This window comes from Leisingera sp. ANG-M1 (assembly GCF_000813745.1).
Taxonomy (GTDB): Bacteria; Pseudomonadota; Alphaproteobacteria; order Rhodobacterales; family Rhodobacteraceae; genus Leisingera.
Genome location: NZ_JWLC01000006.1, coordinates 275,060 through 326,696 on the forward strand (window position 1 = coordinate 275,060; position 51,637 = coordinate 326,696).

The 51,637-nt window shown below is 63.1% G+C and carries 51 protein-coding genes and 1 tRNA gene (1 of these 52 only partly in view); 20 read left to right on the forward strand and 32 right to left on the reverse strand.

Annotated elements, in window-relative coordinates; all coding sequences use genetic code 11:
- A protein-coding gene (locus RA19_RS05160; protein ID WP_039160156.1) for a pyridoxamine 5'-phosphate oxidase family protein crosses the window boundary here: on the forward strand, positions 1-586 show its 3' portion. It extends 17 nt beyond the left edge of the window; only the last 586 of its 603 coding nucleotides appear in the window; its start codon lies beyond the left edge, outside the window; it ends in the stop codon at positions 584-586.
- Positions 587-657: 71 nt separating this feature from the next.
- Here the strand turns inward: RA19_RS05160 and RA19_RS25665 are convergent, their stop codons facing one another.
- The 5 genes from RA19_RS25665 to pyk form a co-directional block, all read right to left on the reverse strand.
- Complete coding sequence (locus tag RA19_RS25665; protein ID WP_152615680.1) at positions 658-2,382, reverse strand: calcium-binding protein; 1,725 nt, start codon at positions 2,380-2,382, stop codon at positions 658-660.
- A gap of 175 nt (positions 2,383-2,557) precedes the next feature.
- Positions 2,558-2,923 carry a 50S ribosomal protein L20 gene (gene rplT, locus RA19_RS05170; protein WP_008206278.1) on the reverse strand — a complete coding sequence of 122 codons (366 nt, stop codon included), beginning with the start codon at positions 2,921-2,923 and terminating at the stop codon, positions 2,558-2,560.
- A 15-nt stretch (positions 2,924-2,938) separates the two neighbouring features.
- Positions 2,939-3,139 (reverse strand): 50S ribosomal protein L35, encoded by a 201-nt coding sequence (rpmI, locus tag RA19_RS05175; RefSeq protein WP_039124893.1) that lies wholly within the window; start codon positions 3,137-3,139, stop codon positions 2,939-2,941.
- 116 nt (positions 3,140-3,255) lie between these two features.
- Positions 3,256-3,477: a hypothetical protein gene (locus tag RA19_RS05180; RefSeq protein WP_039160157.1), complete on the reverse strand. Its 222-nt coding sequence runs from the start codon at positions 3,475-3,477 to the stop codon at positions 3,256-3,258.
- Between the two features lie 116 nt (positions 3,478-3,593).
- Entirely contained in the window at positions 3,594-5,039 is a 1,446-nt protein-coding gene (pyk, locus tag RA19_RS05185; RefSeq protein WP_039160159.1) for a pyruvate kinase, read from the reverse strand.
- A gap of 120 nt (positions 5,040-5,159) precedes the next feature.
- On the opposite strand from pyk, the gene RA19_RS05190 reads away from it, so the two are divergent.
- From RA19_RS05190 to RA19_RS05200, 3 genes are all read left to right on the forward strand, one after another.
- Positions 5,160-5,897, forward strand: a complete 738-nt coding sequence (locus tag RA19_RS05190; RefSeq protein ID WP_039160160.1) for an N-formylglutamate amidohydrolase — start codon at positions 5,160-5,162, stop codon at positions 5,895-5,897.
- A gap of 117 nt (positions 5,898-6,014) precedes the next feature.
- On the forward strand, positions 6,015-6,254 hold the full coding sequence (locus RA19_RS05195; protein WP_039160163.1) for a DUF6868 family protein: 240 nt from the start codon (positions 6,015-6,017) through the stop codon (positions 6,252-6,254).
- 82 nt (positions 6,255-6,336) lie between these two features.
- Positions 6,337-6,651 (forward strand): DUF1244 domain-containing protein, encoded by a 315-nt coding sequence (locus tag RA19_RS05200; protein ID WP_039160165.1) that lies wholly within the window; start codon positions 6,337-6,339, stop codon positions 6,649-6,651.
- Here the strand turns inward: RA19_RS05200 and RA19_RS05205 are convergent.
- From RA19_RS05205 to RA19_RS05235, 7 genes are all read right to left on the reverse strand, one after another.
- Entirely contained in the window at positions 6,635-7,510 is an 876-nt protein-coding gene (locus RA19_RS05205; RefSeq protein WP_052261653.1) for a DMT family transporter, read from the reverse strand. The genes RA19_RS05200 and RA19_RS05205 overlap by 17 nt on opposite strands.
- An 814-nt stretch (positions 7,511-8,324) precedes the next feature.
- Positions 8,325-9,506, reverse strand: coding sequence for a CaiB/BaiF CoA transferase family protein (locus RA19_RS05210; protein WP_039160167.1), 1,182 nt, complete (start codon positions 9,504-9,506; stop codon positions 8,325-8,327).
- A gap of 202 nt (positions 9,507-9,708) precedes the next feature.
- Positions 9,709-10,503 carry a hypothetical protein gene (locus RA19_RS05215; protein WP_152615681.1) on the reverse strand — a complete coding sequence of 265 codons (795 nt, stop codon included), beginning with the start codon at positions 10,501-10,503 and terminating at the stop codon, positions 9,709-9,711.
- Between the two features lie 144 nt (positions 10,504-10,647).
- On the reverse strand, positions 10,648-11,508 hold the full coding sequence (locus tag RA19_RS05220) for a D-amino-acid transaminase (protein WP_039160172.1): 861 nt from the start codon (positions 11,506-11,508) through the stop codon (positions 10,648-10,650).
- A gap of 11 nt (positions 11,509-11,519) precedes the next feature.
- Positions 11,520-12,485, reverse strand: coding sequence for an N-acetyl-D-Glu racemase DgcA (dgcA, locus tag RA19_RS05225; protein ID WP_039160316.1), 966 nt, complete (start codon positions 12,483-12,485; stop codon positions 11,520-11,522).
- Between the two features lie 151 nt (positions 12,486-12,636).
- Positions 12,637-13,638: an N-acetyltransferase DgcN gene (gene dgcN / locus RA19_RS05230; RefSeq protein ID WP_039160174.1), complete on the reverse strand. Its 1,002-nt coding sequence runs from the start codon at positions 13,636-13,638 to the stop codon at positions 12,637-12,639.
- 114 nt (positions 13,639-13,752) lie between these two features.
- Positions 13,753-15,024: an MFS transporter gene (locus RA19_RS05235; RefSeq protein ID WP_039160176.1), complete on the reverse strand. Its 1,272-nt coding sequence runs from the start codon at positions 15,022-15,024 to the stop codon at positions 13,753-13,755.
- A 240-nt stretch (positions 15,025-15,264) separates the two neighbouring features.
- On the opposite strand from RA19_RS05235, the gene RA19_RS05240 reads away from it, so the two are divergent.
- A complete protein-coding gene (locus tag RA19_RS05240; RefSeq protein WP_039160178.1) occupies positions 15,265-16,224 on the forward strand; it encodes an L-malyl-CoA/beta-methylmalyl-CoA lyase in 960 nt (319 codons plus the stop codon).
- 73 nt (positions 16,225-16,297) lie between these two features.
- Positions 16,298-16,900: a hypothetical protein gene (locus RA19_RS05245; RefSeq protein WP_039160180.1), complete on the forward strand. Its 603-nt coding sequence runs from the start codon at positions 16,298-16,300 to the stop codon at positions 16,898-16,900.
- 395 nt (positions 16,901-17,295) lie between these two features.
- Here the strand turns inward: RA19_RS05245 and RA19_RS05250 are convergent, their stop codons facing one another.
- Positions 17,296-17,748 (reverse strand): Lrp/AsnC family transcriptional regulator, encoded by a 453-nt coding sequence (locus tag RA19_RS05250; RefSeq protein ID WP_039160182.1) that lies wholly within the window; start codon positions 17,746-17,748, stop codon positions 17,296-17,298.
- A 73-nt stretch (positions 17,749-17,821) separates the two neighbouring features.
- Here RA19_RS05250 and RA19_RS05255 point away from each other — a divergent pair, with 73 nt between their 5' ends.
- The gene (locus tag RA19_RS05255; RefSeq protein WP_039160318.1) at positions 17,822-18,418 is read left to right on the forward strand and encodes a LysE family translocator; all 597 of its coding nucleotides are present in this window, start codon (positions 17,822-17,824) and stop codon (positions 18,416-18,418) included.
- A gap of 100 nt (positions 18,419-18,518) precedes the next feature.
- Here RA19_RS05255 and RA19_RS05260 read toward each other — a convergent pair whose 3' ends face one another.
- Positions 18,519-19,352 carry an AraC family transcriptional regulator gene (locus RA19_RS05260; RefSeq protein ID WP_039160185.1) on the reverse strand — a complete coding sequence of 278 codons (834 nt, stop codon included), beginning with the start codon at positions 19,350-19,352 and terminating at the stop codon, positions 18,519-18,521.
- Positions 19,353-19,478: 126 nt separating this feature from the next.
- On the opposite strand from RA19_RS05260, the gene RA19_RS05265 reads away from it, so the two are divergent.
- Together RA19_RS05265 and RA19_RS05270 are read left to right on the forward strand one after the other, a co-directional pair.
- On the forward strand, positions 19,479-20,441 hold the full coding sequence (locus RA19_RS05265) for an acetyl-CoA carboxylase carboxyltransferase subunit alpha (protein WP_039160187.1): 963 nt from the start codon (positions 19,479-19,481) through the stop codon (positions 20,439-20,441).
- A 40-nt stretch (positions 20,442-20,481) separates the two neighbouring features.
- Positions 20,482-21,234 carry a hypothetical protein gene (locus RA19_RS05270; protein ID WP_152615682.1) on the forward strand — a complete coding sequence of 251 codons (753 nt, stop codon included), beginning with the start codon at positions 20,482-20,484 and terminating at the stop codon, positions 21,232-21,234.
- A 534-nt stretch (positions 21,235-21,768) separates the two neighbouring features.
- On the opposite strand, the gene RA19_RS05275 is transcribed toward RA19_RS05270, so the two are convergent.
- Positions 21,769-22,245 carry an Lrp/AsnC family transcriptional regulator gene (locus RA19_RS05275; RefSeq protein WP_039160190.1) on the reverse strand — a complete coding sequence of 159 codons (477 nt, stop codon included), beginning with the start codon at positions 22,243-22,245 and terminating at the stop codon, positions 21,769-21,771.
- 144 nt (positions 22,246-22,389) lie between these two features.
- Here RA19_RS05275 and RA19_RS05280 point away from each other — a divergent pair, with 144 nt between their 5' ends.
- A complete protein-coding gene (locus RA19_RS05280) occupies positions 22,390-23,430 on the forward strand; it encodes a zinc-dependent alcohol dehydrogenase family protein (RefSeq protein ID WP_039160191.1) in 1,041 nt (346 codons plus the stop codon).
- A 197-nt stretch (positions 23,431-23,627) separates the two neighbouring features.
- Here RA19_RS05280 and RA19_RS05285 read toward each other — a convergent pair whose 3' ends face one another.
- The 3 genes from RA19_RS05285 to RA19_RS05295 form a co-directional block, all read right to left on the reverse strand.
- Positions 23,628-24,281, reverse strand: a complete 654-nt coding sequence (locus tag RA19_RS05285) for a GntR family transcriptional regulator (RefSeq protein ID WP_039160193.1) — start codon at positions 24,279-24,281, stop codon at positions 23,628-23,630.
- An 80-nt stretch (positions 24,282-24,361) separates the two neighbouring features.
- Complete coding sequence (locus tag RA19_RS05290) at positions 24,362-26,188, reverse strand: adenylate/guanylate cyclase domain-containing protein (RefSeq protein WP_039160195.1); 1,827 nt, start codon at positions 26,186-26,188, stop codon at positions 24,362-24,364.
- A gap of 86 nt (positions 26,189-26,274) precedes the next feature.
- The gene (locus RA19_RS05295; protein WP_039160197.1) at positions 26,275-26,961 is read right to left on the reverse strand and encodes a M48 family metallopeptidase; all 687 of its coding nucleotides are present in this window, start codon (positions 26,959-26,961) and stop codon (positions 26,275-26,277) included.
- A gap of 101 nt (positions 26,962-27,062) precedes the next feature.
- On the opposite strand from RA19_RS05295, the gene RA19_RS05300 reads away from it, so the two are divergent.
- From RA19_RS05300 to RA19_RS05320, 5 genes are all read left to right on the forward strand, one after another.
- Positions 27,063-27,389 (forward strand): TIGR02300 family protein, encoded by a 327-nt coding sequence (locus RA19_RS05300; RefSeq protein ID WP_039160199.1) that lies wholly within the window; start codon positions 27,063-27,065, stop codon positions 27,387-27,389.
- Between the two features lie 185 nt (positions 27,390-27,574).
- A tRNA-Ala gene (locus RA19_RS05305) sits at positions 27,575-27,650 on the forward strand.
- 601 nt (positions 27,651-28,251) lie between these two features.
- Positions 28,252-29,148, forward strand: coding sequence for a hypothetical protein (locus tag RA19_RS05310; protein WP_039160201.1), 897 nt, complete (start codon positions 28,252-28,254; stop codon positions 29,146-29,148).
- A 64-nt stretch (positions 29,149-29,212) separates the two neighbouring features.
- Positions 29,213-29,617, forward strand: coding sequence for a curli assembly protein CsgF (locus RA19_RS25670; protein WP_052261654.1), 405 nt, complete (start codon positions 29,213-29,215; stop codon positions 29,615-29,617).
- 29 nt (positions 29,618-29,646) lie between these two features.
- The gene (locus RA19_RS05320; RefSeq protein WP_039160204.1) at positions 29,647-30,672 is read left to right on the forward strand and encodes a CsgG/HfaB family protein; all 1,026 of its coding nucleotides are present in this window, start codon (positions 29,647-29,649) and stop codon (positions 30,670-30,672) included.
- 251 nt (positions 30,673-30,923) lie between these two features.
- Here the strand turns inward: RA19_RS05320 and RA19_RS05325 are convergent, their stop codons facing one another.
- The 5 genes from RA19_RS05325 to RA19_RS05345 all read right to left on the reverse strand — a co-directional run bounded on the left by RA19_RS05325 (position 30,924) and on the right by RA19_RS05345 (position 38,299).
- Entirely contained in the window at positions 30,924-33,371 is a 2,448-nt protein-coding gene (locus RA19_RS05325) for a GcvT family protein (protein ID WP_039160206.1), read from the reverse strand.
- Positions 33,372-33,379: 8 nt separating this feature from the next.
- Positions 33,380-34,261: a choline/ethanolamine kinase family protein gene (locus RA19_RS05330; protein ID WP_039160207.1), complete on the reverse strand. Its 882-nt coding sequence runs from the start codon at positions 34,259-34,261 to the stop codon at positions 33,380-33,382.
- Positions 34,262-34,263: 2 nt separating this feature from the next.
- Complete coding sequence (locus RA19_RS05335) at positions 34,264-36,258, reverse strand: ABC transporter permease (RefSeq protein ID WP_039160210.1); 1,995 nt, start codon at positions 36,256-36,258, stop codon at positions 34,264-34,266.
- Positions 36,255-37,277 carry a quaternary amine ABC transporter ATP-binding protein gene (locus RA19_RS05340; RefSeq protein ID WP_039160212.1) on the reverse strand — a complete coding sequence of 341 codons (1,023 nt, stop codon included), beginning with the start codon at positions 37,275-37,277 and terminating at the stop codon, positions 36,255-36,257. The genes RA19_RS05335 and RA19_RS05340 overlap by 4 nt, the downstream gene beginning before the upstream one ends.
- Before the next feature lie 74 nt (positions 37,278-37,351).
- The gene (locus RA19_RS05345) at positions 37,352-38,299 is read right to left on the reverse strand and encodes an ABC transporter substrate-binding protein (protein ID WP_039160215.1); all 948 of its coding nucleotides are present in this window, start codon (positions 38,297-38,299) and stop codon (positions 37,352-37,354) included.
- A gap of 215 nt (positions 38,300-38,514) precedes the next feature.
- On the opposite strand from RA19_RS05345, the gene RA19_RS05350 reads away from it, so the two are divergent.
- Together RA19_RS05350 and RA19_RS05355 are read left to right on the forward strand one after the other, a co-directional pair.
- Positions 38,515-39,297: a DeoR/GlpR family DNA-binding transcription regulator gene (locus RA19_RS05350; protein WP_039160218.1), complete on the forward strand. Its 783-nt coding sequence runs from the start codon at positions 38,515-38,517 to the stop codon at positions 39,295-39,297.
- 251 nt (positions 39,298-39,548) lie between these two features.
- On the forward strand, positions 39,549-41,168 hold the full coding sequence (locus tag RA19_RS05355) for a thiamine pyrophosphate-binding protein (protein ID WP_039160323.1): 1,620 nt from the start codon (positions 39,549-39,551) through the stop codon (positions 41,166-41,168).
- Between the two features lie 219 nt (positions 41,169-41,387).
- Here RA19_RS05355 and acdA read toward each other — a convergent pair whose 3' ends face one another.
- Positions 41,388-42,593, reverse strand: a complete 1,206-nt coding sequence (gene acdA, locus RA19_RS05360; protein WP_052261655.1) for a 3-sulfinopropanoyl-CoA desulfinase — start codon at positions 42,591-42,593, stop codon at positions 41,388-41,390.
- 98 nt (positions 42,594-42,691) lie between these two features.
- Between acdA and RA19_RS05365 the strand changes: the two genes are divergently transcribed.
- Positions 42,692-43,570 carry a LysR family transcriptional regulator gene (locus RA19_RS05365; protein ID WP_039160220.1) on the forward strand — a complete coding sequence of 293 codons (879 nt, stop codon included), beginning with the start codon at positions 42,692-42,694 and terminating at the stop codon, positions 43,568-43,570.
- Here the strand turns inward: RA19_RS05365 and RA19_RS05370 are convergent.
- The 6 genes from RA19_RS05370 to RA19_RS26910 form a co-directional block, all read right to left on the reverse strand.
- Entirely contained in the window at positions 43,558-44,766 is a 1,209-nt protein-coding gene (locus RA19_RS05370) for a CaiB/BaiF CoA transferase family protein (protein WP_039160222.1), read from the reverse strand. The two genes, RA19_RS05365 and RA19_RS05370, sit on opposite strands and share 13 nt — an antisense overlap.
- Before the next feature lie 455 nt (positions 44,767-45,221).
- Entirely contained in the window at positions 45,222-45,353 is a 132-nt protein-coding gene (locus RA19_RS27635; protein ID WP_275041711.1) for a hypothetical protein, read from the reverse strand.
- Between the two features lie 6 nt (positions 45,354-45,359).
- Positions 45,360-45,602, reverse strand: coding sequence for a hypothetical protein (locus tag RA19_RS27350; protein WP_241479025.1), 243 nt, complete (start codon positions 45,600-45,602; stop codon positions 45,360-45,362).
- Between the two features lie 18 nt (positions 45,603-45,620).
- Positions 45,621-45,800 (reverse strand): hypothetical protein, encoded by a 180-nt coding sequence (locus tag RA19_RS05380; protein WP_241479026.1) that lies wholly within the window; start codon positions 45,798-45,800, stop codon positions 45,621-45,623.
- 105 nt (positions 45,801-45,905) lie between these two features.
- Positions 45,906-46,385, reverse strand: a complete 480-nt coding sequence (locus RA19_RS25675) for a hypothetical protein (protein WP_052261656.1) — start codon at positions 46,383-46,385, stop codon at positions 45,906-45,908.
- A 52-nt stretch (positions 46,386-46,437) separates the two neighbouring features.
- A complete protein-coding gene (locus RA19_RS26910; protein ID WP_052261657.1) occupies positions 46,438-46,689 on the reverse strand; it encodes a tripartite tricarboxylate transporter substrate-binding protein in 252 nt (83 codons plus the stop codon).
- 3 nt (positions 46,690-46,692) lie between these two features.
- Here RA19_RS26910 and RA19_RS05390 point away from each other — a divergent pair, with 3 nt between their 5' ends.
- Together RA19_RS05390 and RA19_RS05395 are read left to right on the forward strand one after the other, a co-directional pair.
- The gene (locus RA19_RS05390) at positions 46,693-47,385 is read left to right on the forward strand and encodes a LysR substrate-binding domain-containing protein (protein WP_052261658.1); all 693 of its coding nucleotides are present in this window, start codon (positions 46,693-46,695) and stop codon (positions 47,383-47,385) included.
- Between the two features lie 42 nt (positions 47,386-47,427).
- Positions 47,428-48,141, forward strand: coding sequence for a sulfite exporter TauE/SafE family protein (locus RA19_RS05395; protein WP_193748225.1), 714 nt, complete (start codon positions 47,428-47,430; stop codon positions 48,139-48,141).
- A 103-nt stretch (positions 48,142-48,244) separates the two neighbouring features.
- Here RA19_RS05395 and RA19_RS05400 read toward each other — a convergent pair whose 3' ends face one another.
- Positions 48,245-49,693, reverse strand: coding sequence for an NAD-dependent succinate-semialdehyde dehydrogenase (locus tag RA19_RS05400; RefSeq protein WP_039160227.1), 1,449 nt, complete (start codon positions 49,691-49,693; stop codon positions 48,245-48,247).
- Between the two features lie 73 nt (positions 49,694-49,766).
- Positions 49,767-51,437, reverse strand: a complete 1,671-nt coding sequence (locus RA19_RS05405) for a BCCT family transporter (protein WP_039160229.1) — start codon at positions 51,435-51,437, stop codon at positions 49,767-49,769.
- Between the last annotated feature and the right edge of the window lie 200 nt (positions 51,438-51,637).

Sequence of the window (51,637 nt, forward strand, 5' to 3'; positions counted from 1 at the left end):
CACCGACGCGCTTGAAGAAATCTACGGCTCCCCGGTGCCGCAGTCGCTGACCAAGGTCACGTCCCATCTGACGCCGCTTTACCGCAGCTGGATCGGCGCGGCGCGGTTTCTGGTCCTCTCCACCATTGGCCCCGAGGGCACCGACGCCAGCCCGCGCGGCGATGACGGCCCGGTGGTGCATGTGGCGGACGACAAGACCCTGTGGCTGCCCGACTGGCGCGGCAACAACCGCATCGACAGCTTGCGCAACATCGTCCGCGATCCGCGCGTCAGCCTGATGTTCATGGTGCCCGGCTGCAACAACGTAGTGCGGGTGAACGGCACCGCCGTCCTGACCGCGGACGAGAGCCTGCGCACCCAGTTCGCCCGCAAGTCCCTGCTGCCCGCTACCGTCGCGGTGATCACAGTGGAGGAACTTTACTTCCAATGCGCCAAGGCGCTGATGCGCTCCCGCCTGTGGGACCCGGCAGCCGAACGCCCCGCCGTCCCCACCGCGGGCCAGTTCCTGAAGGAGCAGGAAGAGAGTTTCGAGGCAGAGGCCTATGACGCGGGATACGCGGAATACGCCAAATCGCGGATGTGGTGACCGAAAGCGGCGTGTCTACCGCCGCTGGCTGAAATTCGCTTCAGCTTCAGCATCAAAACCCGGGGAACAACTCAGAAAATGAAATCACCTTTACTCAGGTCGTCGGCAGTAACTCCATTGAGCGTCAGTGAATTGCCATTCAGATCGGCAATCACAAGGTTACCGGCCACCTCACTGATATGATTGTTCTTCAGATCACGAAAGCCCGAGATTGTATCAACTGAGCTAAGGTCGATTTTTTCAAACCTGCTGGCAGCATTGAAATCCGTCAGAACGTCGTCACCCTTTGAAAAAACAAAAACGTCATGGCCGCCGCCGCCAGTCAGAAAATCACTGCCTCTGCTGCCATCCAATGTGTCCTGACCCCGGCCTCCAAACAATTTGTCTTTGCCGCCCCCCCCTTTCAACCGGTCGTTTCCTTGACCGCCGCTAAGGGAGTCAGAGCCAAGTGAGCCTACCAGAGTGTCCTGGCCCGTGTGGCCGTAAAGCTTATCAGAACCGCCCCCGCCCAATAGCCTGTCATCACCGCCCATTCCGCCAAGCCAATCGGCCCCGCCTTTGCCCTTAATCGTATCATCAGCGGCACCGCCGTCGAGGCGTTCGCTCAATCGCGTTCCAACTAGGATCTCGCCCCCCAAAGCAGAACCAGTTTCAAAAATTCGCCCGATAACATCGTCTGTGGCCCCCGGAAATTCCGCTTGCGTCCAGACAAAGGCAAGACCGCCATCTGAAAGCGCCGCAACACCTGGGCTGCGCTGGTCGCCGGCGGAGGTCGAATTCACTTGAAACTCATCACCTACAGCTTCGCCCAACGCGTCATACTGCTGAGCAAAAATTCCGTAATGGTCACCATCCTGCTCATCCGAATGCCAGGTTATGACAAAGCCGCCATCCGACAAACCTGTGACAGAAACGCTGGCTTGCAATCCCGCGCTATGGCTGTTGACTTGAAATTCCTGCCCGGCGCTTTCTCCGGAAGCATCGTACCTCTGAGCAAAGATGCCTATTGAACTTCCATCCTGATCATTCGATTCCCAGGCGACAATGAACCCACCATCAGAAAGGCCTGCAACCGAGGGCTTCTGCTGGTTGTGTTCCGTGTGGGTATTTACTTGGAATTCATCACCGGATTTTCGTCCTGAAGAATCAAAAACCTGCCCGTAAACACCCCCTCTGTGCCCGTCCTGAGCATATGAGGTCCACGTCACAACAAAACCGCCCCCCTCAAGCTGAGCCGTGGAAGAGCCCGTCTGTGTGCCGGCAACTGTCGAATTGATAAGGAATTCGGCTCCAGCCCTGACGCCATCGGAGTCATAATATTGACCAAATATGCCGTCACCGCCGCCATCAGGCCCTTCGAATGTCAGCAAAAAGCTTCCATCCGCAAGCGCGACGCCAGCATCTCCACCATGCAGCAAACGGACTTGATCCCCTACCGGATCACCGGACGCGCCGTAGCGCTGCCCATACTGGCCATCTGTGCCATCATTTCCCCCGAATGTCCGCCAAATAACCCAGAAATCACCATCGCTTAGTGCGATAACGCTTGGTGCAAGCTGGTGCCCCTGTGTGCTGGTGTTCACCTGAAATTCGGTGCCTGCCTTTACACCAGCCGAGTCATATCGCTGCGCAAAAATGCCGTAGCCGGAACCATCCTGATTGAACGAAGACCACGTGACGACAAACCCGCCATCAGCCAAGGCTGTAACAAAGGGTTCCCACTGCATATCTGGTGAAGGCGAATTTACTAAGAAATCATTCCCCTTCGCGGCGGGGCTGGATTGCTGACCAGACATGAAGAAACACCTGAAAATTATCTTTATGGCTCATCGATAGGTGGATTCCAAAAAAATGCAAGCCAATCAAACAATCACCCCCATGTGGGCTGAGTGCCAGGAAGTTTCGCTCTCAAAAACTGAAAAAGGCCGCTCCTGCTGGAGCGGCCTTTCATGATTTCCGGAACCTGCGGGCTTAGGCTGCCAGCGCGTCCTGTGCCTGGCGGACGATCGCGCCGAATGCTTCGGGCTCGTGCACGGCCAGGTCGGCCAGAACCTTACGATCCACTTCGATGCCGGCCAGGTTCAGGCCGTTGATGAAGCGGGAGTAGGTCAGTGCTTCGTCGTGCGAACGGACAGCAGCGTTGATACGCTGGATCCACAGCGCGCGGAAGTTGCGCTTGCGGTTCTTGCGGTCGCGGGTTGCGTACTGGTTGGCCTTGTCGACGGCCTGACGGGCAACCTTGAAGGTGTTCTTGCGGCGGCCGTAGTAACCTTTGGCTGCCTTGATGACCTTCTTGTGACGGGCGTGAGTTGTGGTACCACCTTTAACGCGGGACATATCTCAGATCTCCTCTTAGCGGTCGTAGGGCATGAAGCCCTTGACGATCTTTGCGTCCGGTGCGGACAGGGTGGTGGTGCCGCGGGCGTCGCGGATGAATTTCTTGTGGCGTTTGATCATGCCGTGGCGCTTGCCGGCCTGACCTGCGATGACCTTGCCAGTTGCGGTCACCTTAAAGCGCTTCTTGGCGCTCGACTTTGTCTTCATCTTGGGCATTTCCGTCTCCTTCAATGCGGGTTCGCTAGACGCGCGACTCGGCATGCCTCGATGGCCGGCCGCACGGAACAGAGCTGCCCTTTACGCAATGCTTGGGAGATGAGCAAGCGGATTCGCTACAGAAGCCGCCCGACAACCCGGAAAAACGCATCCGGGATCTCGCCCATCGTGTAGCCGCCCGGTTTGGCGATCACCGCATAGGTGACCAGGCCGATGGCAATCAGCACCGTCAGAATCGACGCCCGCGGCGGCCGCCGCTCGCTCAGCGCCGACAGGATCGACGGAACCGTGAAGCAGGCAATCACCAGCCCCAGGATCAGCGCGAGATCCGTATCCATACTCTTACCTCACACACTTGTGAGATCAGGGTAAGCCGGGCCGCCCCCGCAAATCAATCGCTCATCCCCGGTGCAGCAGGCGGACTGGCAAAGAGCTGCCCGCCGCCTGCCCCGGATTACTCAGGATCGGTGCTGTAGATCAGCCGCTCGTCGCAAGGCGCGATGCGCAGAATGTTGGTGGTGCCCGGCACGTTGAAGGGCACCCCTGCGGTGACCACGATCTGGTCGGTGTCCTCGGCGTAGCCGCCGGAGCGGGCGGCGCGGGCGGCGCTTACCACCGCGCCTTTGAAGCGGGTCAGCATCGGCGTCATCACGCATTTGCAGCCCCAGCTGAGGCACAGCCGCCGCGCCGTCGCCTCCACCGCGGTCAGCGCGATGATCGGCACCCCTGGCCGCTCGCGCGCAGTCAAAAGCGCGGTGGTGCCGGACTGGGTAAAACAGCAGATCGCCTTGATCTCGGTCTTCTCGGCAATCTCCCGCGCCGCCGCCACGATGCCGTCGGCCACGGTGGTGCCCTTGGCCGAACGCGAGGCGGTGATGATCTGGGTATAGGTCGGGTCGGCCTCCACTTCGGTGGCCACCCGGTCCATGGTTTCCACCGCCTGCACCGGATACTGGCCGGCCGCGCTCTCGGCGCTCAGCATGATGGCATCGGTGCCCTCGTAGATGGCGGTGGCCACATCCGAGACCTCGGCCCGGGTCGGCATCGGGCTTTCGATCATGCTCTCCAGCATCTGGGTTGCCACGATCACCGGCTTGGCCGCGGCGCGGCACTTGCGCACCAGCCGTTTTTGGATCGGCGGCACCGCTGCCACCGGCAGTTCCACCCCTAGATCGCCGCGCGCCACCATGATGCCGTCCGAGGCATCCAGGATCGCGGCAAAATCCTCCACCGCCTGCGGCTTCTCGATCTTCGACAGCACCGCGGCGCGGCCATCGGCCAGCGCGCGGGCCTCAAACACATCCTTGGCCCGCTGCACGAAAGACAGCGCCAGCCAGTCGACCCCCAGGGAACAGACAAACTCCAGATCCGCCCGGTCCTTCTCGGACAGCGCCGCCAGCGGCAGCACCACATCGGGCACATTCACCCCCTTGCGGTTCGAAATCGTGCCGCCGGTCTCCACCGTGCAGTCGGCAAAATCCTCGCCGCACTCCTCCACCACCAGGCGGATCTTGCCGTCATTGACCAGCAGATGCGCCCCCGGCTCCAGCGCCTGGAAAATCTCCGGATGCGGCAGGCACACACGGGACACATCGCCCTCTGCCTCATCCAGATCGAGACGGAACTTGGCGCCTTCCTCCAGCTCTTCCTCGCCGTTGGCAAAAACGCCCACCCGCAGTTTCGGCCCCTGCAGGTCCGCCAGAATGGCAATCGGACTGTCCAGGTCCTGTTCCACCTGACGGATGATCTTATGCTTTTCGGCAATCTCCGGGTGGCTGCCGTGCGACATGTTCAGACGGAACACATCAGCACCGGCCTCATGCAGGGCGCGGATGGTCTCATAGGTCTCGGAAGCCGGCCCCAAAGTGGCGACAATCTTCACATTGCGCGAACGTTTCATTGGGGGTCTCTCCTCCGGCCCGAATTTCTGTTACCGCAAACAGCGCTTGAGGTGCTTATCCCCCAATTCCCATTCTGCCGCAACTCCCGTAAACAGCTTGCGGCAAAACATATCAGGCTCATGACATACACACCCTTTTTTGTTCACGGCGAAGACCGTCCCGCCCGCTGGCTGATTACCTGCGACCACGCAACCAACCACGTGCCGGAATTTGCCGGCGGCGGTGACCTCGGCCTCCCGCGCGAGGACATGGAGCGCCACATCGCCTATGACGTTGGCGCCTATGAAGTATCTAAGCTGCTCGGCGAAATGCTGGACGCGCCGGTGGTGGCCTCCAATTTCTCCCGTCTGGTGATCGACCCCAACCGCGGCGAGGACGACCCGACACTGCTGATGAAGCTCTATGACGGCACCATCATCCCCGCCAACCGCCACGCGGGCGAGGCAGAGCTGAAGGAGCGGCTGGAGGCCTGCTACCGCCCCTACCACCGGGCGCTGGCACGGCTGGCAGAACGCCCCCGCACGGTGATCATCTCGGTCCACAGCTTCACCCGCCAGCTGCGCGGGCGGCCGCCCCGGCCCTGGGAGATCGGCATCCTGTTCCCCGAGGGCGAGCGTTTCTCGCCTTTTGTGATTGAGGAACTGAACCGCCCCGGCGATCTGTGTGTCGGCGTCAATGAGCCCTATACCGGCTACCTGCCCGGCGACGCGATTGAGACCCACGCCACCAAGCCCGGCCGCCCCAACACCCTGATCGAATTCCGCAATGACCTGATTGCCGAACATAAAGGGCAGCATGAATGGGCCGAACGGCTGGCCCGAGTTTTGCCAAAGGCGCTGGAAGCCTCTGGCCTCTAAAACCGCTTGCACCTGCCGTTTCCCGCATCGGGGAACGGCAGCCAGATGTTGCAGACCCGGTGCAGCATCCCCATATCTGTAACGGAAACGCGGGACAGATACGGGAAAGGAGCCGCCATGGCCCAGGAAACCCTCACCGCTTTTTTCGGCTGGCTGACCCTCTTGCACATCGGCCTGTTCACCCTCTCCGCCATCCTGGTGCTGGCAATGCAGGACTGGGTGGCCCGGCTGCACGGGCGCATATTCGGGCTGGCCCCCGCTGATGTCAGCCTCACCGTCTACCGCTGGCTCGGGACTTACAAGATTGTGATCTTTGCCACCGCGCTGGGGCCGTGGCTGGCATTGAAGCTGATCTGATCCGTCATCTGCCCCCATTGCCCGCCCCTGCCCCGGCTGCTAGGCCTGTGCCAACGCGCCAACTCACACTGGAGAGCCAGCGATGGACAAGCAAACCGAGATCGAAATCCAGGCCGCCGCCTTCCGCCGCCTGCAAAAGCACCTGATGGAAGACCGCACCGACGTGCAGAACATCGACCTGATGAACATGGCCGGCTTCTGCCGCAACTGCCTGGCGCGCTGGTATCAGGAGGCCGCCAACGAGCGCGGCATCGAAATGGACAAGAACGCGGCCCGCGAGGCCTATTACGGCATGACCATGGCCGAGTGGAAAGCCAACTATCAGACCGAGGCCAGCGCCGAGAAACAGGCCGCCTTCGAGGTAGCGTTCAAAGAGAACGTCACGGACAAGCAGTAGGCTCAGCCGCCTTCCGCGCAGGCCGTTGCGACCATAGGACAGCGGCAAAAATCACCGCCCCGCCTGCCACCGTCTGCAGGCTGGGCCGCTCGGCCAGGATCAGAAAGGCCAGGAGCGGCGCCAGCGGCGTCTCCAGCGCCGACAGCAGTGCCGTCTCGGCCGCAGGCAGCCGCCGCGCGCCCTCGCACAGGGTGACCGAGGCCACTGCAAAGACCAGCCCGAACAGGATCAGCACCGGCATCTCGCCCTGTGGCACCGCCATGACCGGGGCGCAGACAGCCGCTACCGGCAGCAGCAGCAGCGATGACACCGCATTGGGCAGCGCAGCCGCCACGTCAGGCCACTTGCGGTAGGCGGTCATGATGCCTGCCATCATCAGCGTCATGAACAGCGCCAGCAAATCGCCTTTGAGACTGCCGCCGGTCAGCGCCCCCTGCAGAATCACCGCCACTCCGGCAAGCGAGGCAGCACTGGCCAGCAGCACCCGCCGTCCTGGCAGCTCCCGCAGCACCAGCCAGGCAAGCCCGGCCGCTGCAAAAGGCGCCGCCGCATAAAGCAGCGCCACATTTGCCACGCTGCTCAGCTTGAAAGCCGGAATGAAGGCGGCACTTCCGGCTGCGCCTATAGCGGCAATCAGCAGCGAGCGGCGGTCAAAGCTGCGCAGCTCTTTGGCCAGCTGCCCGCGCAATGCCAGCCAGCCAAGGGTGAAGCCGGCAGCAGCCAGCCCGCGCCAGAAGATCACAGTCCAAGCCGCAGCCGTTACCGAGCGGGTGAAAATCCCCGCACTGCTGAAGACGGCAGCTGACACAGCCACAAGGGCAATGCCCGCAAGGCGCCGTGATTGATCAGAGCCCGCCACGTTTAACCTCCTCTGACTGCCCGGCTCCCGGTTAGCATCCTGCTGCTGCCAGCTGAGTGTCAGCAATCAGGACGAAGCGGGCACCGGAGCGGAACGCGGGTCTGAAAAGAACAGCGCCTTCGGATCTCCAATCGATGGCAGGGCGTTCAAGCGCCAAGCGGAAACCCCGCGGCGGCAGCCTAGTCTTTTTGAACCCGGGCGATGATTTCTGCCGCGGCGGGAGCCGTTCAGCCGTGACGGAACGCCGGTTGTGACTTTGGCGAGGGCGGCGCAGGAAAGGGCCTTCTCAAGGACAGCTGCGGCTCCACCAGCCTGGCCGGGATACCGGGAACAATTGTCTTCTGGCTATCAATTGCGGTGCAGCAGAGGATCTGCATCATCTGTCACCAGAAACGGCGGCAGCACGTGTGATGGCATAAGAGACAACCTTTGGACATCTCACGCTAAGGAAGGCATTGCGCCGCAACCTTTCAAACGGCCGAACACAAATGCAGCACGGCTGCGCCACTTGCCGCACCAAACCGGATTACCTCGGGGGCTCCGGCCGCGGAGGCAAAGCCTTATTCCTTTGGTTTGAAGCATCCCGGAACCTGCCGGCGTTGCCCGTCCGGCACGGAACTCCAAAGATGTCTCAAACGCCAGCCAAGCGCTCCCGCGCCCGCGCGGAACTCCGGCCCAAGGCCGGACTTCCGGACGGCCTTGGGCCCGGCGCCGCGCTTTGCGCGGCGCCGGGCCCAACTGCAGGGGCTGCATTTTCAATGCAGATCCGGCAGGCGGGAGCCCGCCCGTCAGCGAACAGCGCTGCCGCAGCGTGTCAGGCCACCGCCTCCCGGGCTTTCAGCGCTTCGAACCTCTCAGGCGAAATACCGACCGCTTCCAATACCGCGGCACTGTCCGCGCCGTAGGCTTTCGGCCCATGATCCAGCGACGGGCTGCCATGGCAGTAGGAGAACCCTGCCACCGTGCGCTTGCACCCATCGACGTCCTGCACCACGCCGCGGGCCTGATACTGCGGTTCTGCCAGGCTTTCTTCCAGAACCCGGACCCGTGCAGCCGGAACATGATGGGCATTCAGCAAGTCTTCCCACTCCGCTGCAGTCCGCGATTTCATCACTTCGGCCAGGATATCCGCATCCCACGTCCTGCGGGCAGCGATACCCGCCCGCGGCGTCCGCTCGATTGCCTCCGCCTCGCCCGGCCTGCCGATGCTGCGCATCAGGGCGGCCATCTGGCGGTTGGTGTAGGCGCCGATCATCAGCGTGCCTTCTGCCGTCTGGTAAGCCGAATAGCCTGCAAGCGACGGATCCTGGTTGCCATGCGGGCGCGGCCCCTTGCCGGTGGCCAGCGCCTGCGCCGCACCGGAGTTCTGCAGCATCAGCGCCGCATCGGCCATTGCCACGTCAATGCGCCGCCCCCGGCCTGTCACCGCCCGCCCGTAGAGCGCCGCGGCGATGGCAAAGGCTGCCTGGGCTCCGGTGCCGTAATCCACCATCGCAGGCCCGACCCGCACCGGGTCCTGCCCGGCCTCGCCATTGGCCGCCATGATACCGCTGAAGGCCTGGATCACTGTGTCATAGGCCGGGTGCTCTGCTTTCGGCCCCTGCTGCCCGAAACCGCTGATCGCGCAATAGATCAGATCAGGCTTCAGCTCCGCCAGCCGCTCATACGTGAGCCCCAGCCGCTGCACCGCCGGCAGGGTGTAATTCAGCACCACCACATCTGCGCTCTGCACCAGGCGGGCAAAGATCTCCTGCCCTTCCGGCATTGCCAGATCCAGCGCCAGGCATTTCTTGCCCGCTCCCTGGGCCTGAAAAGCCAGCCCCATGCCCTGCGCATTCAGCTCCGGGTCGGCGCCCTCGCTGCGGGTCATGTCGGGCTGGCCGACCGGCTCGATCTTGATCACTTCTGCGCCCAGGACCGCCAGCTGGTAGGCTGCAAAGGGCCCGGCAAAGACATGTGTCAGGTCGAGAACCCGGATACCTTCAAATGGCCGCATGGATAACCCTCCCCTGTTACAGCGAGGCTAGGAGCAATGGGCAAGGCTTACCGGTCTGTTTCCGCCATCGCCCGCGTCGTTTTCAAGCGGCAGCAGAAGGGGCGCTGCCCCTCTTGGCCTGGCGGCCAATTCACCCCGGAGTATTTTGGCAAAGGTGAAAGGGCGGGGCGCCTCCCCGCCGCCAGATTTGGCAGGCCCGCGGTCAGTGGCGCCGGAAAATCCGTCCGGCATTGACACCGAAGGACTTCACCAGCGTCAGGCTGAAGCTGCTGTTGTTGGCGCCGCTGCTAAAGTAATTACGGGATGCACTGGCATACAGATTATAGCCTTTGGGCATTTTGGCGCGCAGGCCCAGCGAAAACCCCTTATCGTCGGACCGCGCAAATCCTCCGGCCCCGCCGGTTACATAAAGCTCTGTTTTACGTCCCGGCGCGTTCAGCCTGTACTCGCCGCCTACAGAAAATGCGGGATTGGATGGGCCGCCGAGGAACTCAGTCACGCCAATTCCCGCCTGCCCCCACTCAGCAAAATAGGAATACCTCAGCCTCACGGACTCGCTCTCGCCGACAAATGCCCGCGCCGGAGCCGGGCCCAGCCTGTATTCATACCGGGAGTAAGAATAGCCTAAGCGGACTTCATGCGCGCCACCGATGTCCCATGCAGCGGTGATGTTATAGTCAGCAGAGAAATCATCGCCCTCATCCCGGGCACGGTCTTCAACAAGCCGGGTTATACCCCGCGCGGCAGACCCAATCAGCCGGAACCGTTCGCCCAGCAATGCTCCGAAACGCAAACCAGCCTCGGCACTGGCCGTGTCCAAAAATCTGTCACTGGTCCTATGGCCGATACCGGCACTCACTTCCACCGCAACCCGGTCTCCGTCAGGTTGCGCTTGGGCCAAAGCTGCTGAGGCGGCGAAGGTACCGCAGAAAATTGCGGTCAGAAAATGCAGTTTCAAAATCTGGTCCCTAAAAATGTGTCTTGCTGCAGACTGCATCTCCGAAAACTGCCCTGAATTGCAAGGCGGGCGCCAAACACACGCCAGCCGCAAACGGAATTGTTGCAGCCCCGCAACCCGCACCACGAAAAACGGGCTGGAAAATCCAGCCCGTTCAAAACCTTATAAATCTTTCTGCCTGCCTCAGACTGCTTTCTTGCGGCTTTCTTCCAGGTAGATCTCGCGCAGGCGTTTGGCGATGGGGCCCGGGGTGCCGTCGCCCAGGGTGACGCCGTCGATCTCGACCACCGGCATCACAAAGGCCGAAGCGGAGGTGGTGAAGGCCTCATCCGCCTCTTTCGCTTCGTCGATGGTGAATAGGCGCTCTTCGATTTCCATCTGCGCTTCTTCCGCCAGGCGCAGCACCGCGGCGCGGGTGATGCCGTGCAGGATGTCGTTGCTGAGCGGCCGGGTCACAATCTTGCCGTTCTTGACGAAGTAAGCGTTGTTCGAGGTGCCCTCGGTCACATGGCCGTCCTCGATCAGCCAGGCATCATCGCAGCCCGCTTTCTTGGCCATCATCTTGCCCATGGACGGATACAGCAGCTGCACGGTCTTGATGTCGCGGCGGCCCCAGCGGATGTCTTCGATCGAGATGATCTTGGCGCCTTTAGCAGCGGCCGGGCTGTCGGCCAGGCCGGGCTTGTTCTGGGTGAACAGTACCAGCGACGGCGGGGTGTCTTCCGAGGGGAACACGAAATCCCGGTCGCCGTCAGAGCCGCGCGAAACCTGCAGGTAGACCAGGCCTTCCTCGATGCCGTTCAGCTCTACCAGTTTGCGGTGGATTTCCAGCAGTTCGTCCTTGGTGCAGGGCGACGGCATGTCCAGCTCGTTCAGCGAGCGCTCCAGGCGCACCGCGTGGCCTTCGAAGTCGATCAGCTTGCCGTCCAGAACCGAGGTCACCTCGTAGACCGCATCGGCAAACAGGAAGCCGCGGTCAAAGATCGAAACCTTGGCGTCGCCCTCGGGCAGGTATTCGCCATTCACATAAACGGTACGGGTCATTGTCTCTCTCCTCAGCCCCAAAGTTCAGCTGCAGGCGGGTGAACCCCGTCCTGGTCGAATGTCAAAGGTGTTGCGCGGTCTTCGGCCAGAAGCAGCGGCCCGTCAAGATCCGTTACCGCCGCACCCTGCGCCACAAGCGTCGCCGGCGCCATTGCCAGAGAGGATCCGACCATGCAGCCGACCATCACCTGATAGCCCTCGGCCAAGGCCTGTTCGCGCAGCTTCAGCGCCTCGGTCAGGCCGCCGGTCTTGTCCAGCTTGATGTTGACCACATCGTATTTGCCCTTGAGCTTGGGCAGGCTTTCGCGGTCATGGCAGCTTTCGTCGGCGCAGACCGGCACCGGGCGCTCCATGCCGATCAGGGCGCCGTCCTCGCCCGAAGGCAGCGGCTGCTCGACCAGTTCGACACCGAGGCGCACCAGATGCGGCGCTAGGTCTGCATAGACCTCAGCCGACCAGCCTTCGTTGGCGTCGATGATGATCTTGGCGTCCGGCGCACCGGCACGCACCGCTTCCAGACGGGGCATATCGTCGGGGGTGCCGAGCTTGATCTTCAGCAGCGGGCGGAAAGCATTTTCCGCCGCCTGCTTCTGCATGTTCTCAGGGGTATCGAGCGACAGGGTATAGGCGGTGATCTCCGCCTTGGGCTCCGGCAGCCTGGCCAGTTCCCAGACCCGTTTGCCGGCCTGTTTCGCCTCCAGATCCCACAGCGCACAGTCGACCGCGTTGCGGGCGGCACCGGCGGGCAGCAGCGACTGCAACTCTTCGCGGGTGAAATCGGCGGGCAGACCCTCGATCTCGGCAGTCACGCTTTCCAGAGTTTCATTGTAGCGGGCATAAGGCACGCATTCGCCCCAGCCGGTAACGCCATCCTTCTCGACCTTGACGGTCAGCACCTTGGCCTCGGTGCGCGAGCCGCGCGAGATGGTGAACACCTGCGCCAGTTTGAAAACGTCCGGGGTGACGGAGACCTGCATCGCCTGTTCCTTCCCATTGCCAAGACAGCCGCCAACACGGCCCGGCACGCGCCCGGCCCGGAAAGGCATCCCGCCTCTTCTTCTTTGCAAAAATACTCCCGCCGGAGGCATCCCAGGGCGCACCTGAAAACCTCCGGCGGGAGCTGTTAGATCAGACTGCGGCCAGCGCGTCTACCAGGCGGCCTGCGCCGTGGCGGTACGGGTCGACGGCGGGCAGGCCCATGCGCTCTTCGACTTCGGCCAGGTATTTCACGGCTTCGTCTTCGCTGAGGTGCTGGGTGTTCACCGAGATGCCGACGATCTGGCAGGCCGGGTTGGCGCGCTGCGCCAGCGGCAGAGCGACGTCGCGCAGCGATTCCAGGGTCGGAACGTCATATTCCGGCAGGCCGCGCATATGGGTGCGGGTCGGCTCGTGGCACAGGATCAGCGCGTCCGGCTGGCCGCCGTGCACCAGCGCCATGGTGACGCCCGAGTAGGACACGTGGAACAGCGAGCCCTGGCCTTCGATCAGGTCCCAGTGGTCTTCGTCGTTGTCCGGGGTCAGGTACTCGATGGAGCCCGCCATGAAGTCGGCGATGACCGCGTCCAGCGGCACGCCGTGGCCGGTGATCAGGATGCCGGTCTGGCCGGTGGCGCGGAAGGTCGACTTCATGCCGCGCTCGCGCATCTCGTTGTCCATCGCCATGGCGGTGTACATCTTGCCGACCGAGCAGTCGGTGCCGACAGCCAGGCAGCGCTTGCCGGTGCGGGGCTTGCCGTTGGCGATCGGGTAGCCGACGGTGGGAACGCGCACGTCGTGCAGGGTGCCGCCGTGGGTCTGAGCCGCAGCCACCAGGTCGCCTTCGTCGCGCAGCAGGTTGTGCAGGCCGGAGGCCAGGTCATAGCCCATTTCCAGCGCTTCGATCAGGACTTCCTTCCAGGCCTCGGAGATCACGCCGCCGCGGTTGGCAACGCCGATCACCAGGGTCTTGGCGCCGGCTTCCTTAGCTTCGGCCAGGGTCATGTCCTTGATCCCCAGGTCCGCGCCGCAGCCCGGCAGGCGGATCTGGCCAACCGCATGGTCAGGGCGCCAGTCGCGGATGCCGATGGCAACCTTGGCGGCCAGCATGTCAGGCGCGTCGCCCAGGAACAGCAGATAAGGGGTCTCGATCATCGCGCTCATCCTTCGAGTTTAACAGGTCGCGCCAATGTCAGGCCAATTTCACGCAAAGTCCTCTCGAAATCGCGCAAGAAAGTTACTCTCGCGCGATTTTCTTCGCGAAATTGGTTAAGTTGTCGAAGAATCTTCTCCAGGCTTGCTGCTTGCAGGTGTTTCCTCCTCCGGCAGCCATGATTCCGCCTGCAGCACTCCGGGCTGGGCAACGCCGATCACGCCCATCGCCTGCACCTCGCCGGTTTCCTCCGGTGCAGCCTCTTGCACCCGGCGGGCCATGGCGATCACCGCCACCCCGCTGCCGACAATGGCAAGCAGCAGCGGCAGCCCGCGGCCGTCCGCCATGCTGATGGCGTTCGGGCCCAAAAGCGTTCCTGCAAGGAGGCCCACGTTCAGCAGGAACACCATGGCACCGCTGGCCGGCACGATCTGCGACGGTTTCAACTGGTCATTGGCATGGGCCGTCAGGATCGAATAGGCGGGAAAAGTGCCCATGGCGATCACCGCAAAGCCGATCACCGCCCGCGAGGGCGAGCTCTCCAGCGCCACCCAGGCGCTGGCTGCAGCGGTCAGCATGCCCAGCCCGAACACCACATAGCGCCGGTCGGTATGGTCCGAGATCCAGCCCACCGGGTATTGCACCAGCGCGCCAGCGATCAGCGCAATCACCAGCGCGCCTGATGCCTCCGCCGCGCTGAAGCCCATCGGCAGCAGATACAGCGGCAGCGAGATGAAGGTGGCCGAGACCGCAACGCTCATCAGCAGGATCCCCATCACCGCCATCGGCGAGACGCGGTAGAGCCTACGCACCGGCATCCGCTCGGGCGCAGTGTAGTCCGGTGCCCGGTTGTCGGACAAAAGCAGCGGCACGATCGACAGCGAGATCAGGATCGACACCAGCCCGAACAACAGGTTGCCGCTGGGGTCCGGAAAACCCACCAGCGCGGTGCCCAGCGCAGGCCCCGCCAGCTGGATCACGAAATAGACCGACAGGACCTGCGCCCGGATCCGGTTTTCTGCCTTGGCGTTGAGCCAGCTTTCAGTGACCACGTAGAGCCCCGGAAAACAGATCCCGCCTAAAAAGCGCATTGCCGACCAGCTGTAAGGGTCGGTGGTCAGCAGATGGATAATCGCCGCAATCGACACCAGCGAGGCCAGCGCCGAGAACACCCGGATATGCCCCACCTTCTCGACCATCTTCGGAGCCAGCACCGTGCCTGCCAGTGCGCCCAGCGGATAACAGGCCTGCATCACCGAGATGGTGAAATCGGAAAACCCCAAGCCATTGCCGCGGATCGTCAGCAGCGTTGCCAGCAGCCCGTTGGCCACCATCAGCATCAACATGCCCAGAAACAGGGCCCAGTTCTCGATCAATGCGCGTTTCATGAAACTCCTTTTCCGCACGGGGTTCTCTGACGCCCCATGTCTTGCCCTATCCGTAATGCCTGGCGAACGGCAGGTTCGCGCGGGTTTGCGACGCAAAGGCCGCAAACAGGGGGCGCAAACAGGATTGCCGCAACGCGGCGTTCTTTGCCGCAGGTGCAAAATATGCTTGCAAGCGTCCGCGCAATTTAATAACTCGAAGGGCGAAAATTCTGCAATTTCCTTACCCCGGGAGGTTTCCGCATGTCATTCCGCATCCAGCCCGCAGCTCCTGCGCGCCCCAACCGCTGCCAGCTGTTCGGCCCTGGCTCCAAGGTCAAGCTGTTCGAAAAGATGGCGGCCTCGGCGGCGGACGTCATCAACCTCGACCTCGAGGATTCGGTGGCGCCGACTGACAAGGATCAGGCCCGCGCCAATGTGATCGAAGCGATCAACACTGTGGACTGGGGCAGCAAGTACCTGTCGGTGCGGATCAACGGGCTCGACACCCCTTACTGGTACCGCGATGTGGTGGATCTGCTGGAACAGGCCGGCGACCGGCTCGACCAGATCATGATCCCGAAAGTCGGCTGCGCCGAAGACGTCTATGCCGTGGACGCGCTGGTCACCGCCATCGAACGCGCCAAGGGCCGCACCAAGCCGATCTCCTTTGAGGTGATCATCGAATCGGCTGCGGGCATCGCCCATGCCGAGGACATCGCCAAATCCTCCCCCCGCCTGCAGGCGATGAGCCTGGGCGCGGCGGACTTCGCGGCCTCGATGGGCATGCAGACCACCGGCATCGGCGGCACCCAGGAAGACTACTACATGATCCGCGAGGGCCAGAAACACTGGTCGGACCCCTGGCACTGGGCCCAGGCGGCGATTGTCGCCGCCTGCCGCACCCATGGCATTCTGCCGGTCGACGGGCCGTTCGGCGACTTCTCGGACGAAGACGGCTACATCGCCCAGGCGAAACGCTCGGCGACCCTCGGCATGGTCGGCAAATGGGCCATCCACCCCAGCCAGATCGCCTTGGCAAATCAGGTCTTCACCCCTTCGGACGAAAAGGTCCAGGAAGCGCGCGAAATTCTCGCCGCAATGGAAGAAGCCAAGGCGTCGGGCGCCGGTGCCACGGTGTATAAGGGCCGCCTGGTCGACATCGCCTCGATCAAGCAGGCCGAGGTGATTGTGGCGCAGGCCGAGCTGATCGCGGGCAGCTGACGCCGGTCCGTGAAAGAAGGTTTTGCAGGGCGTCCCAATGGGGCGCCCTTTTTTGGTTCGAGGAGAGGATTTCATGAGCAGGATTACTCTGCTGCACACGGCTGCGGTGCATGCTGCCGCCTTTGATGCGCTGGCGCCGGAGGCGGGCTTTACCCATGTCGTCCGCCCCGATTGGCTGCAGCGGGCGCAGGGCGGGATTGATATTGCTCTGCGCCGTGAGATCACTGAAGCAATCCAGGCAGCACGGGGCACAGTGCTGTGCACCTGCACCACCATCGGCAAAGCAGCGGAAGAAGCGGGTGCGATCCGGATCGACTGGCCGATGATGCAAGAGGCCGCGCGCCTTGGCGGCCCGGTGCTGATGGCCTATTGCCTGGACAGCACGGCTGAACCTTCAGAAGCGCTGCTGCACCGCGCCTTTGGCACCCGCGACCCGCAGCTCACCTGCCTGCAATTGGGACCGCGCTGGCCGCTGTTCGAGGCAGGAGACAGCGGCGGGTTTGCGCAAGCCATTGCGGCGGATGTGCTGCAAGCGCTGGAAGGGGGCACCTTCGGCTGCGTGGTGCTGGCGCAGGCCTCAATGACGGGTGCGGCAGAAACCATCCGCGCAGGCACAGATGTACCGGTGCTGGCCTCGCCGGAACTGGCGGCAGCGTACCTGCTTGCGCAAGGCTAGCTGCCGGGCCAAGGCCCCTGCCCTGCCGGTGTTGGCTCGTCTCTGTTCCCTTGTCCTGCGCTTTAAATCTGCCAGGCGGTTACGAATTGGCGGCGCCGCCAAAAAGGCGGAGGTGGACGGGCGTATCCGCCCGCGTGCTAAACGTTGTCTCTGCACGTCCCCCTTAGAGGAACCTGCTCCTGGGATGCCGGAGGTGTCAGGCCCGGCGGGTGACCGCGATCAAGACGCACTATGGACCGGACAGCTTAAGATCGGGCAAGCGGTGCGTGCGCCGGGTTCGCAACACTCGCAGCCGCACGCCTGCAGCAAAGGCCGCGCAAGAAGTATTTTTTGAAAGATGAAAACTGCTCCGTTTCATCTTTCCTCAAATACTCAAATCCCCGGCCGGCAAAGCCTCACGCCCGCAGGTCCTTGGGCGAGCCCATCACCACATAGGTGGTGATGCCGGTCACGTAAGGCGAGGTGCCGAGGATATCGGTGTGAAAGCGCTTGTAGCTGGGCAGATCGGCGCATTCGACGCGCAAGAGGTATTCGATGGTGCCGGTGATATTGTGGCATTCCACCACTTCCGGCGCGGCCTGCATGGCGCGTTCAAAGGCCAGCTGCGCTTCCTTGGTGTGTTCGCCCAGGCCGACGCCGATGTAGGTGACAAAGCCATGCCCCATCTGTTCGCGGTCCAGCACAGCACGGTAGCCGGTGATGATCCCTGTGCGCTCCAGCTCCTGCACCCGGCGCAGGCAGGCCGAAGGCGACAGCCCCACCCGCTCGGCCAGCTCCAGGTTGCTGATGCGGCCGTCGCGGGAGAGCTCTTGCAATATCTGCTGATTAATACGGTCTGTTTTCGCCATTAGTTGCGAAAATAGGCTGCAAGCGCTGCAAAACGCAATTACATTTGGCAGGTTGCGCGCAATGCTTTTGCGCATGACCTATGAACTCCTAACCGCGCTGGCGCTGTTTGCCTTTGTCTCCTCGATCACTCCGGGGCCCAACAACCTGATGCTGATGGCCTCAGGTGCCAACTTCGGCTTCCGCCGTACCATCCCGCATATGCTGGGGGTCGCCTTGGGTTTCGTGTTCATGGTGCTGCTGGTCGGGGCCGGGCTGGTGCAGGTGTTTGATGCCTTTCCGGTCAGCTACACGGTGCTGAAAGCTGTCTCGGTGGTTTACCTGCTTTGGCTGGCCTGGAAGATCGCCAATGCCGCGCCGGTGGAGGCCAAGGGCGGGGGCGGGACGCCGATGACCTTTCTGCAGGCGGCGGCGTTTCAATGGGTGAACCCCAAGGCCTGGGCGATGGCCCTGACCGCCATCAGCGCTTACACCCCGGATCAGACCCTGACGGCAATCCTGCTGGTCGGTGTGATCTTCGGCGCCATCAACCTGCCTTCGGTCGGCTCCTGGACAGTGCTGGGCCAGCAGATGGCGCGGTTCCTGACCAGCCGGCGGCGCCTTACCCTGTTCAACTGGACCATGGCGGTGCTGCTGGTCGCCTCTCTGTACCCGGTGATCTGGCCGCAATAAGGCGAAACGCCCGCCCGGCCCGAAGGGGCGGAGCGCCCGCCCACTGCACCGGGGCGGGCGCTGCCCTGCCTGCGGCAGGGTGGCGGCTCACACCGGGCGCTTACTTCAAAGGCAGGCAGATCTCGGTCAGCAGCTCCTCCGGTGCGGTGTCGCGCGGGTTGTTGAGGTAGATCTCATAGCAAGGCTGATCAGCCGGCTCCTCGCCCGACTGCGGCAGCCAGTTGCCGAACAGGCTGTGGTAGGCGGCATGGATGCCGGAGTACGGCCCCTTGTAGGTGAGCACCGCGGTCTTGCCGCCTGCCAGTTTCACCTCTTCCATGCCCTCGGGCAGCGCATCGCCGGCAAACTCAGCCCCGGCGAAGCTGCGCAGCTCTTCTTCGGCAACGGTTTCGGGGCTGTCAAAATAAACCCCCAGCACCGCACCCACTTGCGGCCAGAGGCGGCGGCTTTCGCAGATCGCGCCGAAGGCTTCAAAACTCTTGCCGATTTCGTGGTACGCGCCCTTGTGCGGCAGGCCCGCCAGCCGGCGGGAAAGTTCGTCGCGGGTCGTAACATCATGCATGGGATAACTTCCTGTTCTGAGGTTGGGGTTGGGCAGCCGCAATTGCCCGGAACAGCGGAACGCCGCCGGACTGCTGCCATACGCGTCAGAGAAAGCACGGGAGAAGCTGCCCTGGTTGGGATAGCCCGCCTGGGCAGCTATCTGTGCGATAGTCAGCCCGTCCTGCGCCAGCCAGACCGCGGCCCGGTGCAGCCGGATCCGGCGCACGGCTTGCGCGCAAGTCTCGCCGGTCAGCGCCCGGAACACCCGGTGCCAGTGAAACCGCGACATTGCCGCCACATCGGCCAATGTGTCCAGTGACAGGTCGCCGTCCGGATGGTCATGGATATAGGCCAGAACCCTGAGGATCCGGTCTTCGTAGCTGGCGGCCATTTGCGGCGTCTCCTGTGTCTTTCTCTGCCCTCACCTCATGCCATGGCAGCAAATCACAAATCTTGCTGAGTTGCATCTTGCCGCCGCTAAGGCCATATAGCTGCAAACCTGCAGAGCAGAGGCGATATGACCCAGTATCTGGAATTCGAAAAACCGCTGGCCGAAATTGAAGGCAAGGCGGAGGAGCTGCGGGCGCTGGCGCGCGCGAACGAAGAAATGGATGTAGCAGACGAGGCCGCGGCGCTGGACGCCAAGGCGGCACAGCTGCTGCAGGATCTCTACAAGGATCTGACCCCCTGGCGCAAATGCCAGGTGGCGCGCCATCCGGACCGGCCGCACTGCAAAGACTATATCGACGCGCTGTTCACCGAGTATACGCCGCTGGCCGGCGACCGGAACTTTGCCGACGACCTGGCTGTCATGGGCGGCCTGGCCCGGTTCAACGACCAGCCGGTGGTGGTGATCGGCCACGAGAAGGGCTCGGACACCAAATCGCGCATCGAGCGCAATTTCGGCATGGCGCGCCCCGAGGGCTACCGCAAGGCGATCCGCCTGATGGAGATGGCCAGCCGCTTCAAGCTGCCGGTGATCACCCTGGTCGATACCGCCGGCGCCTACCCCGGCAAGGGCGCCGAGGAGCGCGGCCAGTCGGAGGCGATTGCGCGCTCGACCGAGATGTGCCTGCAGATCGGCGTGCCGCTAATTTCGGTGATCATCGGCGAAGGCGGCTCGGGCGGCGCGGTGGCCTTTGCTTCGGCCAACCGGGTGGCGATGCTGGAGCATTCGATCTATTCGGTGATCTCGCCCGAGGGCTGCGCCTCGATCCTGTGGAAGGATGCCGAGAAGATGCGCGAAGCCGCAGAAGCGCTGCGCCTGACCGCGCAGGACCTGCAGAAACTGGGTGTGAACGACCGGGTGATCCCCGAGCCGATGGGCGGCGCCCACCGCGACGCCAAGGCGGCGATGGCCGCTGTTGGCGGTGCAATTCAGGAGATGCTGGACGAGCTGGCAGGCAAGGACGCGGGCGAGCTGGTCAAGGACCGGCGCCAGAAGTTCCTCGATATCGGTTCCAAGGGGCTCGCAGCCTAAGTGGCGGCCCTCTGAGACGGACTTCTTCAACCCGGCCGCAATGCCGGGTTGTTTTGTTTTGAAAGGCTGCAAAGGCTCCGGCGGCTGGCCGGCGGTGACGGGATTGGAACAGCAGCAGGACATACGCATGATGGATTTCCAGAGGACGCTTAAGCCGCCTGCGGACGCACCCTGTCTCGAAACATCAGCCGGGCTGAAGTACTGGCTGGTGCGCCATACCCCCGCTCCGGGGCGGCAAAGATCGATCCTCACGGAAGACGAGACAATATCGATGCACGCCTACGGCGGCGGCCGGGAATTTGGCGGCAGTTATCTGGTTTGTTTCAAGGGTTTTCAAATCGGCTTCTTTTGCCAGCGAGTTGTACCGAATTACGGGCCCTTGCCGGATCGTCCTCTCGAACGAGACACAGAGGTCGGTACTGTCACAATAATTGTCACAGGGATCGGCGTCCCGGTCCATGATGAAGCCAAACTGCTTGTGATTGACGGGAACGGGAAGGTTGTGCGGGACGCCGCAGGCGCATCCAAACGCAACCGGAATGTTGACCCGGTCGCAGCCTATGTGACCGGGCTCAGCTGGGCCGCCTTCAACAGAGGCATCTGCGACAAGTTTCAAAGCCGCAGCCAGCAAGAGGACATGCTGGCACTGTGGCTTGACCTGTTCACCGGGCTGCGCGGCAGGTTGAACCGTCAGAAACCGGGAAGACCGGCTGGCATGGAAATCAGGATGCGGTTTTCCGAGGGGGTCAAACGTCAGTTGAGAGACGGCACACTCATTCTCTCAAAGACCTGAAAATGGCGCGCGGGCGTGTCCGCAATCTGCCTAATGGTCTCTCTCCCATCCATCCGCTGCGGCCCAAACTTTGCCAGGCATATCTTTAACACGCAGCAGCTGCAGTGCTGCAGCGGACAGAGAGCGCAAAGAGCGGCCTGTGCCCGCACGGTGCCCTTGAAGGCAAGAAGATCTTCTTGAGCGCCTAAGAGCGGCAGGGGCATCCCTGCTTCAGACAGCACGGTCTGCGCGACGGCGTACCGCAAAGGATACGGCTGGCCTCCCGAGCGGCGCCACTCCACCTGCCCTCTCCCGCCTCCAGGCTGCAGCACAGCACGGATGGCTGGTTCCCCGAGGTACGGCGCAACGGCAGATCCGGAAAATTGAACCGTCTATTTATATCGCCGGATGCCCTCCCGCGCCCGCGCGACACCGGCGGGGGCCGGTGCTGCTGGCGGCCTTGGGCCAGGCTCAGCGCTTGCGCTGAGCCTGGCCCAACTGCAAAGGCCTGCCTGGCAGGCAGGTCTGCGCGGGCGGGAGCGTCGCGGCTAAGGCTCAGACCCGCAGTTCGCGAACCGGCAGATGGCTGGAGGATTTCAATTCGCGCAAGGACAGGCTCGACTTGATGCCGGACACCCCTGGCAGGCGGCGCAGCACGGTTTCGACAAAGCGGCTGTAGTCGTCCAGGTCGCGCGCCACCACCTGCAGCAGGAAGTCCGCATCGCCGGTGGTGTTGTGGCAGGCCAGCACATTGGGGCTGGCCTCGATCGCGCGCTGGAACTCGGCGGTGGTGGCCGCGTCGTGCTCGGTGCAGCTGAGCTGGACAAAGGCCATCACGCCAAACCCAAGTGCGCGCCGGTTCAGCACCGCCTGATAGCCCTCGATGATCCCCTCCTCGTTCAGCCGTTTCAACCGCCGCCAGCAGGGGGTTTCGCTGAGCGACAGCCGCTCGGCCAGCTTGGCATTGGAGAGCCGGCCGTCCCTTTGCAAATGATCCAGAATCAAGGCATCCGTTTTATCGATTTGCGCCATTGAGGAAGACTCCCGCTCAATTATTGCAATTTTAGAAAGAATACCCCCTCGAATTGCTGAATCGAAGCGGGAAATGGAATGCTCTCTCCTATGCCGCTTTGCTAATAAGGGCCGCTCCCGCAACCCGGAAAGAAAGGCACCGAGATGAAAGCCGTTTTGTACGAAAGCTTTGGCCAAGCGCCGCAGGTGAAGACCGTGGCGGACCCCGCGCCCGAACCCCACGGCGTGGTGATCAAGGTCGAAGCTACCGGTGTCTGCCGGAGCGACTGGCATGGCTGGATGGGGCATGATCCGGATATCACCCTGCCGCATGTGCCAGGGCATGAGCTGGCGGGGACAGTGATGGCCGCGGGCAAGGATGTTAAGAAATGGAAGGCCGGCGATCGGGTGACGGTGCCTTTTGTGGGCGGCTGCGGTGCATGCCCTGAATGCCACGCAGGCCATCAGCAGGTCTGCCACAGCCAGTTTCAGCCCGGCTTTACCCATTGGGGGTCTTTTGCGGAATATGTCTCGATTCACCAAGCCGATCTGAACCTGGTGGCGCTTCCTGAAGACATGGGCTTTGCCACCGCCGCCAGCCTCGGCTGCCGCTTTGCCACCTCGTTCCGGGCGGTGGCGGATCAGGGCCGGGTTTCGGGCGGGCAATGGGTGGCAGTGCATGGCTGCGGCGGCGTCGGTCTGTCGGCGGTAATGATTGCCAATGCGCTGGGCGCCAATGTGATTGCCATCGACATTGCGGAAGACAAGCTGGCGCTGGCCCGCGATCTGGGGGCGGTTGCTGCGGTCAATTCAAGCACCGTTGCGGATGTGGCAGAGGCCGTGCGCGAGATCTCCCGCGGCGGCGCAGATGTGTCGCTGGATGCGCTGGGGCATCCGCAGACCTGCTTCAATTCGGTGAACTGCCTGCGCAAGCGGGGCAAGCATGTGCAAGTGGGGCTGATGCTGGCGGATCACAGCACGCCGCAGGTTCCGATGGCACGGGTGATTGCGGATGAGCTGGAGATCCTGGGCAGCCACGGCATGCAGGCACACCGCTATGGTGCGATGCTGGACATGGTTCAATCCGGCAAACTGGCGCCGGAGCGGCTGGTGGGGCAAGAGATCAGCCTGGAGCAGTCCGTTGCGGCGCTGACGGAAATGGACCGGTTCCAGGCCCTGGGGGCCACTGTCATCACTCGCTTCTAAACCGCCCCTGCCAGACAGGTCCGGCAGCCCTCCCGCGCCCGCGCACCACCGGCCAAAGCCGGCGCCGCTGGCGGCCTTGGGCGTGGCCCGGCGCCTGCGGCGCCGGGCCACGCCCAACTGTGAGGGCAATTTTCCAAAATTGACCGGAGCAGGCGGGAGCCCCCCCGTTTTGCCAGGCGAAAGACTGCAGGGCCGGACTAGCCGGCCAGCAGCCGCAGACCCTGGGTGACATCCGAGCGCACCGCGAGCCGCAAGCCTGGCTCGTCGCCTGCCTTCAGCGCGGCGATGATCAGCCGGTGGTTCTGCGGCGGGTCGGTGCGGCGCAGACGGCCGTACAAAGCGCGCATGGTGGGGCCGAGCTGCAGCCAGACCGTCTCGGCCATCGCCAGCATGGCCGGCGCCTGGGCGCGCAGATAGAGCGTGCGGTGGAACTCCAGGTTGGTGCGGATGTAGCCCACCGCATCGCGTTTGGAGACCATTTCGGCCACGGTGGCATTGATCATCTGCAGCCGGTCGATCAGCGCCATATGGGCACGCGGCAGGGCGCGGCTGGCCAGCTCCACCTCCAGCAATGCGCGCAGGGCGGCCAGCTCCTCGATCCGCTCGTTGGTGAGCTCCGGCGTTGATACCCGGCCCGACGAGGACAGGAACAGCGCGCCTTCCGCCGCCAGCCGCCGCACTGCTTCGCGCGCAGGTGTCATCGAGACCTCGAATTCACGGCCGATGCCGCGCAGGGTGAGCGCAGCGCCAGGGGTGACCTCGCCATGCATGATGCGGGTGCGCAAGGCGCGGTAGACACGGTCATGGGCCGGGGCGGCGGCATCCTGGGAAGAGCGGGCAGTCAAGTTCATGCTTTCATGTGATCACAAAGCCCGCCGCCGTCAAGCGGACAGATCCGCGCGTGTGATCACGCGGCGCAGCCCTTCACCGCTTATCGCTGCCCCGGCAGCCCGGCCAGGCTAAGCCCGGTGCGCAGGCGCTGCTGCGCTGCCGCAGCCCCGTGCGGGAAAGCGCCTGCGGCCTGCTCCAGTGTCAGGCCGGCCGCGGCAAGCTGCGCGCAAGGGCGTCCGGCCTCGTCGAATCGGCCCAGGCCGGACAGGCCCGCACAGCGCACTGCCAGAGCGAGCTGTGCCCTGGGCTCCATCTCCAGTGCCAAGCCCGCAGCCGCTGCAGCGGCTTCGTCCCGGCCGGAGGCAAACAGCATCGCAGCGCGCAGGCTGCGGTAGCGGGCGGGCAGCACCGGGTTGAGCCGCCGTGCCGTGGCGTAGGCCGCTTCGCCCGCCGCCCCCTGCCCGGCCAAATGCAGCAGCCAAGCCCGCAGCAGGTGGCCATCGGCATCATTCGGATATTCCTGCTGAAGCATCCGGGCGTGGTCCAGCGCTGCCCCGGGGCGGCCGCCGAATTGCGCCGCGAGAGCGCGGATACGCAAGACGCCCGGCGCCGCCGGCAGCCCCTCCAGCCGCTGGGCAGCCCGGACCGCGCGCTGCGGCAGGCCCGCCAGCGGCCCGGTCAGAAAGTCGAGTTCCAGCATGGCCTGCAGCACCCGCGCCTCGGCCAGTCCGGGTTCCAGCAGCAGGGCCTGCTGCAAGGCCAGACCGGCAGCACCGCGCTCCCCCTCTGCCAGCTTGCTGCGCGCCACCAGCAGCTGCATCAGGGCCTGGTCCGGCACCAGGACCGCCCGGCCCGATGGCAGCGGCTGGCCGAAGTAGACCAGAATGTCCGCCGCCGCTGCCGCGGTCAACTTGGGCAAGCTGGTCTGCGGGCGGGCCGGGAGCCCTGCCCGTCCGGAGCCTCCATGGATCTGCAGCCGGATGCCCTGCAGCGGCGGCCCCGGCAAATGGCCGCTGATCACATATTCGGCGCCAAGCAGTTCTGCGGCCCGCTCGGGCGGCAGGCCTGCTGCGGCCAGGCTGCTGTCCGGCGCCACAACTGCCAGACCAGGAATAGAGGACAGCGCCCGGATGACTTCGCCGGACAGCGCATGCCCCAGCTCAGGCGGCCCGGACCCGGTGGTAAAGGGCAGCACGGCAATCAGCGGCGGCAATCGGGCAGCCTCAACGGCAGGGAGCGGCATTTCCGGCTGGCTGTCCCTGAAGCCAGGCTGCCCCGCCAGCCACCAGCCGCCGCCCGCGGCAGCCAAAGCGGCGCAAGCTGCGGCTGCGATCCAAACACCCCGCACGGACCGCTTAGCCCCGCCCCCCGGTTCCGGCCGGGCCTGCGGTGCAGCCTGGCTCAGACTGGGCAGCGATGTCAGTTCCTCCCCCAGCGCATAGGCCTGCACCGGCTCCGGAATATTCTTGACCTCATGCAAACCGAGATCGTCGAACCTGTAGGGGATGCGGTTGCGCACCTGGCTGTACGCGGCTGCCGACAGGGCCACCCCGCCGACAGGTGCCAGCGCTTCGAGACGGGCGGCAATATTGACCTCATCGCCATAGACGTCGCCCTGGGCAATAATCACTTCACCCAGATTGATGCCGATCCGCAGCTTCAGATGGCGGCCGCGGGCGGCGCCGGCCTGGATTTCAGCCGCGGCCTCAACCGCCGAGATCACGCTGGGAAAGACCGCCAGCACCCCGTCCCCCATCAGCTTGACGATGCGGCCCTGATGGGCGCGGATGGCCGGTGCGATCAGGCTCTGCTGCTGCGCCAGCACCTGGTTCAGCGTGCCGGCCTCGTCCTCGGCCATCATGCGGCTGAAGCCGGAGACATCCAGCACAAAGATGGCGGCTAGGCGGCGTTGCGGTTTGTCTGGCACGGGCGGACCCCTGGCAACAGGGAAAACTGAAAACGGAAACTTGCAAAGAGCTTAGCCCGCCCGGGCCGCTCCGCAAAGCGCTGGTTTCAATCGCCGAAGCGGTAGCGGTGCAGGCTGGCGCCGTTTTCGCGCAGCCAGGCGCGCGGGGCCTGGTAACGGCCGTGGAGCCGCTCGACCGTGTCCCAGAACGCCTGGGAATGGTTCATCTCCTGCAGATGCGCCACCTCATGGGCGGCGACATAGCGCAGCACCGCCGGCGGTGCCAGGATCAGCCGCCAGGAGTACATCAGCCCGCCGTCGGCGGTGCAGGAGCCCCAGCGCGAGCGGGTGTCGCGCAGCGTGAGGCGGCTGTAGCCCTTGCCGAGCCGCGCCGCATAAAAATCCGAAGCCTCGGCCAGCCGGTTGCGGGCCAGCTCTTTCAGGTAGCGCTGCAGGGGCCGGCCCGGGTTGTCCCCGGGCACCGCAATGCGCCCCGCGTCCAGCTGAATGCGGCGGCCCGGAGCGGGCTCGATCACCCGGTCCTGGCCGTCAATGGGCAGCACCGCGCCAAAGGCGGCCTCCAGCGCTTCCGGGTGTTTCTCCAGATGCGACCGGATCCAGTCGGCCTTTTCCTCGGCAAAGGCCAGCGCGGTGCGTTCCGGAAGCCCTGCGGGCAGGGTCAGAGTCACCCGCCCGTCCAGCGAGGAAATGCGCAGGCTGATCCGCCGCGCCCGTGCCGAACGGCGCAGGGTCAGCGGCACCGGCGGCTCCCCGGGCAGGTGATGTTCGGCCATACGCGCGCCCCTTTCCAGGCTTAGGCTTTGACAGTGCCCCCCTCATATGGCAAGGCACCGGAATCGTCGATACGACTCACCAGTAAATCAAGGGGATCCACATGCCCAAGGAAGAATGGGGTGTAAAGCGCGTCTGCCCCACCACAGGCAAGCGCTTTTATGACCTGAACAAGGACCCGATCGTCAGCCCCTACACCGGCGAGGTGGTCGAGCTGGATACCGGCAAGACCCGGATGATCGAAGCCGATGCCGAAGACGCGGCCACCCTGAAGGCCAAAGAGAACATGGACGGCGATGACGTGGTCCTGGAAGATGACGACAACGTCGACATGGATCTGGGCGATGATGTCCTGGACGATGACGATGATGATGACAACGTCTCGCTGGACGACATCGCCGACATGTCGTCGCCGGACGACGATTCCTGAGACGGATCAAGCGGTTCGGGGCGGCATCCGGCCGTCCCCGGGCTGTTCTCCAGGGCGGCCTGGAAAAAATTTGGACCCCGGCGCATTTTCCGCTTGCAGCCTGCGCCGCCGTCCCGTAAACGACGCTCACACCGCAAGACGGGCCGCACCGGAAACGGAACGGAGACACCGCAGCGGACAGGTTTGGGGCCTTAGCTCAGTTGGGAGAGCGCTTGCATGGCATGCAAGAGGTCAGGGGTTCGACTCCCCTAGGCTCCACCAAATCTTCAACATGATCCGTATGTAAGCTAAGCGCTTGAACTGTGGCGGCAAATGCGCGGCCCGAGGTTCTCTGCTTGCGGAGTAAGCTGCTTCTTAAGCTAAAAGCTCTCCAGGCATCCCCCACCCTCGCCGGCAGTTGCTCTTATTCCGTACATTCCACGGCGCAGGCCGCCTCTTGGCAACCGCTTCGAAGATGCCCGTCCGAAAGCACCTTCGTATTCTCTTTGAGGATCTTTGATCTCCTCCGGCGACCGTTTGGGATCTTCCGGCTTGTCCGCCGCACCGGCCCGCTGCAGCAGAGCGGCAGGCAGCAGGCCGCCAAAGCCGGGATCCGGCTGAGAAGGCTGGCTGGCGCGGGACATTAGCGTCCCGGGCAGTTTCGGAAGCCAAGCGGCTTCCCCCATTGGAGATGCAACCCAAAATTGCTCAATTTTATTGCCCGCTTCCGCAGGCGCAATCCGCGCACGATTGGCGGTTCAAAAATTAACTTAAGTTAATCAATAATTTGATGTGGAAAACTCTAAAATTATGTGTTTCAGTTCTCTAGCAAAAGACAACTTTAACAAGAGTCATTTGCATTCATTCTTGGAGGTATTCTAACATGACGCATCGCAAAATTTATCTGGCAGGCGTGTCGGCACTGGCTCTCGCCTTGCCCGCCGCCGGCTACGCAAATGAAAACACGCTGGTTATCATGACCGAGGGCGACAACAGCCTCTATGTGGATCAGTCCGGTATCGGCAACACCATTGGCACAGCAGGGGGCGACACCACGACAGCTGATCTTGCGGCCTGGGATTTCAGTTCGGCGCGGCAAACCGGCTTCAACAACGCCGCCGGCATTATGCAGCAGGGCGACTACAACCAAGTGCTGTTCCAGCAGGGCCCGGAGAGCGCCATCGATGGCGAAGAGGCCATGGACAACACGTTGCAAGTGGAACAGAACGGCTTTGATAACACCGTCAGCGTGTTCCAGGACAACACGTTCAACTTCGCTGAAATCTACCAGTATGATGACAACAACACCATTGCTGTCAGCCAGACCGGTGACAGCAACCAAGCGCATGCGGATCAGGGCGGCACCGGCAACGTGGCGGAAGTCACCCAGGACGGCGGCCACACTGTCTGGCTGAGCCAGTACGGCCAGGACAGCTATGTTGGCATTGACCAGGTGGGCTATAACAGCGGCTCGGCCAGCACTGCCTCGTACTATGGCGACGGCATCAACAACTTTGCCTATATCTACCAGGAAGCCGACGGCGGCGCAGGCGGGCATACCGCCGATGTGAACCAGTACGGCGGCGACAACAGCGCCCATGTCTACCAGCGCGAGTTCGGCAACAACGCAACGCTGCACCAGAACGGCGACATGAACTATGCCTTTGTTGACCAGTCCGGCACCGGCAATTTCGCTGAGGTCAATCAGGACGGCTATGGCAACATTGCGACCGTTGCGCAGCTTGGCGATGGCGGCCATATCACCATTCTGCAGAACTGATCCCGCATTTCAGGCGGGCGCGGACCATTGCCGCGCCCGTTGCAATCCTAATTTGAGCACCGGAATGTCCAGCAAACGTCTTTGCCCCGCCGCGGCCCTTGCCTGCGCAGCGCTTGGCGCGCCTGCCTGCGCCTCGGATCAGACTTTTTCCTTCAATCTGCCCTCCTTTGGCGGCAGCGGTTTAAGCAGCAGTTATTACCTGAACCTGCTGGAGACCCAGAAGCGGCCCAAAGAGGATGAGCGGCAGCGGCCCAGTTCGCTGGAGCAGTTCAGCCAGGATCTGGAGCGGCGGCTTCTGTCGACACTGTCGAGCAACATTGTCGAAGAGATCTTCGGCGAGGACCGGTCGGAATCCGGTTCGTTTTCCGCCGGCGGGCTGGATGTGGTCTATGAAACGGTCGGCGGCGATGTCGTTGTAACGATCACTGACGGGGTGACGACAACAGAGATCATCGTTCCGGCGCTTTGACTTGCTGCTATTTGAAAAGCCATTTGATTATGCTGATTTGCCGCCTTGCCCTGTTTGCCGCTGCTGCGCTGGTTTCCGGCTGCGCAGCGCCCTCCTTTGACCAGGCGCCGCCGGCGCTGTTCACTGCGGGGGAAAGCCTGGCGCGGCAAAGCCGGATCTACCAGCCGCTGGAAGCCCTGCCCGAACGCAGCCGCCCGGTCCGCATCGCGGTGTATGACATTCCGGATCTCACCGGTGCCCACGCCAAGAACACGAAGTTTGCGGAGTACTCCAAGGCGGTCACCCAGGGCGCGGACGCCTTTGTGGTGGATGCGCTGCGCGACACCGGCGGCGGCACCTGGTTCAAGGTGCTGGAGCGGCGGTTCTCCGACGCTTTGCTGAACGAGCGCCGCCTGGCCATCGCCCAGGTCAACGAGCAGCGCCAGCGGGAGCATGTGAGCGCCGAGCGCGCGCGGATCGCAGGGGAAATCGCCGCCGCCGAGCAGCGGCTGGCCGCCATGCGCAAACAGATCGAGGCGGACTACACGCCGTTTGAAAAAGCCGGAATGGTGCTGCCTGGCGGCATGCCGCCCAAGGAGCAGACCCTAGCGAATTTCCACCGCTACCGCAAAGACCAGCTGGGCGCCATCAAGCCGGAAGTCCCGTTCACCAATTTTGCCTACGCGCCGCCGGTGCATCACCTGCAAACAGCGGATTTTCTGATCACCGGTGCAGTGGTTGCCTATGATGCCGATATCGCCTCGGGCGGGGTCGGCCTCCGGATTTCCAACGTCGGCCTGTCCAAGGAGATGCGCAAGGACAGCATCACAATCACCTTGCGGCTGGTGGATGCGCAAAGCGGTGAAATTCTGGACAGCTCAACAATTGCGCAGACCGTGATCTCCAAGCGCAAGCAGGGTGATTTCCTCAACTATGTCACTTTGAACACGGTGCTGGAGTTTGAAGCCGGCTATGTCATCAACGAGCCCGCTGCCTTTGCCATGGATGCGGCCATCCGCCTGGGGCTGTCGCAGATCCTGCAGAACAAGGCCGTGCTGGCTGCATTGAAGGCCTAAGGCGGCGCCGGCTTCCGGGGCAAAGGCAGCCAGCGGCCTGCCGCCTGCCCCTGCAAACCCAGCCAGCACCACCAGGGCGAACCGATGGAAGATCGAAGCCATGACCGGAGGGCGCAAATGACGCGCTGTCGCACCAAAACAGCCGGACGCACAAAGGCGCGCCAGCGGGCTGGCGCGCCGGGTTGGGCAGTTGCAGGGCCAGACGCCTGGGCCGCATTCACGGCCCACGCCCGGCTGGGGCTGATCGAAGCCTAGGCTTTCACCCGCTCCATCCCGGGATCGTAAAGCGGCTGAAGCGAGACTTCGCACGGCACGCGCCGGGTTGCCACGTCCAGCTCGTAGGTGCCTGACGTCACAAAATCCGCATCTACCCCGTCAGGGTTCCGGATGTAGCCGTAGCCGATCGACTTTCCGACCGTGTGGCCAAAACCGCCGGAGGTCAGCCAGCCGACACGCTCACCATTGCGATAGATCGTTTCCCGCCCCAAAAGCACCACGTCAGGGTCGACGGTGAAACAAGCCAGCATTTTCTTTACACCGTTTGCCTTCTGCGCTTCGGCGGCGGCCCGGCCCTTGAAGCTGGTCTCCTTGCGGAGCTTGACGGCCCAGCCAAGACCGCTTTCGAAAGGCGTGTGATCCGGGCCGATTTCCGCCCCCCAGGCCCGGTAGCCCTTTTCCAGCCGCAAAGACTCGATGGCCCGGTAGCCGGCATTGATCAGACCGTGCGGCGCCCCGGCCTCCATCAGCGCGGCATAGACGGTTTGAGCGTACTCCACCGGCAGGTGCAGTTCCCAGCCCAGCTCGCCGACATAGGTGACGCGCAGGGCCTGAACCGGGCAGCCGGCAATGCCGATGGTCCGGATGGTGCCGAATTTGAAGCCCTCGTTTGAAACGTCGTCCCGGGTGACGGCGGACAGGATATCCCGCGCCTTTGGCCCCATCAGCGACAGCACCGCGTTGGAGGAGGTGATGTCGAACAGCTGGCAATTCATGCCCGCAGGGATGTTGCGGCTGATCCAGTCGAAGTCATGGGTGGCAAATCCGGTGCCGGTGACGATGTAGAATTCGTCCTGCGCCACCCGGCCCACCGTCAGATCGCATTCGATCCCGCCCTTGTCATTGAGCATCTGGGTGTAGACCAGCGACCCGGCCGGATTGTCCACGTCATTTGCGCAGATCCAGTTCATTGCGGCCAGCGCATCGGGGCCTTTCAGCGCGAATTTGGCAAAGGAGGTCTGGTCGAACAGTACCGCGGCCTCGCGGGCGGCCTTGTGTTCGCGGCCGACAGCGGCAAACCAGTTCTGGCGGCCGAAGCTGTATTCGTCCCTGGGTGTTTCCCCTTGCGACGCATCCGCGTACCAGTTCGGGCGCTCCCAGCCGAGCTTCTCGCCAAAGCAGGCGCCCTGGGATTTGAGCGTGTCATAGAGCGGCGACTTGCGGCAGGGGCGGCCTGAGTCATGCTCCTCGTGCGGCCAGGCCATCGTGTAGTGCTTGCCATAGGCTTCGACCGTGCGGGTGCGCACCCAGTCGGTGTCGAAATGCGGGCGGCCAAAGCGGCGGATGTCGGCGGACCAGAGATCGAATGGCGGCTCACCCTTGTGCACCCATTCTGCCAGCGCCATGCCAGCGCCGCCGCCGGCCGCAATGCCAAAGGCGTTGAAGCCGGCGCCAACGAAGAAATTGCGCAGCTCCGGCGCTTCGCCAACGATAAAGTTTCCGTCCGGGGTGAAGCTTTCCGGGCCGTTGGTCAGCGTCTTGATACCCGCGTTCTCCAGCGCGGGCACCCGGCCCAGCGCCAGCTCCATCAGCTGTTCGAAGTGATCATAGTTGCTGTCGAGCAGAGTGTAGTGAAAGCCCTGCGGGATACCATTGGCGGCCCAGGGGATCGGGTTCGGCTCATAGCCGCCCATGACCAGGCCGCCGACTTCCTCTTTGTAGTAGGTCAGCCGGTCCGGATCGCGCAGGGTCGGCAGGTTCGAGGGCACGCCGTCAAACGGTTCGGTCACCATATACTGGTGCTCCATCGGCACCAGCGGCACGTTGACGCCGAACCTGGCCGCAAAGGTGCGGGTCCATTGCCCGGCGCAGCAGATCACCTTTTCGCATTCGATGCGGCCATGCTCGGTGATCACGGCCCGGATCCTGCCGTTTTCGATCTCGATGTCGGTAACCTTGGTGTCTTCAAAGATCCTGGCCCCGGCCATGCGCGCACCCTTGGCCAAAGCCTGGGTTATGTCGGACGGGTTGGCCTGGCCGTCGGTGGGAAGGTAGGCCGCGCCGATCACGTCCGAGACGTCCATCAGCGGCCAGAGCTCCTGTGCTTCTTTCGGGGTCAGCAGCTGCATGTCCAGACCAAAGCTATGCGCGGTGGTGGCCTGGCGCTTCACTTCGGTCCAGCGCTCCTCGTTGCAGGCCAGCCGCAGGCCGCCATTCATTTTCCAGCCGGTGCCCAGGCCGGTTTCTTCTTCGATCTTGTTGTAAAGGTCGACCGAATAGCCCAGCAGCTGGGTGATATTGGCGTTCGAGCGCAGCTGCCCGACCAGGCCCGCAGCATGGAAGGTGGTGCCCGAGGTCAGCTTTTTGCGCTCCAGCAGAACTGTGTCGGTCCAGCCCAGCTTGGCGAGGTGGTAAGCCGTCGAGCAGCCGATGATGCCGCCGCCAATGATGACCGCCTTGGCGGTTTTGGGGAGTTCTGTCATGTCGTTCCTCAGGAGTTTTGGAAATCATTCATGGCCGCGCGGAAGCGCGCGAGGTTTTCGGCGGTGTAGGCCGCGTAATCGAAGTCGATGTCCGAGGTGATCTCGGAAACCATGCTCCACATGGTTTCCCGCAGCAGCGAAGCGCATTTCATCGCGCTGTAGCGATGGCACAGGCCGGCCGTGACCGGGGCCTCGAAGTAGGTTTCAAGCATCCAGTCTTCCTGCTGCGGCGACAGGCCGTTGTTGGACGCCAGGCCGCCCAGGTCGAACAGCGGGCTGTTGTAACCGGCGTAGTCGAAATCGATCAGCCAGAGCCGGCGGCCGTCATCCAGGAAGTTGCCGCACAACAGGTCGTTGTGGCCGAACACCATGTCATAGGGCCCCGCCTCCCGCTCCAGCCGGTTGCCGGTTTCAACCAGTTCCGGGATCAGCGGCAGATGGGCGCTGCCCAGCTCGGTCAGCGTGGCGGCATAGTCGCGGATCACATGGAACACCCAGAACACCAGGGACGGGCCGCGCAGGTGGCCGGGCACATCACGGTGGCAGGATTTCACAAGCTCCAGCACCCGGGGCAGCATCTCCGGGCGGCGCACATCCGCTTCGCTCAGGGTGCGGCTTTCAATAAACTCCAGCACGGTCAGGCCGCCCGAAGCATGCACCACCGCGGGTGACAGGCCTGCAGCATGGGCAGCCCGGCTGGCGGCCAGTTCGTTGAACCGCATCACCTGGTGCAGCGGGATGTCGTCGCCCACCCGCACGACAAATTTTCCGGCCTGGTCCTCGACAAGAAAGTTCACGTTGGTGATGCCGCCATCCAGCGGTCGGGCCTCGATGGCGCCCTGCCAGAGGGGCAGCGACCGGATGCGGTCCAGTATTTCGGCTCGGTTCATGTTCAACTCTCCAGTCCAAAACGGGCGCGCGCGCCGCGTGCGCCGGCGTTGACCAGCCGGTCAGCGATGATTGCGATGAAGGCGATCGCCAGCCCTGCCGCCAGACCGCGGCCGGTGTCGGCTTTGGTCAGGGCAATATAGACTTCCTGACCCAGGTCGCGGGTGCCGACCAAAGCCGTGATCACGAGCATGGACAGGGCCAGCATGATGGTCTGGTTGATGCCCAGAAGGATCTCCGGCAGCGCCATCGGCAGGCGGATGTGGCGCAGCAGCTGCGTCCGGGTGCACCCTGAAACCAGCCCCGCTTCGATCAACTCGTTGCTGACGCTGCGCACGCCGTGGGCGGCGTAGCGCACTGCCGGGGCCAGCGCGTAGAGCACAATGGCGATCAAGGCGGTGAAATCGCCCACACGGAACAGCATAACCACAGGGATGAGATAGACAAAGCTCGGCAATGTCTGCAGCGTGTCGATCAGCAGGTTGATGGCGGCGCCCGCCCTGGAGTTGAGCGCTGCCAGAACCCCCAGAGGCACGCCGATCAAAGTGGCCAGGATGACCGAGGCGCCGCAGAGGTAAACCGTGACCATCGCCTTGGCCCACAGGCCGGACACCGCGATCAGCGCCGACATGACGCCGCAGAGCAGAGCCAGCCGCCAGCCGCCCGCGTGCCAGCCCAGAAGGGTCAGCATCGCAATTGCCCAAGGCCAGGGAATGCCTAGCAGCACCTTCTTGATCGGCAGCATGAACCAGCTCAGGAAGAAGACTTTGACCGCCTCGAAATAGTCGAAGTAATTCACATTCAGATACTGGACGGTATCGCTCCAGAAGGCGCCGGTGGTGATCGTCTGGCTTTCGGGATAATCCAGCAGCAGCGGCGAGAAGCGGCCAAGCAGCCATGTTACAGCCAGCAGGGCGGCAATCAGGACCGTGCGTTTGTGCCGGGCTGCCCAGGAGCGCGGCGCCTGGCGGCGCACCTGCCCCATCCGTTCGGCAAACGCCTGGCTGAGCCGGTCGACGGCAATCGCCAGCACCACAATGGCGATGCCTGCTTCAAATCCCGCGCCGATGTCCAGCCGCCGCAGCGCTGCCAGCACGTCGAACCCCAGGCCGCCGGCGCCGATCATCGAGGCGATGATCACCATGTTCAGTGTCAGCATGATCACCTGGTTCACGCCGACCATCAGGCTGTGGCTCGCCGAAGGTACCAGCACCCGCCACATCAGCTGCCGCCGGGTGGTGCCCGCCATGCGCCCGAAATCGAGGATCTCCGGGTCAACCGCCTTGAGCGCCATAATCGTGATCCGGACCATCGGCGGCGTCGCGTAGATGATGGTGGCCACCAGCGCCGAGACCGGGCCGAAGCCGAACATGAACAGGATCGGCACCAGATAGGCAAAGATCGGAATTGTCTGCATCAGGTCGAGGATGGGGGAGACCAGCCGCTCGAACAGCGGATGGCGGTAAGCCAGCACGCCCAGCAGCAGTCCCCCGCCCGCCCCGATGGGCACTGCAATAAGCACGGATGCCAGTGTCACCATAGCGCTGTCCCATTGGCCGAACACCGCGAGGTAGGCAAAGCAAGCACCCACCAGGGCCGCCAGCCCCCAGTCCCGGCAGTAGTGCCCCAGGGCAATCACCGCAGCAGTCACAGCGATCCAGCTTGCCGCCGGCAGAAGAACCTGCGCCGCGCTCCCCTGGCCGCTGACAAAACCGGTGGCCAGCAGGGCCAGCATCAGGTCATAGGGCTGCTCAATCAGCCAGGCGACGGCCCGGGTGACGCCGGTAAAGGAGACGGCGCCTATTGCAGCGTCCTCGATCAGCCAGCCCATGGCTGCCGAAATCCAGGTCTTAAAAGGGATAACCCAGGCCGAGGGAAACTTCACAAGCCAGCGGGCATCCATCGCCTTGGCAAGGTCGCGCCCGAAGTAGCCAAGCGCGATGGTCAGAAGCACCAGGGCCAGGACCGTCAGCTGACGGCTGCTGAGACTGCGCGTCATGCCGGCTCTCCCCCGCCGAACAGCACATGCGCCACGGCCTTGCGGTCGATGGCGCCGATGATGTCGCCGGCGTCGTTTGCGACGGCCAGCGGCGCCTCTGCCGAAATGATCCGCTCCGCCACTTCGGAAACACGCATGGACTGCAGGATCGGCTCGCCCTCCCCCGCGGCCCCCGCTGTCATAACGCCGCCAACCGTCAGAACCTTGGAGCGCGGGATATGGCGGGTGAATTCGGCCACGTAATCAGTTGCGGGGTTCATCAAAAGCTCTTCCGGCGTTGCCACCTGAATGACTTCACCATCCTTCATGATGGCAATCCGGTCGGCGAGCCGCACAGCTTCCTCGAAATCGTGGGTGATGAAGACAATTGTCTTATGCAGGCGCGCCTGCAGACGCAGGAATTCATCCTGCATTTCGCGCCGGATCAGCGGATCCAGCGCCGAAAACGGCTCATCCAGAAACCACAGGTCCGGTTCGGTGACCAGGGAGCGGGCGATGCCGACACGCTGCTGCTGGCCGCCGGAGAGCTCCCGGGGGTAGTAGTCTTCGCGGCCCTTAAGGCCGACCAGCTCGACCACATCGCGCGCCTTTGCCTCGGCTGCGGCTTTCGGTGCGGCCTGGATGGTCAGCGGGAACATCACGTTCTGCAGCACGGTCAGATGCGGCAGCAGCGCAAAATGCTGAAACACCATGCCCATCTTGTGGCGACGGATTTCGATCAGCTCGCTTTCGCTGGCCCGCAGCAGATCCGCGCCGTCGAACAGGATCTCGCCGGCTGTGGGCTCAATCAGCCGGGAAAGGCAGCGCACCAGGGTGGATTTGCCCGAGCCTGACAAGCCCATGATAATAAAGATCTCACCCTCGGCAATGTCGATATTGGCGTTTCGCACGGCGCCGATAACACCAGCCGAGCGGATATCCGCGCCGGAAGGGTTCGGATCCTTTTGCAGCACTGCCGCTGCGTTGGCGCCATAAAGCTTCCAGACATTGCGGCAGGATAGTTTGGTTTTGGGTTTCATTTCAGGGGTCCGGTCAGGCAGGAGGGGGCCGGAGCAGGGATTGAGAGCGGATTCCCGCCCCGGCCAAAGGCGGATTACTTTGCGATCCAGGCGGACCAGCGGTCCTTGTTGGCGCTCATCCAATCCGCAACGACGGTGTCGATATCGACGCCGTCAAGATCAGCCTTGCCGACCATGGCGCTCATCTCTTCGTTGCTGATGCGGTAGGCATCGATGATGCCGTAGGCACCCGGCCATTTCTCCTGCAGGCCGGCCCAGGCCGCCTTCCAGATCGGGCCGCGCGGCTTGCCGCAGTCATAGGCCAGATCCGGGTTCACGCCGACCGATGCGTCGCTGTAGCACTCGGCGGAATAGGGCGGGAATTCGACAAACTCACCATCGTATTTCGCAGGCGCCCAATGCGGCACATAAACCCACAGCACCACCGGGTCCTGACGCTGGTACGCGGACTCGAGCTCGGCAAACAGCGCCGCATCCGTGCCCGCATGAACCACTTCGAAATCCAGCTCCAGCGCCTCGACCCGCTCTTCGTCGAACCCGCCCCAGGTCACCGGGCCGCCGACATAACGGCCCATCGGCGCCGTTTCAGCAGTGGCGAACTCCTCGGAGCATTCCTTCAGCGCCTGCCAGTCCGGCAGCCCCGGGCAGCGCTCTTTCATGTAGGACGGGTACCACCATTCCTCGATTGCCATCAGGCCGGTTTCACCAACGTTCACAACCTTCCCTGTGGCCGTGGCATCATCCAGCGCCTCGCGGCCGGTCGTTTCCCAAATTTCCATCGCCAGATGCAAGTCGCCGGTCTTCAGGCCTGCAAATTGCGCAATATAGTCCGCCTGCACATATTCAATGCTGTAGCCCGCCTCCTGCAGGATACTGCCCATGATCTTGGTATTGATCAGCTGACCGGACCAATCGTGCAAGGTGAGCTTGATCGGGTCATTCGATTCAACGGCCCAGGCCGCAGACGCCGCGGTCATTGCCGACAGCGCTAACGCGCAAATGCTTGCAGTTTTCTTCTTCATGCCATCCTCCCTGTCGTGGCTTTTTATGATGAGTTTTCGCAAATTTCCGGCGGGAATCACCCCAAACACGACAACATTGCCAATAAAAGCCACTCTTTGCCACAAAAACTTTCAAAACTGGCGAGGGAACCTGAAAAAGCCACACGCCATGTTGCTTTATGTGGGTATTGTGGTAGAGAAAGGACCCGTTTCCGTAATCCGCCCCGGGAGGTTTCATGGCCCGCAACACCACCAACCAGAGAGAGGAGGAGATCCTCCGCGAACTGCACAGGGTGGGCGGCTCCTGCCGGGTCAGCATTCTGGCAAAGGAGCTGGGGGTCACACTGGAAACCATCCGGCGCAACGTGCGGACGCTTGAAGAGCGCAACATTGTCCGGAAGGTGCATGGCGGGGTGCATCTGGTGGAAGAGATACTGGAGCCGACCCTTGAAAACCGTCTCGACAAGGCGGTCGACGCCAAAGAAAACCTTGCCCGTGCCGTGGCCGAGGAAATCAGCGACGGGGATTCTGTATTTCTCGATATCGGGTCGACAACCGCCTATGTCGCCCTGGCGCTGCAAAACCACCGGGATTTGTTTGTGGTGACAAACTCTGCTTTTGTTGCCAACACATTAGCGACCCGGAACAACAATAAGGTCTTTATGGCCGGCGGGGAGCTGCGCAGCCACGACGGCGGCGCCTTCGGGGTTGAGGCGCAGGACCTGGTTAAACGGCTGAACGTGAGGTTTGCCGTGTTTTCGGTCGGTGCCGTGAACGCCGAGCTGGGGTTCATGCTGCATGACTTGCAGGAAGCCAATCTTGCCAGCATCGCCATAGACAATGCTCAGGTGAATATTGTCGTGGCGGATGGGGAAAAGCTCGGCAGGCGCGCTCCAGTCACGTTGCAGAAAATCAGCCAGATCGACCTGCTGTTCACTGATGTACCCCCGCCCGCGGACATCCGGAAAATGCTCAAGGCCAATGAGATCGACCTGGTCGTGACTGGCGAAACGCCCTGATCCGGTCCCAGGCGTCCGCATCAGGCCCGTCGGGTGTTACCGTTACGTAGGCCGCCAAGCGCTGCCAGTTTTGCCAGTTTTGCCAACCAGGAGCAGCCGCAGCACGCAGTGGTTTAAGGTCTATAAATTCAATTCTCGTGAACATAAACTAAGATCTTATTCCATTGAAGGCGAACTTACTGCAGTCCAGAATTGCCTGCATGTTAACCCCGGGCAGCTCATTGCCTGCCCGCGCTGTTCAAGGAATGAAGATGCTTGACGTGCAAACCCTGCGTGCCGCCGATTTTGTAGCCAAACGCCTGTATGAAGCCGGCTGCCGGTTCGCCTTTGGCATGCCTGGCGGAGAAGTGCTGACACTTGTCGATGCGCTGGAGAAAGCCGGCATCCGGTTCATCCTGTGCAAGCATGAAAACAACGCAGGTTTCATGGCTGAGGGCGTGATGCACCGCACCGGCGCACCGGCCATTCTGGTGGGCACGGTCGGCCCTGGCGTGGTGAACGGCTATAACGTGGTGGCCAACGCCTATCAGGACCGGGTGCCGATGATTGTACTGACCGGATGCGTCGACGCAGACGAGGCCCAGATGTACACCCACCAGGTAATGGATCATCAGGCCGCATTCGGCGAGGTGACCAAGGCCACGTTCCGGCTGAGCGCCAAGGCTGCCGATGTGATTGCCGACAAGGCCGTGGCCATCGCAACCCAGGGCCGGTCCGGGCCGGTGCTGATTGACGTGCCGATTTCCACGGCCGACGAGGTGGTCTCCCTCCCGATCCGGCGCCGGGTGCCGGCCAGCCCCGCCGCTCCCACGGGCGCCGACATGGACAAGGCCCGCGCCTGGCTTGCCAAAGCTGAACGGCCGGTGATGCTGATCGGGCTGGATGCCATCGCAGATGATGCAGGCGCGGAGATCCGGCAGTTTTGCGAAACTTTCGGGGTGCCCTTTATCACCACCTACAAGGCCAAGGGCATTGTCCCGGAAACCCACGAGCTTTGCCTGGGCGGCGGCGGCCTGTCGCCCAAGGCCGACAAGATCCTGCTGCCCTTTATCCAATCTGCCGACCTGATCCTCTGTGCAGGCTATGACCCGATCGAGATGCGCATCGGCTGGCAGGAAATCTGGGACCCGGAAGAGGTCAATGTCATCGACATCGCCGCTGAGCCGAACACCCACTATATGCACCAGGCGGCCCTGAATTTTGTGGCGCATACGGGCGAAACGCTGAAGACCCTGGCCGAGGGCGTGCAGCCGCGCGCCACCTGGCGAAGCGGCGAAGCTGCCGCCGCCCGGCAAGCCCTTGCCGCGGCCTTTCCTGCTGATGGCGAATGGGGGCCCGCTGCGGTGATTGACGAGGTCCGCCGGGCGATGCCCGAAACCACACTGGCCAGTGCCGATTCCGGCGCCCACCGGATCCTGTTGTCGCAACAATGGAGCTGCCACGAGCCGCGCGGCCTGATCCAGTCGAGCGCTCTTTGCACCATGGGCTGCGCCATCCCGATGGCTATTGGCCTGAAACTCGCGGCGCCGGACAGGCCGGTTGTGTCTTTCTCCGGCGATGCCGGCGCGCTGATGGTGCTGGGCGAACTCTCCACCGCACAGGAACTCGGCGGCAACCCGGTTTTTATCATCTTCGTGGACGCCTGCCTGTCGCTGATCGAGCTTAAGCAGCGCTCCCGGCAGATGACACGCGCGGGGGTAGACTTCGGACGGCATGACTTTGCTGCCATCGGACGCGCCTTTGGCGGCGAAGGCCATACGGTCACCAGCCGCAAAGAGTTGCAGGCGGCGCTGGAGCAAGCCAAATCAGCGGAGACATTCACCGTGATCGCGGCTGTCATCGCGGAGCACGCCTATGACGGGCTGCTTTGACCGGATGGTTTTAACCGCGCCGCTTCCAGCGGCGCGGGCCTCCGGCGGGAGTATTTCAGACCAGAAAGAAGCAAGGCGGATTGGCGCCCAGCGCTCACCGCTTCTTTCTGGTTGAAAATACTCCGGGGTGATTGCGCCGCCAGGCGCAGAGGGGCAAAGCCCCTGCCTAGGGCTTCACCCGGTCAGACGCCCCTTTGATGCGGCCCGCTCCAGGCGTGTTCATTGCTGTGCCAGCTTCAGGTAGCCATCCCGGGTCTGCGGCGTTTTAATGCCCAGCAGCGCCCCGGCGACCTGGGTCTTCAGGATTTGCGCAGTGCCGCCGCCGATGGTGAACATGCGCACATCCCGGTACATCCGCTCGATCGGCTCGCAGGCGCCGTACCCGCGCGCACCGAAGATCTGCAGCGCGTCGCTGACCACCCGGATTGCGGCTTCCGAGGCAAAGGCCTTGGCACGCGCCGCCATCACGATGTCCGGAAATCCCAAATGACTCCGGCTTTGCGCCGCCTCATGCAGCATCAGCCGCGAGGCATGCACCGCAGTGTCCATGTCAGCCAGCATCCACTGCAAACCCTGGAATTCCTGCAGCGGCCGCCCGAACTGCTGACGTTCGCGCAGATACCGCTTGGCATGGTCCAGCGCGCCGGCAGCAATTCCCATGGCGACAGTGCCAGCCCCGACCCGCTGGCTGTTATAGGCACTCATCAGATCGGCAAAGCCCCGCTTGAATCCCGAAGGCGGCTTCAGGACAAAACGCTCCTCCACCTCCAGATTAGTAAATCTAAGCTCCGCCTCCGGCATCCCGCACAAACCCATGGTGCGCTCCCGGCGCACCACCTCGAACCCTTCCGGGGTGATCCCGGCCTCCGGGTCATAGTGCACGATGAACCCGGTGATGCCTTCATCGGTGCCGTCCTCGGCAATCACCCGGGCAAAGATGACATAGAGCTTGGACACACCGCCGCCGGTGATCCAGTGCTTGGACCCATTGAGAATATATTTGCCGCCCGCCCGCTGCGCCGTGGTCTGCATTTCGGTGGCCGCGCTGCCGGCCCTGGGCTCGGTGATGCAGATCGCGGGTTTGTCGCCTGCCAGCACCAGCGGCGCCGCAAAAGCACGCTGCGCATCGCTGCCAAAAGCCATGACAGCGCTGATCCCGCCCATATTCGCCTCAACCACAATCCGCGCGCTGAGAGTACAGGTGCGGGCCAGCTCTTCGATCACCAGCACGGTATCGTAAAAGGACGCGCCCCTGCCGCCAAAACGCTCGGGGATGGTCATGCCCATCAGCCCGGCATCGGCCAGATCCCTGACGTTTTCCCAGCAATATTCGCGGGTTTCATCCCATACCGCGGCACGAGGGGCAAACTGCTGCGCCAGCTCGCGCGCGATCATCTGGTAAGGGTTCTGCGTCTGATCCAACATGACGGCCTCGTGATTAAAACCTGTTGGAGGCAGGATCCGCCCTTGAGTGTTTCAGGTCAATCTAATTAGATTGACCCATAAATACAGGAACTTTTGACATGCGGATCTCCTATCTCGAAACGCTGCTTGCTGTGCGCCGCTTTGGGTCCTTTTCGACGGCGGCTCAGTCGCGCAACATGACGCTGTCGGCGCTCAGCATGCAGATGAAAACCTTGGAGGAAGATCTGCGTGTCAGCCTGTTCGACCGCAGCTTCCGGCCGCCGAAGCTGACCCCGATCGGGGAAAAGATCGCCGCAGACGCCCGGCTGGTGGTGGAGGCGGAAGCGCGGCTCAGGTCGCATTGCTCGCAGGACAGCGGGCTGAACGGCCAGTTCCATATCGGCTTTGTGACCTCGACAGCCGCCCATTCCCTTTCCAGTTTTCTGCGGAACGCCGGCAAGCTGGCGCCGCTGGCCCGGTTCTCCTTTGAAACCGGCCTGTCGGAGGTGCTTTGCGAGGCGGTGCGTGCCGGCCGCCTGGATGCAGCCATTGCCACCGAAATCCCGGAGGCAACTGCGGGCCTTGTCTGCGAACCGCTCTACAGCGAGGAGATGGTGCTGGTGGCTCCGCCGGGGCAGGACGCGTCCAGCCACGAGACGCTGGCCGCCGCGCTGCCCTTTTTCCACTTCATGCCGAATTCAGGCATCGGCCGGCTGATTGCGCAGTTCTGCGGCAGCCTGGAGGTCGCGCCGGGACAGTCCATCTATCTCGACAACATCGAGGCGATCATCAATTGCGTCAGCGAGGGCCTGGGCTATTCCCTGCTGCCCAAGCACGAAGTGCGGCGGTACGGCGAAGGCCGCGTCCAGGCTGCATCCTGCCTGCCGCAGCCGTTTTTCCGGACGATCTCGCTGGTCACCCGCTCTGATCCCTTGAGCGGCATCTGGCGGGCACCGCTGCTGTCCCTGGTCCGCGCCAGCGTGCATCAGCCCGGCTGAGGCTGCCCGCGCAGCCAGCCCAGCACCTCGGCTGTATGCTCGCCGCAGACGGGCGGGCCCATCCGGTAGGTCACGGGGGTTTCACTGAACTTGACCGGATTGCCGATCAGATCGACCGTCCCGGTTGCGGACTGGCTGTGGGGAACTGAAACCTTCATCCCGCGCGCCTCGGCCTGATCGGAGGCAAATACCTCCGGCAGCGTGTTGATCGGCCCGCCGGGCACGCCCTGCGCCTGCATCGCGGCCAGCAGCGCTGCCTTGGTGCGTTGCCGGATCAGGGGCCCCAGGGTTTCGATCAGCGTGTCGCGGTGCGCCAGCCGCGCCATATTGGTGGCAAAGCGCTCATCCTGCGCCAGTGCGGGGTGATCCAGGATATTGCAGAACCGCCCGAACTGGCTGTCGTTCCCGACTGCAACGATCAGATGGCCGTCCTTGGCTTCAAACGCCTGGTAAGGCGCGATGTTCGGGTGCTGGTTGCCGCGCCGCTCCGGCGCCTTGCCCGACGTGAGGTAATTGGTGCCTTCGTTCACCAGCCAGGCGATCTGCGTATCCACCAGGCCGATGTCGATATGCTGCCCCGTGCCCGTGCGCTTCTGGTGATGCAGCGCAGCCAGGATGGCGGTGCAGGCATACATGCCGCACATCACATCGGCGATACCGACGCCAACCTTGACCGGCTCGCCCTCTGGGCTGCCCGTCAGGCTCATGATGCCGCCGTATCCTTGCGCCATGATGTCATAGCCAGGCAGATGCGCATTCGGCCCGGTCTGCCCGAAACCGGTGATCGAGCAATAGACCAGCCGCGGGTTGATCCGGCTGAGGCTTTCGTAATCCAGCCCGTATTTCTTCAGCCCGCCAACCTTGAAGTTCTCGACCAGCACATCGCTGTGCCGGGCCAGATCCCGGATGACCTGCGCGCCTTCATCGGTTGCCATATCCACCGCCACAGAGCGCTTGTTGCGGTTGGCAGCCAGGTAATAGGCGCTTTCGCCTGTCGGCCCGCCATCGCGGCCAGTCACATAGGGCGGCCCCCATTGGCGGGTGTCATCACCCGCCCCAGGACGTTCGATCTTCAAAATGTCGGCCCCGTAGTCCCCCAGCAGCTGAGTGCAGGTGGGGCCGGCCAGAATACGTGACAGATCGAGGACCCGCACGCCTTCAAGCGGGCCGTGAACAGGGGCTGAAACCATGGTCATTTCTCACTCCGATGTCTTTCATCGGAGCTTACGCCGGCTCTTCTTTCAGATGTATCGAATTTTTTTCGTCAACAAATTTCAAACTCGTGAAGTTAAGGCGCCGAGCATGCAGGCCCCGCTAAAACAGCTCGCAAGCCGCTTTGGGCAGTCTTTCCTGGCTTCGGAGGCCGACCTGTCTCCGCTTTACGCGATGATTGCGCGGAGCAGCCGCAGGGATTTTGACCCAGAGCCGGTGCCGCGTCCGGTCATTGACCTGCTACCTATGCGCGCCCAGCAAAAGCGATCTGCAGCAGCTCGGTATCATTTTGTTGAAGACCCTGCGCAGAAGGCAGCCCTGCTGCATCTGACTGCGGAGCAGGTCCGGACCGCAAAAGTTTCGCATTTTCTGATGTTCTGCGGCGCAACCGGCGCCAGCGGCTGCAGCGGATCACCCACATCGCTTGCGCCAGCCCCTGCTATTCACTCCAATACCCAGCCTCAACGTTTTCGGCCCCGCGCCCGAGCAGCGCGCCGGTGCCATAGCCGACAGTCGACAGGTACACTGCGCCGTTCGGCACAAAGTACTCCTTGCAGTCTTTCGACGACATGCCGCCTTAGCCGATGATCAGCCGGGCGCCGGTCTCCGCGAACCACTCCGGCAGCCATTTGGCAAACCGGAACGAGGCGGCCGCCATCACTGCCCCCATGCCGAATCTGCCATCGCCGCGGATGGTGGCGGCGGGCGAGCAGTGGAAGTTGGCGACGGATTGCGACGACAGCTCCATAAGCCAGTCATGGACATCACAGCCCGCGCCCCCCATGACCAGCAGAAGAAGGCCGAAGCCCCAGGTCAGCACTTGCAGCCCCGCGCCGCGCTACCTCAAAACCTCATGCACGATCACCCGCATGCCAATTGCCCAGTGCACCGGGATCGCCGCAACGAACAATCCGTAATACAGCTGCCAGGCCAGTGAGCCTAGAGTGCGCGCCAGGATCTCCTCGGCGGACAGGCTGCCCTGGATCGCATAAATCATCGCTGCGATATGCCCCAGCACCAGCCGGGCCCTTGATCACCGGCAGATTACGCAGCGGTGCCACTGTCGGCTTGCCGTTCTGCAGCACCGGCGCCTCCTGCGAAGGCTCCACGATTCTTTCATGCATCATGCCGTTGCTCCTGCCTTGGCGGCCTTGACCGTGCTCCGCAGGATGGCCAGGGCCGTGATCAGGGTCAGCCCCCGGAAGAACCAGGTGATTGGTCTGCGGGACAGGATGGTTGGATTGAAGCCGGGCATCTGCATCGCCTGACGGAAGTTGCCGTCCAGCAAGGGCCCGGGGATAAAAGCAATGAGGAAAGACGCAGCCGTAACCCTGTACTGCATCACCAGGCAGCCGGCACCGGCTGCGTCGCGGGCGGCCGGCCGAGAGCCGGCGGCTTGTTCTATCGGCGCGCGCACCGCATTCAACAGCAGCAAGACGGCTGCCAGCCCTGCCAGCACATTTGGCCATAACAACGGCGGCAGCACCGCATTCGGCACCCGGCGCGGTGCGCTGGCCCAGGCGGGAATGCCATAGGCCTGCAAAAACACCGGTAGCCCCAGCGCCCGCCAGACAAGCCGGAGGTTTATGGATCTGTTTGCCATGAGATCTTCCCTGGGGGCGCCGCAGGCCAGCGGCCCCGTCGCCCGAGCCGGATCAGCCCTCGATCCTGATGCCGTGCTTATCGATCAGCGTGCGGAAGGTTTCGTACTGATCCTTGATAAAGGCCGCGGACTCTTTCTGGCTCATATGCACGGTCTTCGACCCGCGGGCCCGCATCTGCGCGGTGAGTTCCGGATCTGTAATCGCGGTATCAACCCATCGCGCCCACTTGCCCGCAATGCCATCCGGCAACTCCTTGGGCCCGGTCACGCCGGTCCAGCCCGCAAGCGTTTCCAGCTCGGGCATGCTGTGGTCGAAAAAGCCCGGGAAACCGTTGAATCCTATGACAACCTGGTGCCCTCTATTCTTGGGAAAGAGGCCCTGAATGGGGAATTCCATCTGGAGGTGGTGCCCATCGCGCTCACCGGGCTGATGCCCCGGACACTGACCATCCTGAAAGAGAACTGCCCGCAGCTGCACCTGCGCATTTCCACCGGGCTGACCCACCAGATGCTGATCGAGCTTGAGCGCGGCAATATCGAAGGCGCCTTGATCACCAAACCGCAAGCACTGCCCCCGGACATCATCTGCCAGAACATTGTGACCGAAGAATTCGAAGTGCTTGCCGCCCCGGCAGCGGCAAGTGATGACCCGGTGGAGCTGCTGAGTTCCAACACGTTTATCCGCTTCAACCGCCAGGCTGTGGCAGGGCAGCAGATTGAGGCCTGGCTGCAGACCAAGGGGATCCGGGTGGCCGAGACCATGGAGCTGCTCGGCCTGGGCGCCGTTTCCAGCATGGTCGCCGCCAATCTCGGCGTGCCGATCTGCCCCAAAAGCTGCGTGCCCAGCCCGCTCAGCACTGGCTTGAAGCGGATCTCCCTAGGGCCCGACGGCCCGTCGCGGACACTCAGCCTGATGCGCCGCAGCAAGTCCCCAAAGCTGCACCTGATCGCGCAGGTCCAGCATGCTCTGCAGGCCGCGGCCTCGGGACAGGAGCTTTAGCGGATGAGCAGCTACGAGTTTCTGAAGCTGGGCCTCGGCGCCTTGCTGGGCGGTTTTGTGAATGGCCTGGCAGGGTTCGGCACGGAGCTTTTCTCGCTTGGCTTTTTTCTGCAGGTCATGCCCCCGCTGCAAGCGGTTTCAACCACAGCAGTGCTGGCCATTGCGACCGGGCGGCAGGGCCTGTGGAACATCAAAGCATTCATTCTTCCCAACAAAGACATCATTGCCCGGTTTCTGCTGCCGGCGCTTCCCGGAATTCCGATTGGCACCGCCCTGGCCGCGCATATTTCCCCGGCGCCGCTGAAGGTTTTGCTGGCGGCGCTTCTCTTCACCTACGGCATCTTTTCGTTCAAGCGGCCAGCAAAGACAGAGGCCAGAAACCCTCTTCCCGCAGCCGACTATCTGGTCGGATTTGCCGGCGGGATTCTGGGCGGGCTTGCATCACTTTCCGGCGTCTTGCCGACCATGTGGTGTTCTTTGAAACCCTGGGAAAAGCACAAGATCCGCGCCAGTCTGCAGGCTTTCAATTTTGCGATCCTGACACTGTCCGTTCTGTTGTTTGCGCTGCAAGGCGCTTACAGCGCAAACCTTGCCCTGAAGGTTTCGGGGTGCCTTCTGGCCGCAATGTCAGGCGCAATTCTGGGCATTCGGATTTTCAATGCCGTCAGCATAGCGGCCTACAAGAATGTTCTGGTGACGATTTGCTTGTTCGTCAGCGGGCTGCCGATGAGCCAAAGCTTGGCCGGGATGATATAAAGCCGTCCCATTGCGGCCGTTTACGGCCTGCGGCCGCAAGATTGCTGCCAGAGTTCGGCCCGGCCGGTTTGCAAACCGGCCGGGCCTTTCTTAGTGCAAACCGTCAGACGCTCAGGCAGCAGTATTTCAGTTCAAGGTAATCCTCGATCCCGTACTTGGAGCCTTCACGGCCCAAACCGGACTGCTTGATGCCGCCGAACGGCGCCACCTCAGTGGAGATCAGCCCGGTGTTGACGCCGACCATGCCGTATTCCAGCCCCTCCATCACCTGATAGATCCGGCTCAGGTCGCGGCTATAGAAATAGGAGGCCAGGCCGAACTCGGTGTCATTAGCTGCCGCCAGCACTTCTTCCACCTCGGAAAACCGGAACACCGGCGCCAGCGGGCCAAAGGTCTCTTCCCGCGCCACCGCCATCTCCTGGGTCGCACCGGCAATCACCGTCGGCTGAAAGAACGTGCCGCCGCGCGCGTGCTCTGCACCGCCGGTGGCCACCTGGCCGCCCTTGGCCACCGCATCGGCGATGTGCTCGCGCACCTTCTCCACTGCTGCGTCGCTGATCAGCGGCCCGATTGCAGTGCCCTCGGCAAAGCCGTCGCCCACCGGAAGGGCTGCAACCGCCGCCGACAGCTTCTCGACAAAGGCGTCATAAACCGCATCCTGCACATAGATCCGGTTGGTGCAGACGCAGGTCTGCCCGGCATTGCGGAACTTTGAGATCATCGCGCCCTCAACCGCCGCATCCAGGTCGGCGTCGTCAAACACGATAAAGGGCGCGTTGCCGCCCAGTTCCAGCGACAGTTTCTTGATCTGCTCCGCGCCCTGGCGCATCAGGATGCTGCCCACTCCGGTGGAGCCGGTGAAGCTGATCTTGCGCATCGCAGGGTTCTCGCAGAACTCCAGCCCAACGCCGCGGCTGTCGGTCGACGGCAGCACCGAGAACACGCCCGCGGGGATGCCCGCCTCTTCGCCCAGCTTGGCAATTGCCAGCGCCGACAGCGGCGTTTCGCTGGCAGGGCGCACCACCATGGCACAGCCCGCGGCCAGCGCCGGTCCGGCCTTGCGGGTGATCATCGCGTTGGGGAAGTTCCAGGGGGTGATCGCGCCGACCACACCCACCGGCTGTTTCATCACCAGGATGCGCTTGTCGCGCTGGTGGCCGGGGATGGTGTCGCCATAGATCCGCTTGGCTTCCTCCGCGAACCATTCGATGAAGCTGGCGCCATACATGATCTCGCCCCTGGCCTCGGCCAGCGGCTTGCCCATTTCAGCGGTCAGGATAGCAGCCAGGTCATCGGCATTGGCCATCATCAGATCGAACCACTTGCGCAGCACCGCCGCGCGCTCCTTGCCGGTGCGCTGCGCCCAGTCCTTCTGCGCAACCTGTGCAGCAGAAATGGCGCCCTTGGCGTCTTCAACGGTGCAGTCAGCTACTTCAGCCAGCACTTCGCCGGTGGAGGGGTTCTTTACCGCAAAGCGGGCGTCGCGGGCCTGCCATTCGCCGTTCAGATAGGCGTCACTCAGCAGCAGATCGGGGCGGGAGAGAGAGAGCATATGCAAAACTCCTGTTCAGTAAGGAAAAGGGCGGGGTCTCCCCCGCCCGGTTTCGGATTTTTGAGGGTCCGGTTCAGGCGTGCAGATCGCCGTCCAGCGCAGTGCCGTCCGGCGCGCTGTCAGCCGCGCTGGAGACCGCAGCCGGGTCCTCCATCAGCGACTTGATCACGCCCCAGGCCATCATCACCACCAGAACCGAGATCGGCAGCGCGGCGGCAATCGCCGCGGTTTGCAGCGCCGACAGCCCGCCGGCCATCAGCAGCACCGCCGCCACCAGGCCTTGCGCCGCGCCCCAGATCACCCGGTGCATCTTCGGCGGATGCGCATTGCCCATCGACAGGATCGTGGTCACCACCAGGGTGCCGGAGTCCGAGCTGGTGATGAACCAGGTGGCCAGCAGGAAGGTGGTCAGCGCCGAGACCACCCAGGCCAGGGTGCCGCCGTCAGCCAGCCGGTCGATGGTGCCAAACAGGGTGCCGCCCAGGTTCCAGCTGTTGACCATGTCGATCAGGCCCGCGGTACCCACGCCGCCTTCAGCGTTCAGCTCAAAGAACAGCGCGTTGCCGCCGAAGATCGAGATCCAGATGAAGGCCATGGTGGTGGGCACCAGCATGGCGCCGAACATGAACTCGCGGATGGTGCGCCCTTTGGAAATACGGGCAATGAACATGCCCACAAACGGCGCCCAGCTCAGCCACCAGCCCCAGTAAAAGATGGTCCAGCCGCCCTGCCAGGCCACATCGCCCGGTGCAGAGGCAGTCCAAAAGCCCATCGACAGGAACTGGGTCACATAATCGCCGGTGGCATTCAGGAAGAAGCCCGCCAGCCACTGGGTCGGCCCTGCAATCACAAAGAACAGGATCAGCGCGATGGTCAGAACGATGTTCCATTCCGACAGGATCTTAATGCCGCGGCCGACGCCGGACACTGCCGACAGGGTCGCGATGATCGAGATGATGATGACCAGCGCCACCTGGGTACCGGTGCCCGGATCGATGCCGAACAGCACATTCATGCCATGCGCCATCTGATTGACGCCCAGCCCCATCGAGGTCGCGATACCAAAGACGGTGCCGAACACCGCCAGCAGGTCTACTGCATGGCCAGCCGGGCCATAAATCCGCTCACCCAGGATCGGATACAGTGCCGAGCGGAAGGTCAGCGGCAGCTTCTTACGGAAGGCAAAATACCCCAGCGCCAGCCCGGTCAGCGTATAGATCGCCCAGCCGTGCAGCCCCCAGTGGAAGTTGGTCACCCGCACCGCGTCAACCGCACGCTGCTCGTTCATTTCCGTATGCCCCGCCGCATCGGCAAACGGATTGTTGGGATAGCCCCAGCCCGCCGAATTGTCGAAGTAGAACAGCGGCTCAGCAACGCCAAAGAACATGATGCCAATCGACACCGAGGCCGAAAACAGCATGGCAAACCAGGAAAACCGGCTGAACTCCGGCTTGGCATCGTCATCGCCCAGCCGGATCGAGCCGAACCGGCTGAACATCAGGAACAGGCAGGCAAACAGGATGATGATCACCGAACTGATGTAGTACCAGCTCAGCGCGCCCTCGACCCAGGCGCGGATGCCGCCATAGATCTTGCCTGCGTATTCCACGTTCAGGATTGTGAACACCACAAAGGCCGCCACCATCGCCTTGGAGGCGATGCTCATGCCGTTGTGAAGCCCTTTGAACAGCCCCTTTTCGGAAACCAGATGGTCCCCGCCTCCGGGCTTGTAGTCTCTCGCCATGGTTTCCTCCCTTAGGCAATGACCGGGGTGTCCGGCGGCGCAGATTGCGCAGCCGATGAAGCAAATTTCCGCTGTTGGGATCAGTTTGGCCCTACCGCATGACGAAAGGGTCGGGGATTTGTTCGTCTGTTGTGCGCAGCCAGACGGTTTTTGTTTTTGTGTAGTCGAGGGCGGCCTGGAGGCCGCCTTCGCGGCCGTGG

Bases quoted from the DNA above. Each gene is read 5' to 3' on its own strand.
- RA19_RS25665 (WP_152615680.1), bottom strand. From the start codon at position 2,382: ATGTCTGGTCAGCAATCCAGCCCCGCCGCGAAGGGGAATGATTTCTTA.
- rplT (WP_008206278.1), bottom strand. From the start codon at position 2,923: ATGTCCCGCGTTAAAGGTGGTACCACAACTCACGCCCGTCACAAGAAG.
- rpmI (WP_039124893.1), bottom strand. From the start codon at position 3,139: ATGCCCAAGATGAAGACAAAGTCGAGCGCCAAGAAGCGCTTTAAGGTG.
- RA19_RS05180 (WP_039160157.1), bottom strand. From the start codon at position 3,477: ATGGATACGGATCTCGCGCTGATCCTGGGGCTGGTGATTGCCTGCTTC.
- pyk (WP_039160159.1), bottom strand. From the start codon at position 5,039: ATGAAACGTTCGCGCAATGTGAAGATTGTCGCCACTTTGGGGCCGGCT.
- RA19_RS05190 (WP_039160160.1), top strand. From the start codon at position 5,160: ATGACATACACACCCTTTTTTGTTCACGGCGAAGACCGTCCCGCCCGC.
- RA19_RS05195 (WP_039160163.1), top strand. From the start codon at position 6,015: ATGGCCCAGGAAACCCTCACCGCTTTTTTCGGCTGGCTGACCCTCTTG.
- RA19_RS05200 (WP_039160165.1), top strand. From the start codon at position 6,337: ATGGACAAGCAAACCGAGATCGAAATCCAGGCCGCCGCCTTCCGCCGC.
- RA19_RS05210 (WP_039160167.1), bottom strand. From the start codon at position 9,506: ATGCGGCCATTTGAAGGTATCCGGGTTCTCGACCTGACACATGTCTTT.
- RA19_RS05215 (WP_152615681.1), bottom strand. From the start codon at position 10,503: ATGCAGTCTGCAGCAAGACACATTTTTAGGGACCAGATTTTGAAACTG.
- RA19_RS05220 (WP_039160172.1), bottom strand. From the start codon at position 11,508: ATGACCCGTACCGTTTATGTGAATGGCGAATACCTGCCCGAGGGCGAC.
- dgcA (WP_039160316.1), bottom strand. From the start codon at position 12,485: ATGCAGGTCTCCGTCACCCCGGACGTTTTCAAACTGGCGCAGGTGTTC.
- dgcN (WP_039160174.1), bottom strand. From the start codon at position 13,638: ATGATCGAGACCCCTTATCTGCTGTTCCTGGGCGACGCGCCTGACATG.
- RA19_RS05235 (WP_039160176.1), bottom strand. From the start codon at position 15,024: ATGAAACGCGCATTGATCGAGAACTGGGCCCTGTTTCTGGGCATGTTG.
- RA19_RS05240 (WP_039160178.1), top strand. From the start codon at position 15,265: ATGTCATTCCGCATCCAGCCCGCAGCTCCTGCGCGCCCCAACCGCTGC.
- RA19_RS05245 (WP_039160180.1), top strand. From the start codon at position 16,298: ATGAGCAGGATTACTCTGCTGCACACGGCTGCGGTGCATGCTGCCGCC.
- RA19_RS05250 (WP_039160182.1), bottom strand. From the start codon at position 17,748: ATGGCGAAAACAGACCGTATTAATCAGCAGATATTGCAAGAGCTCTCC.
- RA19_RS05255 (WP_039160318.1), top strand. From the start codon at position 17,822: ATGACCTATGAACTCCTAACCGCGCTGGCGCTGTTTGCCTTTGTCTCC.
- RA19_RS05260 (WP_039160185.1), bottom strand. From the start codon at position 19,352: ATGGCCGCCAGCTACGAAGACCGGATCCTCAGGGTTCTGGCCTATATC.
- RA19_RS05265 (WP_039160187.1), top strand. From the start codon at position 19,479: ATGACCCAGTATCTGGAATTCGAAAAACCGCTGGCCGAAATTGAAGGC.
- RA19_RS05270 (WP_152615682.1), top strand. From the start codon at position 20,482: ATGCCGGGTTGTTTTGTTTTGAAAGGCTGCAAAGGCTCCGGCGGCTGG.
- RA19_RS05275 (WP_039160190.1), bottom strand. From the start codon at position 22,245: ATGGCGCAAATCGATAAAACGGATGCCTTGATTCTGGATCATTTGCAA.
- RA19_RS05280 (WP_039160191.1), top strand. From the start codon at position 22,390: ATGAAAGCCGTTTTGTACGAAAGCTTTGGCCAAGCGCCGCAGGTGAAG.
- RA19_RS05285 (WP_039160193.1), bottom strand. From the start codon at position 24,281: ATGAACTTGACTGCCCGCTCTTCCCAGGATGCCGCCGCCCCGGCCCAT.
- RA19_RS05295 (WP_039160197.1), bottom strand. From the start codon at position 26,961: ATGGCCGAACATCACCTGCCCGGGGAGCCGCCGGTGCCGCTGACCCTG.
- RA19_RS05300 (WP_039160199.1), top strand. From the start codon at position 27,063: ATGCCCAAGGAAGAATGGGGTGTAAAGCGCGTCTGCCCCACCACAGGC.
- RA19_RS05310 (WP_039160201.1), top strand. From the start codon at position 28,252: ATGACGCATCGCAAAATTTATCTGGCAGGCGTGTCGGCACTGGCTCTC.
- RA19_RS25670 (WP_052261654.1), top strand. From the start codon at position 29,213: ATGTCCAGCAAACGTCTTTGCCCCGCCGCGGCCCTTGCCTGCGCAGCG.
- RA19_RS05320 (WP_039160204.1), top strand. From the start codon at position 29,647: ATGCTGATTTGCCGCCTTGCCCTGTTTGCCGCTGCTGCGCTGGTTTCC.
- RA19_RS05325 (WP_039160206.1), bottom strand. From the start codon at position 33,371: ATGACAGAACTCCCCAAAACCGCCAAGGCGGTCATCATTGGCGGCGGC.
- RA19_RS05330 (WP_039160207.1), bottom strand. From the start codon at position 34,261: ATGAACCGAGCCGAAATACTGGACCGCATCCGGTCGCTGCCCCTCTGG.
- RA19_RS05335 (WP_039160210.1), bottom strand. From the start codon at position 36,258: ATGACGCGCAGTCTCAGCAGCCGTCAGCTGACGGTCCTGGCCCTGGTG.
- RA19_RS05340 (WP_039160212.1), bottom strand. From the start codon at position 37,277: ATGAAACCCAAAACCAAACTATCCTGCCGCAATGTCTGGAAGCTTTAT.
- RA19_RS05345 (WP_039160215.1), bottom strand. From the start codon at position 38,299: ATGAAGAAGAAAACTGCAAGCATTTGCGCGTTAGCGCTGTCGGCAATG.
- RA19_RS05350 (WP_039160218.1), top strand. From the start codon at position 38,515: ATGGCCCGCAACACCACCAACCAGAGAGAGGAGGAGATCCTCCGCGAA.
- RA19_RS05355 (WP_039160323.1), top strand. From the start codon at position 39,549: ATGCTTGACGTGCAAACCCTGCGTGCCGCCGATTTTGTAGCCAAACGC.
- acdA (WP_052261655.1), bottom strand. From the start codon at position 42,593: ATGTTGGATCAGACGCAGAACCCTTACCAGATGATCGCGCGCGAGCTG.
- RA19_RS05365 (WP_039160220.1), top strand. From the start codon at position 42,692: ATGCGGATCTCCTATCTCGAAACGCTGCTTGCTGTGCGCCGCTTTGGG.
- RA19_RS05370 (WP_039160222.1), bottom strand. From the start codon at position 44,766: ATGACCATGGTTTCAGCCCCTGTTCACGGCCCGCTTGAAGGCGTGCGG.
- RA19_RS27635 (WP_275041711.1), bottom strand. From the start codon at position 45,353: ATGTCGTCGAAAGACTGCAAGGAGTACTTTGTGCCGAACGGCGCAGTG.
- RA19_RS25675 (WP_052261656.1), bottom strand. From the start codon at position 46,385: ATGGCAAACAGATCCATAAACCTCCGGCTTGTCTGGCGGGCGCTGGGG.
- RA19_RS26910 (WP_052261657.1), bottom strand. From the start codon at position 46,689: ATGCCCGAGCTGGAAACGCTTGCGGGCTGGACCGGCGTGACCGGGCCC.
- RA19_RS05400 (WP_039160227.1), bottom strand. From the start codon at position 49,693: ATGCTCTCTCTCTCCCGCCCCGATCTGCTGCTGAGTGACGCCTATCTG.
- RA19_RS05405 (WP_039160229.1), bottom strand. From the start codon at position 51,437: ATGGCGAGAGACTACAAGCCCGGAGGCGGGGACCATCTGGTTTCCGAA.